51 protein-coding genes and 1 pseudogene (2 of these 52 cut by a window edge) are annotated in these 56,386 nt (G+C 69.9%); 30 read left to right on the top strand and 22 right to left on the bottom strand.

The window, feature by feature from the left end; genetic code table 11:
* Window positions 1-128: the 5' end (the start) of a terminase family protein gene (locus ASF18_RS08945; protein ID WP_056211960.1), read on the bottom strand. The gene continues 1,153 nt to the left of window position 1, outside the view; the window shows 128 of its 1,281 coding nt (coding positions 1-128); the start codon lies at window positions 126-128; its stop codon lies beyond the left edge, outside the window.
* Window positions 73-795 carry a hypothetical protein gene (locus ASF18_RS08940; RefSeq protein WP_056211963.1) on the bottom strand — a complete coding sequence of 241 codons (723 nt, stop codon included), beginning with the start codon at window positions 793-795 and terminating at the stop codon, window positions 73-75. Before ASF18_RS08940 ends, ASF18_RS08945 begins: the two co-directional genes overlap by 56 nt.
* 967 nt (window positions 796-1,762) lie before the next feature.
* On the opposite strand from ASF18_RS08940, the gene ASF18_RS08930 reads away from it, so the two are divergent.
* On the top strand, window positions 1,763-3,151 hold the full coding sequence (locus ASF18_RS08930) for a GGDEF domain-containing protein (RefSeq protein ID WP_200917545.1): 1,389 nt from the start codon (window positions 1,763-1,765) through the stop codon (window positions 3,149-3,151).
* Between the two features lie 122 nt (window positions 3,152-3,273).
* Window positions 3,274-3,690: a cupin domain-containing protein gene (locus ASF18_RS08925; RefSeq protein ID WP_056211967.1), complete on the top strand. Its 417-nt coding sequence runs from the start codon at window positions 3,274-3,276 to the stop codon at window positions 3,688-3,690.
* A 27-nt stretch (window positions 3,691-3,717) separates the two neighbouring features.
* On the opposite strand, the gene ASF18_RS08920 is transcribed toward ASF18_RS08925, so the two are convergent.
* The gene (locus ASF18_RS08920) at window positions 3,718-4,275 is read right to left on the bottom strand and encodes an SH3 domain-containing protein (protein ID WP_056211969.1); all 558 of its coding nucleotides are present in this window, start codon (window positions 4,273-4,275) and stop codon (window positions 3,718-3,720) included.
* 276 nt (window positions 4,276-4,551) lie between these two features.
* On the opposite strand from ASF18_RS08920, the gene ASF18_RS08915 reads away from it, so the two are divergent.
* The 3 genes from ASF18_RS08915 (at window position 4,552) to ASF18_RS08905 (ending at window position 7,237) form a co-directional block, all read left to right on the top strand.
* Complete coding sequence (locus tag ASF18_RS08915) at window positions 4,552-5,556, top strand: D-glycerate dehydrogenase (protein ID WP_056211971.1); 1,005 nt, start codon at window positions 4,552-4,554, stop codon at window positions 5,554-5,556.
* A gap of 145 nt (window positions 5,557-5,701) precedes the next feature.
* Window positions 5,702-6,742, top strand: a complete 1,041-nt coding sequence (locus ASF18_RS08910) for a PAS domain S-box protein (protein ID WP_056350915.1) — start codon at window positions 5,702-5,704, stop codon at window positions 6,740-6,742.
* 69 nt (window positions 6,743-6,811) lie between these two features.
* A complete protein-coding gene (locus tag ASF18_RS08905; RefSeq protein WP_056350912.1) occupies window positions 6,812-7,237 on the top strand; it encodes a SufE family protein in 426 nt (141 codons plus the stop codon).
* Between the two features lie 21 nt (window positions 7,238-7,258).
* On the opposite strand, the gene ASF18_RS08900 is transcribed toward ASF18_RS08905, so the two are convergent.
* Complete coding sequence (locus ASF18_RS08900) at window positions 7,259-8,065, bottom strand: DUF6456 domain-containing protein (RefSeq protein ID WP_244472634.1); 807 nt, start codon at window positions 8,063-8,065, stop codon at window positions 7,259-7,261.
* Window positions 8,066-8,386: 321 nt separating this feature from the next.
* The gene (locus ASF18_RS08895; RefSeq protein WP_056350909.1) at window positions 8,387-8,821 is read right to left on the bottom strand and encodes a MucR family transcriptional regulator; all 435 of its coding nucleotides are present in this window, start codon (window positions 8,819-8,821) and stop codon (window positions 8,387-8,389) included.
* Window positions 8,822-9,274: 453 nt separating this feature from the next.
* Between ASF18_RS08895 and ASF18_RS08890 the strand changes: the two genes are divergently transcribed.
* Together ASF18_RS08890 and ASF18_RS08885 are read left to right on the top strand one after the other, a co-directional pair.
* Window positions 9,275-11,428, top strand: coding sequence for a S9 family peptidase (locus ASF18_RS08890; protein WP_056350907.1), 2,154 nt, complete (start codon window positions 9,275-9,277; stop codon window positions 11,426-11,428).
* Window positions 11,429-11,592: 164 nt separating this feature from the next.
* A complete protein-coding gene (locus ASF18_RS08885; protein WP_056350905.1) occupies window positions 11,593-13,950 on the top strand; it encodes a calcium-binding protein in 2,358 nt (785 codons plus the stop codon).
* Between the two features lie 23 nt (window positions 13,951-13,973).
* On the opposite strand, the gene ASF18_RS08880 is transcribed toward ASF18_RS08885, so the two are convergent.
* From ASF18_RS08880 to ASF18_RS08865, 4 genes are all read right to left on the bottom strand, one after another.
* Window positions 13,974-17,579, bottom strand: a complete 3,606-nt coding sequence (locus ASF18_RS08880; protein WP_056350903.1) for an AsmA family protein — start codon at window positions 17,577-17,579, stop codon at window positions 13,974-13,976.
* A 117-nt stretch (window positions 17,580-17,696) separates the two neighbouring features.
* Window positions 17,697-17,948, bottom strand: coding sequence for a hypothetical protein (locus tag ASF18_RS08875; protein WP_056211983.1), 252 nt, complete (start codon window positions 17,946-17,948; stop codon window positions 17,697-17,699).
* A 217-nt stretch (window positions 17,949-18,165) separates the two neighbouring features.
* Window positions 18,166-18,678 carry a DUF2442 domain-containing protein gene (locus ASF18_RS08870; RefSeq protein ID WP_056350901.1) on the bottom strand — a complete coding sequence of 171 codons (513 nt, stop codon included), beginning with the start codon at window positions 18,676-18,678 and terminating at the stop codon, window positions 18,166-18,168.
* Window positions 18,679-18,688: 10 nt separating this feature from the next.
* A complete protein-coding gene (locus ASF18_RS08865; RefSeq protein WP_056211987.1) occupies window positions 18,689-18,931 on the bottom strand; it encodes a DUF4160 domain-containing protein in 243 nt (80 codons plus the stop codon).
* Window positions 18,932-19,149: 218 nt separating this feature from the next.
* On the opposite strand from ASF18_RS08865, the gene ASF18_RS08860 reads away from it, so the two are divergent.
* The 4 genes from ASF18_RS08860 (at window position 19,150) to ASF18_RS08845 (ending at window position 23,805) form a co-directional block, all read left to right on the top strand.
* On the top strand, window positions 19,150-21,516 hold the full coding sequence (locus ASF18_RS08860; RefSeq protein WP_056350899.1) for a UvrD-helicase domain-containing protein: 2,367 nt from the start codon (window positions 19,150-19,152) through the stop codon (window positions 21,514-21,516).
* Window positions 21,517-21,918: 402 nt separating this feature from the next.
* Window positions 21,919-22,635: a PhoH family protein gene (locus ASF18_RS08855; RefSeq protein WP_055945921.1), complete on the top strand. Its 717-nt coding sequence runs from the start codon at window positions 21,919-21,921 to the stop codon at window positions 22,633-22,635.
* Window positions 22,636-22,768: 133 nt separating this feature from the next.
* Entirely contained in the window at window positions 22,769-23,014 is a 246-nt protein-coding gene (locus tag ASF18_RS08850) for a hypothetical protein (protein WP_056211991.1), read from the top strand.
* 164 nt (window positions 23,015-23,178) lie between these two features.
* Window positions 23,179-23,805 carry a LysE family translocator gene (locus tag ASF18_RS08845; protein ID WP_056211994.1) on the top strand — a complete coding sequence of 209 codons (627 nt, stop codon included), beginning with the start codon at window positions 23,179-23,181 and terminating at the stop codon, window positions 23,803-23,805.
* Window positions 23,806-23,839: 34 nt separating this feature from the next.
* Here ASF18_RS08845 and ASF18_RS08840 read toward each other — a convergent pair whose 3' ends face one another.
* Together ASF18_RS08840 and ASF18_RS08835 are read right to left on the bottom strand one after the other, a co-directional pair.
* A complete protein-coding gene (locus tag ASF18_RS08840; protein ID WP_082487283.1) occupies window positions 23,840-25,339 on the bottom strand; it encodes a murein L,D-transpeptidase family protein in 1,500 nt (499 codons plus the stop codon).
* Window positions 25,340-25,669: 330 nt separating this feature from the next.
* Window positions 25,670-26,632: an acetyl-CoA carboxylase carboxyltransferase subunit alpha gene (locus tag ASF18_RS08835; RefSeq protein ID WP_056211996.1), complete on the bottom strand. Its 963-nt coding sequence runs from the start codon at window positions 26,630-26,632 to the stop codon at window positions 25,670-25,672.
* A 454-nt stretch (window positions 26,633-27,086) separates the two neighbouring features.
* Here ASF18_RS08835 and ASF18_RS08830 point away from each other — a divergent pair, with 454 nt between their 5' ends.
* The 3 genes from ASF18_RS08830 (at window position 27,087) to ASF18_RS08820 (ending at window position 29,876) form a co-directional block, all read left to right on the top strand.
* Window positions 27,087-28,205 carry a patatin-like phospholipase family protein gene (locus ASF18_RS08830; RefSeq protein ID WP_056350898.1) on the top strand — a complete coding sequence of 373 codons (1,119 nt, stop codon included), beginning with the start codon at window positions 27,087-27,089 and terminating at the stop codon, window positions 28,203-28,205.
* A gap of 29 nt (window positions 28,206-28,234) precedes the next feature.
* The gene (locus tag ASF18_RS08825) at window positions 28,235-28,978 is read left to right on the top strand and encodes an acetoacetate decarboxylase (RefSeq protein ID WP_056350895.1); all 744 of its coding nucleotides are present in this window, start codon (window positions 28,235-28,237) and stop codon (window positions 28,976-28,978) included.
* A 112-nt stretch (window positions 28,979-29,090) separates the two neighbouring features.
* Window positions 29,091-29,876 (top strand): 3-hydroxybutyrate dehydrogenase, encoded by a 786-nt coding sequence (locus ASF18_RS08820; RefSeq protein ID WP_056350893.1) that lies wholly within the window; start codon window positions 29,091-29,093, stop codon window positions 29,874-29,876.
* Window positions 29,877-29,945: 69 nt separating this feature from the next.
* Here the strand turns inward: ASF18_RS08820 and ASF18_RS08815 are convergent, their stop codons facing one another.
* The 3 genes from ASF18_RS08815 to meaB form a co-directional block, all read right to left on the bottom strand.
* Entirely contained in the window at window positions 29,946-30,290 is a 345-nt protein-coding gene (locus ASF18_RS08815; RefSeq protein ID WP_056277469.1) for a CsbD family protein, read from the bottom strand.
* Window positions 30,291-30,440: 150 nt separating this feature from the next.
* Window positions 30,441-31,067, bottom strand: a complete 627-nt coding sequence (locus tag ASF18_RS08810; RefSeq protein ID WP_056350892.1) for a peptidase C15 — start codon at window positions 31,065-31,067, stop codon at window positions 30,441-30,443.
* Window positions 31,068-31,072: 5 nt separating this feature from the next.
* Window positions 31,073-32,071, bottom strand: coding sequence for a methylmalonyl Co-A mutase-associated GTPase MeaB (gene meaB, locus ASF18_RS08805; RefSeq protein ID WP_056212008.1), 999 nt, complete (start codon window positions 32,069-32,071; stop codon window positions 31,073-31,075).
* Between the two features lie 276 nt (window positions 32,072-32,347).
* On the opposite strand from meaB, the gene ASF18_RS08800 reads away from it, so the two are divergent.
* Both ASF18_RS08800 and ASF18_RS08795 read left to right on the top strand, forming a co-directional pair.
* A complete protein-coding gene (locus tag ASF18_RS08800) occupies window positions 32,348-33,394 on the top strand; it encodes an alpha/beta hydrolase (protein ID WP_056212010.1) in 1,047 nt (348 codons plus the stop codon).
* 110 nt (window positions 33,395-33,504) lie between these two features.
* Window positions 33,505-33,861: a hypothetical protein gene (locus ASF18_RS08795; RefSeq protein WP_056212012.1), complete on the top strand. Its 357-nt coding sequence runs from the start codon at window positions 33,505-33,507 to the stop codon at window positions 33,859-33,861.
* 165 nt (window positions 33,862-34,026) lie between these two features.
* On the opposite strand, the pseudogene ASF18_RS24650 reads toward ASF18_RS08795, so the two are convergent.
* Window positions 34,027-34,125, bottom strand: a pseudogene (locus tag ASF18_RS24650) (GTP-binding protein); the annotation flags it as partial.
* Window positions 34,126-34,471: 346 nt separating this feature from the next.
* Between ASF18_RS24650 and ASF18_RS08790 the strand changes: the two are divergent.
* Window positions 34,472-35,176 (top strand): carbonic anhydrase, encoded by a 705-nt coding sequence (locus ASF18_RS08790; RefSeq protein ID WP_056350889.1) that lies wholly within the window; start codon window positions 34,472-34,474, stop codon window positions 35,174-35,176.
* 369 nt (window positions 35,177-35,545) lie between these two features.
* On the opposite strand, the gene ASF18_RS08785 is transcribed toward ASF18_RS08790, so the two are convergent.
* On the bottom strand, window positions 35,546-37,315 hold the full coding sequence (locus tag ASF18_RS08785; protein WP_082487277.1) for a L,D-transpeptidase family protein: 1,770 nt from the start codon (window positions 37,313-37,315) through the stop codon (window positions 35,546-35,548).
* 127 nt (window positions 37,316-37,442) lie between these two features.
* Between ASF18_RS08785 and ASF18_RS08780 the strand changes: the two genes are divergently transcribed.
* From ASF18_RS08780 to ASF18_RS08770, 3 genes are all read left to right on the top strand, one after another.
* Window positions 37,443-38,288 (top strand): SDR family NAD(P)-dependent oxidoreductase, encoded by an 846-nt coding sequence (locus ASF18_RS08780; protein ID WP_056350887.1) that lies wholly within the window; start codon window positions 37,443-37,445, stop codon window positions 38,286-38,288.
* A gap of 185 nt (window positions 38,289-38,473) precedes the next feature.
* Window positions 38,474-39,952, top strand: coding sequence for a glucose-6-phosphate dehydrogenase (gene zwf, locus ASF18_RS08775; protein WP_056277483.1), 1,479 nt, complete (start codon window positions 38,474-38,476; stop codon window positions 39,950-39,952).
* Between the two features lie 213 nt (window positions 39,953-40,165).
* Window positions 40,166-40,864: a GntR family transcriptional regulator gene (locus tag ASF18_RS08770; protein WP_056212020.1), complete on the top strand. Its 699-nt coding sequence runs from the start codon at window positions 40,166-40,168 to the stop codon at window positions 40,862-40,864.
* 76 nt (window positions 40,865-40,940) lie between these two features.
* On the opposite strand, the gene ASF18_RS08765 is transcribed toward ASF18_RS08770, so the two are convergent.
* The 3 genes from ASF18_RS08765 to ASF18_RS08755 form a co-directional block, all read right to left on the bottom strand.
* A complete protein-coding gene (locus tag ASF18_RS08765) occupies window positions 40,941-41,375 on the bottom strand; it encodes a nuclear transport factor 2 family protein (protein ID WP_056212023.1) in 435 nt (144 codons plus the stop codon).
* A 124-nt stretch (window positions 41,376-41,499) separates the two neighbouring features.
* A complete protein-coding gene (locus ASF18_RS08760) occupies window positions 41,500-43,176 on the bottom strand; it encodes a methyl-accepting chemotaxis protein (RefSeq protein WP_056212025.1) in 1,677 nt (558 codons plus the stop codon).
* Window positions 43,177-43,321: 145 nt separating this feature from the next.
* The gene (locus ASF18_RS08755; RefSeq protein ID WP_056212028.1) at window positions 43,322-43,978 is read right to left on the bottom strand and encodes a GntR family transcriptional regulator; all 657 of its coding nucleotides are present in this window, start codon (window positions 43,976-43,978) and stop codon (window positions 43,322-43,324) included.
* 180 nt (window positions 43,979-44,158) lie between these two features.
* Between ASF18_RS08755 and dctP the strand changes: the two genes are divergently transcribed.
* The 6 genes from dctP (at window position 44,159) to minE (ending at window position 49,313) form a co-directional block, all read left to right on the top strand.
* The gene (dctP, locus tag ASF18_RS08750; RefSeq protein ID WP_056212030.1) at window positions 44,159-45,178 is read left to right on the top strand and encodes a TRAP transporter substrate-binding protein DctP; all 1,020 of its coding nucleotides are present in this window, start codon (window positions 44,159-44,161) and stop codon (window positions 45,176-45,178) included.
* Window positions 45,175-45,891, top strand: coding sequence for a TRAP transporter small permease (locus ASF18_RS08745; RefSeq protein WP_056212032.1), 717 nt, complete (start codon window positions 45,175-45,177; stop codon window positions 45,889-45,891). Before dctP ends, ASF18_RS08745 begins: the two co-directional genes overlap by 4 nt.
* Window positions 45,888-47,240, top strand: a complete 1,353-nt coding sequence (locus tag ASF18_RS08740) for a TRAP transporter large permease (RefSeq protein ID WP_056212034.1) — start codon at window positions 45,888-45,890, stop codon at window positions 47,238-47,240. The genes ASF18_RS08745 and ASF18_RS08740 overlap by 4 nt, the downstream gene beginning before the upstream one ends.
* A 234-nt stretch (window positions 47,241-47,474) precedes the next feature.
* Window positions 47,475-48,188: a septum site-determining protein MinC gene (gene minC / locus ASF18_RS08735; protein WP_056350885.1), complete on the top strand. Its 714-nt coding sequence runs from the start codon at window positions 47,475-47,477 to the stop codon at window positions 48,186-48,188.
* 13 nt (window positions 48,189-48,201) lie between these two features.
* Window positions 48,202-49,017 carry a septum site-determining protein MinD gene (minD, locus tag ASF18_RS08730; protein WP_056212038.1) on the top strand — a complete coding sequence of 272 codons (816 nt, stop codon included), beginning with the start codon at window positions 48,202-48,204 and terminating at the stop codon, window positions 49,015-49,017.
* Window positions 49,014-49,313 (top strand): cell division topological specificity factor MinE, encoded by a 300-nt coding sequence (gene minE, locus ASF18_RS08725; RefSeq protein WP_056212040.1) that lies wholly within the window; start codon window positions 49,014-49,016, stop codon window positions 49,311-49,313. The genes minD and minE overlap by 4 nt, the downstream gene beginning before the upstream one ends.
* Window positions 49,314-49,346: 33 nt before the next feature.
* Here minE and ASF18_RS08720 read toward each other — a convergent pair whose 3' ends face one another.
* Complete coding sequence (locus tag ASF18_RS08720) at window positions 49,347-50,597, bottom strand: nucleoside transporter C-terminal domain-containing protein (protein WP_056350883.1); 1,251 nt, start codon at window positions 50,595-50,597, stop codon at window positions 49,347-49,349.
* 260 nt (window positions 50,598-50,857) lie between these two features.
* On the opposite strand from ASF18_RS08720, the gene ASF18_RS23615 reads away from it, so the two are divergent.
* The 3 genes from ASF18_RS23615 (at window position 50,858) to ASF18_RS08710 (ending at window position 54,119) form a co-directional block, all read left to right on the top strand.
* Window positions 50,858-51,031 carry a hypothetical protein gene (locus ASF18_RS23615; RefSeq protein ID WP_156649739.1) on the top strand — a complete coding sequence of 58 codons (174 nt, stop codon included), beginning with the start codon at window positions 50,858-50,860 and terminating at the stop codon, window positions 51,029-51,031.
* Between the two features lie 119 nt (window positions 51,032-51,150).
* Window positions 51,151-53,511, top strand: coding sequence for an Orn/Lys/Arg decarboxylase N-terminal domain-containing protein (locus tag ASF18_RS08715; protein WP_056350881.1), 2,361 nt, complete (start codon window positions 51,151-51,153; stop codon window positions 53,509-53,511).
* A complete protein-coding gene (locus ASF18_RS08710) occupies window positions 53,511-54,119 on the top strand; it encodes a GNAT family N-acetyltransferase (RefSeq protein ID WP_056212046.1) in 609 nt (202 codons plus the stop codon). The genes ASF18_RS08715 and ASF18_RS08710 overlap by 1 nt, the downstream gene beginning before the upstream one ends.
* A gap of 40 nt (window positions 54,120-54,159) precedes the next feature.
* Here ASF18_RS08710 and ASF18_RS08705 read toward each other — a convergent pair whose 3' ends face one another.
* Both ASF18_RS08705 and ASF18_RS22910 read right to left on the bottom strand, forming a co-directional pair.
* Window positions 54,160-54,375, bottom strand: coding sequence for a hypothetical protein (locus tag ASF18_RS08705; RefSeq protein ID WP_056212048.1), 216 nt, complete (start codon window positions 54,373-54,375; stop codon window positions 54,160-54,162).
* An 89-nt stretch (window positions 54,376-54,464) separates the two neighbouring features.
* Complete coding sequence (locus ASF18_RS22910) at window positions 54,465-55,085, bottom strand: helix-hairpin-helix domain-containing protein (RefSeq protein ID WP_082487275.1); 621 nt, start codon at window positions 55,083-55,085, stop codon at window positions 54,465-54,467.
* Window positions 55,086-55,274: 189 nt separating this feature from the next.
* On the opposite strand from ASF18_RS22910, the gene ASF18_RS08695 reads away from it, so the two are divergent.
* On the top strand, window positions 55,275-56,386 hold the 5' portion of the coding sequence (locus ASF18_RS08695) for an ABC transporter ATP-binding protein (protein ID WP_056350879.1). Its footprint extends 745 nt past the window's final position; only the first 1,112 of its 1,857 coding nucleotides appear in the window; its start codon is at window positions 55,275-55,277; its stop codon lies beyond the right edge, outside the window.

Below are 56,386 nucleotides of genomic sequence, written 5' to 3'. Positions count from 1 at the left end.
ACCGCCCAGGTGGTCCAGTCCGGCAGGGCCGGGCAGGGCGGAAGCTGGTCGTCCCGCGCCGCCAGCAGCCAGTCAGTCGCCAGGGCCCGGATCAGGGGCGGCGGCAGGCTCGCCAGCAGGGCCGGCATCCGCCCGCTCGCCGCCGAGTGCCGCAGCGCGCCGCGCGATCTCCGCGCGCAGGGCGGGCAGGTCGTCGCCCGCCCCGTCGCGGGCGGTCGCGTCGTGGTCGCCGGAGCCTGCCCCATCGCTTCCCCCCGCCCCGTCGTCGGTCGTCTCGTCGAGAAGGCGCTTCAGGCCGCCGAGATCCCGCAGGACCCGGGCGCTGTCGAAGGCCGGAGCGCCCGCCGCCCCGTTCAGGGCCGCGTCGAAATGCAGGATCTGCCGGGCGATCTGCGCCCGGAGCGCTGCCCGCATCCGGCGGGGATCGGCGTCCAGCCCCAGGGCGCGCCCGACCTCGCCGGGCCGGCGCCCCTCCAGGCCGCACTGGGCGAACAGGGCCTCGGCCCGGTGCCGGGCGACGCCCAGGGCCTGGGCGAGGTCGCCGATGTCGATCCAGTCCTCGCGGTAGAGCCGGGCCACCGCCGCCCGCCGCGCCGGCTTCCAGCGCGCGGGGGTGAAGGCCGTTGAGGCCGTCGCCGCCGCGGGGCGCCAGCCGAAGCGCTTGTTCCAGGTCCGGATGGTGGTGACCCGCACCCCGGTCTCGGCCGCGATGGCGGTGACGGGGCGCGTGGTGTCCCGCATGGCCGCCTCGACGGCCCCCCGGATCGAGGCGACGATCGGCACGAGCTTCGCCATCGCCGTCTCCCGTGCCACTCACACTTCCTGAGCGTGCCCTGTTGATACCCCAGGAGCGTCGCGCTGTCAAACATAAAATCCTATTCATGGACTTTATTCATCGTCGCGCGATGGTGGGATTCTGCCGGTCGCGAAGAGGGCAGACGCCCGATGACGACCCGATCCCGGGTCGATGGAACCGCCCGGCGCTCCCCGGTCCCGGGCATCGCGCGGCGGGACGGCCCGCGCTCCATTCCGGCCTCGGCCGGCAACGACCGGATGTTCCCCCGGGATCAGGCGTTGAAGCGGCCGGATTGGTTCGATCCTGAGCTTCATCGCCGCCCGGACATCGAGACGCGCGGACGTCACCGCGGCGTCCGGCGAGCGATCCGTGCCGGCAAACGGACATGATCGAAAGGTGGGCATTGGTGGGACGCCGACGTTTCGAGGCCCCCCGAAAAGACCTGAATGGCATCATCCAAGACGAAATCACAATTTCGTCATCAGTCCTTTGTTAAGACGAATCATCCTGCTCGCCCAACAAGATGATCGGAAGACTTCCGAGTGGACAGCGATGCGCGACGACGCATCGGAGGGAACAGGACATCATGCGCGCCCGCCTGCGTCGTGCCCGGACAAGCCCATCTCCCGGAGAGGGGGCGTGCATGAAGCACCGGCGCAGGCCGACCCTGCACCGGGCGGTGGACGCGCCGATCCGGATTCGCGCACGCGCTCGGGGCGGCTTGCGCAGGGTCTAAAAGGCCGGGTGATCGGCCGTGGCGGCCCGCAGAGCCGCGACCGCCGGCCTCGCCGGCAAACCGCGACGCTCCGGGATGATCCGGGTTGATACGCAGATCCACGATGCAACTACAGTCATGGATTCAGCCTTTAGTCGAGTTTTATCGGATTTAACTGATAATTAATTTGACAAGCCTTAGATTTAGGCATGATCATCAGAGACTTAGTCAGACTGATTGGGCATCCGATCGTGGGGATCTGGTTCCTCGCGGCGATCTCGTACTTCGCAGCCGCCGCTTTGACGATCCATCTGACGAGCAACGGACGCGACATCGCCACCATCTGGCCGGCCAACGCAATCCTCGTGGCCCTCCTGCTCGCGCAGGAGCGGCCGCGCTGGGGCGCGGTGCTGAGCGCGGGCTTCGTGGCCGGCGTCGCCGCCAACCTGATCACCCGGGGGGCCTCTGCGGGAGCGATCCTCTACGGCCTCGCCAATCTCATCGAGGTCGGCTTGGCCGTCTCCCTCCTGCGGCGATCGGGCGAGCGGGAGGGCATCCTGCACACGACGGGCGCCGTCCTGCGCTTCATCCTGGTGGCGGGCCTGGTGGCGCCCGCGGTGAGCGCCGTTCCCGGCAGCCTGACGGCCTTCGCCCTGTACGGCGAACCCTTGCCCAAGGCTTTCGCCACCTGGGTCGCCAGCGACGGCCTCGGCCTCCTGGTCTTCACACCCTTCCTCTCCACGGTCGTTCGGGGCGACTTCGTGGACGGCTTCGCCCGGAAGACCTGGCGCGAACGAGGCCTTTCGGCCGCGCTGCTGGTCCTGGTGGGCCTCGTCGCCTACGGCGTCTTCTTACTGGCGACGCGGCCCCTGCTCTTCGCGATCTTTCCTCCGCTGATGCTCGTCACGTTCCGGGTCGGACGCCTCGGCGTGGAGGCTGCCGTGATGCTGGTCGCGGTCATCGGGGGGATCGCCACGATGCAGGGGCGCGGGCCGATGATCCTGATCGCCGCCGACGCGGCGACGCAGGCCCAGGCTTTCCAGGCCTTCCTGGCCGTGACGCTCGTGACCTGCCTGCCGGTCGCCGCCGAGGTGACCGCCCGGGCCCGCCTCACCGCGGCCCTGGCCGCGCACGGCCAGGAGATGACCGCCTCGGCGATCACCGACGCCCTGACCGGGACCCTCAATCGCCGGGGCTTCGAGGCCGAGGCCCGGCGCTGGCTGCGCGCGGAGGCGCCGGGTTCCCTGAGCCTGATCGCCGTGGATTTCGATCATTTCAAGCAGATCAACGACCGCTGGGGCCACCAGGCCGGCGACCAGGCGCTCCGGCACTTCGCCGCCCTGGTGTCGTCGCATGTCCGCGCCGGGGACCGGGTCGGCCGGCTCGGCGGCGACGAGTTCATGATCCTCCTGCCCCACAGCGATCTCGACCTCGCCAGGGGCGTCGGCGAGCGCGTCCGGGCGGCCGTGGAGAACGCACCGCTGGCCCTGGGCGGCCAGCCGGTGGCGTCCCTCAGCCTCAGCATGGGAATCGCCGCCGCCCGGTCGGGCGAGAGCTACGAGGACCTGGCGCGGCGGGCCGATCGCGCCCTGTACGAGGCCAAGGAGGCCGGCCGCAACACGATCCGGTGGGCGGGCTGAGCCGCGCCGCGCGCGGTTTCCGGGCCCGAGGGGGCCGCCCGGGACCGGCTCCCCGGCGGCAGCGTTTCCCGCTACTCTGCCGGGGCTGCGAGACAACCGGCAAAATCAAGGATACGCATGCGATGAGTACGGACAGCCTGACGGCGCACGGCGTCTTCGACGTGGCGGAGCAGGCCGCGCGCCTGCCCGAGACCTCCGACACCATGGTGGCGGATCACCGCTTCACCGACGATCCGGCGGCCAGCGCCCGGGTGTTCCGGGTCTACCATCCGACGCCGCCGCACAGCCACGCCTCCTGCGACGAGTACCTCTACGTGCTGTCCGGGCGCTGCCTGATGACATTCGGCGACGAGGCGCCGGTGGAGGTCGGCCCCGGCAAGCTGGTGTTCTTCAAGCGCGGGGTGGTGCACGCGGTCCCCGAGATCCTCGAGCAGCCGATGGTGTTCCTCTCCGTCGACACGCCCCGGCGCGAGCCGCGCGACATCCGCTTCGTCACCGACGGCACGGGGACGCCCGACACCTTCATGCGCCAATCGTAAGGGGCGCCCGTCGCCGACGGGGGCGGCCTACTCGACCTTCTCGTTGGGATAGACGCCCCAGAGCCGGTCCTGGCGGATGTAGCCGTCCACGTCGCCGCGCCGCTGGGGCAGCGCCACGATGATCCGGCACCAGGCGCCGGTGCAGGTCTTGACGCTGCCGATGACGCCGGCCTGGAGGCGGGCCTCCTCGCCGGAGGCCTCCTCGGCCTTGGCGTAGAGCGGCACCGGGGCCTTGTCGCCCCCCTTGCCGGCGGTGACGATGGAGGTGCGCCGGCCCGAGAGCAGCGAGTGCAGCACCCAGCCCTCGGTGCCCTCCGAATCGCGGATGCGGCGCCAGGTCTCGAACTCGGCCACGATCTCGACGGGCAGGCCGGCCCGCTGGAACACCCAGAGGGTGCGGTGGTCCTTCGAGGGGCCCTCGCGCAGGTTGACCCGGTCGGTCTTCAGGCTGGCGTAGCGCGGCAGGGGCAGCTTCGTCACCGGCCCGAGGGCGACGTCGGGGCCGGCCCCCGACGCCGGGGCGGCCGCGGCGGCGCCGGCCGACAACAGGGTCGCGAGGGTGAGGAGCAGGGCAGGCGCGCGCATCGTCCGGTGATCCTTCACGCTGTCCGGTGCGAGCCGAAGGGTGGCGGCCGGCCCCGGCGTGCATTGTGTTCCGCGGCCTCTCTGGTAGAGAGGCCCTAGGGTCGAGGGGACCCTGGGGTCGTGGCCTTCCGGCTGTCGGCCCGGTCGTCTCGAATGTCTTGACCGGTGCGTGGTTAACGCGCGGTAAGCCGGCGGTGTCGCCCCCGCATCGGAGATCGCGCCGGAGACCGGCCGGGTCGGATCGGGGCTGGCCGACACCGTTCGCGGGGAGGGTGCATGTCGTCGTTGAAGCGCAAGCCGCTCGTGGTCGTCACGCGGCGTCTGCCCGAGGTCGTGGAGGCGCGCATGCGCGAGCTCTTCGAGATCCGACTCAACACCGACGATGCCCCGATGGCGCCCGACGCCCTGATGGCGGCCGTGCGCGAGGCCGACGTCCTGGTCCCGACGGTGACCGACGAGATCGATTCGGGACTCCTCGCCCAGGCCGGCCCGAACCTGCGGCTGATCGCCAACTTCGGCAACGGCGTCGACCACATCGACGTCGCCGCGGCCCTGGAGCGCGGCATCACCGTCACCAACACCCCCGGCGTCCTCACCGAGGACACCGCCGACATGACCATGGCGCTGATCCTCGCCGTGGCCCGCCGGGTCACCGAGGGCGCCCGGATCATCCCGGACGACGCCTGGACCACCGGCTGGTCGCCGACCTGGATGCTCGGCCGCCGAATCACCGGCAAGCGCCTCGGCATCGTCGGAATGGGCCGGATCGGCCAGGCCCTGGCCCGCCGGGCCAAGGCCTTCGGCCTGCAGATCCACTATCACAACCGCCGGCGCGTTCCCGCGCAGATCGAGCGCGACCTCGACGCGACCTACTGGGAATCCCTCGACCAGATGCTGGCCCGCGTCGACATCGTGTCGGTGAACTGTCCGCACACGCCGGCCACCTACCACCTGCTCTCGGCCCGCCGCCTCAAGCTCCTCAAGCCCGAGGCCGTGGTGGTGAACACCGCCCGCGGCGAGGTCATCGACGAGACCGCCCTCGCCCGCCTGATCGAGGCCGGCGACATCTCCGGCGCCGGCCTCGACGTGTTCGAGCAGGAGCCGGCGGTGAGCCCCCGCCTCGTCAAGCTCGCCCGCGCCGGCAAGGTCGTGCTCCTGCCCCACATGGGCTCGGCCACCCACGAGAGCCGCGTCGACATGGGCGAGAAGGTCATCATCAACATCAAGACCTTCATGGACGGGCATCGGCCGCCCGACCGGATCCTGCCCAGCATGCTCTGACGGCGCCGCCGTCCCGCGGCATCCATGCCGGCAGCGGATGGCGGCCCCCCATCACAACGTAGGATCGGAACGGGCCCATGCCCGGCACGTTGACCGGCGCTGGCTCGGACGGGGCCGGTGTTTGGAACGGGTGGATCGAGACATCATGGCCGCGGACACACCGTCGACCGAGGCGGCATCGGTGAGTGTTATGGGGTGCGGCGAGTTCCGGCGTTTCGCCGATTTCGTGCCCCTGATGATGTGGCGTGCCGATCGCCAGGGGGCCGCCGTCCATCACAACGAATCCTGGCTCGCCTTCACGGGCCGCTCGGTCGAGGAGGAACTCGGCCACGGCTGGCGTCGCGGCCTTCATCCCGACGACCTCGAGCGCCACGCCGCCATCGTGGCCAAGGCGTTCGCCGCGCAGGAACCGTTCACGTCCGAGTTCCGCCTGCGCCGGCACGACGGCGCCTACCGGTGGCTGCTCGATACCGCCAAGCCCTTGCGCGAGAACGGCGATTTCGTCGGCTTTCTCGGGACCTGCTTCGACATCACCGACCGCAAGCATGCCGAGGAGCATTCCGAGCGCGCGCTGGTGGAGAAGGAGGCGCTCCTCGCCGAGGTCTACCATCGGGTGCGCAACAACCTCCAGGTGATGGTCAGCCTGATCGGTCTCTACGGCCGTGCCGCGCCGGCCCCCTGCCGGGGCAGCTTCGAGGCGCTCGGTCAACGGGTCCGCGCCATCGCCCTCGTGCAGCAGCACCTTCACGAGGCACCCCACATCGCCTCCATCGACCTGCGCGACTACCTGCACCGGCTCGCCTCAGGCCTTGGCCAGTTGCGCCGGGCGGGGCGCATCGGCGTCACCGTCGGCGGTCATGGCACCAGCCTCGTCGAGCCGCGCACCGCCAACGCCCTCGGGATGATCGTCGCCGAGGTTGTGTCGGAATGCCTCGACACCACCGCCGAGACGGTCGCCTGCACCATCGCGATCCAGATCGACGCGGCGGCGGGTGGTCCCGTGCGCCTCAGCATTGTCTCCGGAGCGGGAGAGGGCGCCGCCCCCGGCAAGCTCGAGGTGCCGAATCTCGGCCCTCGCCTGATCGCCGCCTATGCTTCGCAGGCCGAGATCGCCGTTCGGGGCATCGGTACGGCCGCCGAACCCCTGGCGCTGCAACTCCCCGAGGTCCTGGCGCAGCCGTCCTGAGGATCGCATTGGCGCCGGCATGGACTATATGCGCAGGGGTGCCGCCGCACAGGAGCCGTTCCCCCACCCATGCTTCCAGATATTGCGACGATCATCGACAATTTCGGCATCCTCGATGAGGGCCCGGACCGCTACGAGTATCTGATCGAACTCGGGCGTGCCCTGCCGCCGTTCCCGGAGGAGTTGCTGACCGAGGAGAACCGGGTCCATGGCTGCGAGAGCCAAGTCTGGGTCGACGCCCATATCGATCGCGCCGAGACCCCGCCCCGCCTGCACCTGCGGGGGACCAGCGATTCGGTGATCACCAAGGGGTTGATCGCCCTCGTCATGGCCCTTCATGACGGCAAGGCGCCGGAGGACATCGCCAAGGTCGACGTCTTCCAGACCTTCAAGGAGATCGGGCTCGGGGCCCATCTGACCTCGAAGCGTTCCAACGGCGTCCGGGCCATGGCGGATCGCATCCACCGGGATGCGATCCGCCTGACAGCCGCCTGAACGGTCCCCGCCAAGAACCGATCAGCCCCGCCGCGCCGCTTGCACCGAGGCTTCCCGCCACAGGCGCGACCGGGCACGGTCCGGCCCGACCGCCGCGCGCTCCAGCCCATAATGTTCGGCCAGGCGCGCCAGGGCGATCCGCGCCACCACCTTCGCCGAGCGGGCCGGCCAGCGTCGCTCCGCCTCGATCCGCTCCAGGCCCTTGAGGAAGCCGCACAGGTCGATCAGCAGGCCGGACAGGTCGCTGCCGACGGCATCGAGGGCCGCCCGGACCCGCTGGCGTGCGGCCAGCATCGCGTCGGAGCCGGCGGCCGGATCCCGCGGACCTGATCCATCGACCTTTACGCCGCTCCAATCCTGACCCATCCGCGGCATCAGCGCGGCCCCGGTCAGGTCCCGGCGCAGGCGTTCCCCCGCCTCGAAGCAGGCTGCGTCGATGAGAGGCGTGCCGTCGCGATCCCGCCGCCGCGCCATCCAGGCCAGGGGGCTCTCGGAAGCATCGCGGACCGGCCGGTCCGGCGCGACGAGGCTGCTCACGAGGTCGAGATGCTGGGCGAGATAGGGTGTCTGCGGGCCGGCCGCTTCCCGGCGCAACCGCGCCCGTCCGGCCGGGCTGATCGTCAGGCGGGCCCGGCGTCCCGAGCCGCATTCCGCGAGATCCCGGGCCAGCAATTCGGCGGCCGCGCTTCGCCCGAAGCGACCGCCGCCGACGGAGATGCCGGTACCGCCCTCCCGGACGATCCATTCCTCGGTCTCGGTGGGATCGGGCAGCGCGTAAGCGCCTTCCTGCGCGAGGGCGTTGAGAAGACGCCGGGCATTGGGGCTCAACACCTCGTTCCCGCAACGGGCGTGCAGAGGGCGGGCGCCATACTCCCGGGCCGGACGCACGGCAGCGATCGACGGGGCAGTCCGATCAATGTTCATGGTTTGTTCCAGTACTCAAGACAGCGGTGGCACGCGCCAGAACGCCGACAGTACGCCGACAGTACGGGAAAAATATCCTAGTTCAAGTCTTGACGGCCATTTTGCCGACCGCTCGTCAGCCCGTCCCGGTTCGGGGTGGTTGGGGCCGGTCGCGACGCGATCGAGGCCTTTTCGCCAATGGAGACGGGCTCCGGAGACCACGGGTGCTCCGGAGTGGTCGCAGCCTCAAGCCGCTTCGTCGTAGTTCCCGCTGCGGGTCTGTCCGAGACCGATCGCCTTCGCGAGGTCCGAACGCGCCTTGGCGTAGTTCGGAGCAACCATCGGGTAGTCGGGCGGCAGGCCCCACTTGGCGCGGTATTGCTCGGGGCTCATGTCGTACTTGGCGCGCAGGTGGCGCTTCAACGACTTGAAGGTCCGTCCGTCTTCGAGACAGATGATGTGATCGGCCGTCACCGACTTCTTCACGGAGATTGCGGGCTGAAGCTGCGCGGCAGGCGTCTTGGCCTCGATCTGGCCGCTGGCAATCTGGGTCAGCGCCCCATGAATGCGCGTGATCAACTGAGCCAGTTCGCCGGGAGGCACCGGGTTGTTGCTCACGTAAGCCGAAACGATGTCGACGGTCAGTTCGACATAATCCGCGGAGTGTTCGATGTCGGTCATAATCGGAAGAGCTCTCCTGACGCGATGCAGTGAATAGGGTACGCAAGCAACTCGACCGCCTTTGCGCCGATGCTCGCTCGTTCCGCGGATCGAACCCGCGGCGTCACCGTCTGTCCTGCATGCGCTATAGAATGCGCAGCAACTTCGCCCGCTACGATTTCTTGATATGCTATTCTCAATGACATCGCAAGACGGGCGCGCGCAGTTCGATAACGTCAAGCAACTGTTGCGAACAATATTTCAACCTTGCCGACTTCTCGGGATCTTCATCCAGGCGTCCGAGCATGAGCCCCCGAGAGACCGTCGGACAGATTGCCGCAGCAGCGGCCGCATCCCTCGTTCCATGTCCCGCACTCCCCACGCGCTTGCTTGCAGCTCACGCTCGCGCCACATGGCACGGCAATATGGAGCGACGCGTCTCCGTGTCTCGACCCTGCGCCAGGATTTTTTGCGATGGCCTCCCAATCAACAAGCCTTTCGGTTTCAGCCACCGCTCCGGTCGCGGAAGTGCGCCCGCACACCTACGAAGTCCACGGCCATGTGATCCGCGACGACTATGCTTGGCTGAAGGCTGAAAACTGGCGGGATGTCCTTAAGGATCCGGCAGCCCTGCCCGCCGATATCCGGGAGCATCTGGCAGGTGAGAACGCCTATTCGGACGCCGCGCTCGCGAACACCACTGCGCTGCGCAAAACCCTCGTCGCCGAGATGCGTGCTCGGATCCGGGAGGACGACAGCAGCGTGCCCGAGCCTGACGGCCCCTATGCCTACTACACCCGCCATCGCGAGGGCGGACAGTATCCGCTGGTGTGTCGGCGGCCGCGCACCGTCGTGGTGATCCCCGGGCAGGGCGCCGAGACGGCGGCCGATGGGGGGCCGGAAGAGGGGGAGGTCATCCTCATCGATGGTGATCGCGAAGGTGAAGGGCTGACCTTCTTCGAGATCGCCGCAGCGGTCCATTCCGATGACCACCGGTTGCTCGCCTGGAGCGCCGACACCAAGGGCTCGGAACTGCACAGCATCCGGGTGCGTGATTTGGAGACGGGCTCCGAGCTGACGGACCGCGTCGAGGCGACCACCGGGGAGGTGGTCTGGACCGCCGATTCCCAAGCCTTCTTCTACGTCGCCGTCGACGACAACCACCGGCCCGCGCGGGTGATGCGCCATCGCCTCGGCACCGCGCAGGACGCCGATACCCTCGTCTACGAGGAGGCCGATTCCGGCTTCTTCGTCCATATCGAGGAGACGCAATCGGGCGACTACCTCATGGTGACGGCCAGCGACCACGAAACGTCCGAGGTTCATCTCCTCGATCGTCGGACGGGGGAGGGTACGCTCACCGTGGTGCAGCCGCGCGAGCCGCTGCTGATCTACTCGGTCGAGAACTGGGCCAACCACCTCTTCATCCTCACGAATGCCGACGGAGCCGAGGACTTCAAGATCGTCACCGCCCGGGTGGAGGCTCCCGGTCGCGAGAACTGGACCGACGTCATCGCCCACCGTCCCGGCGTGATGATCCGTCACCAGCACGTGATCGCCGATCATCTCGTGCGCCTCGAGATCGAGAATGCACGCCCGCGCATCGTCGTGCGCGACACCAAGGGCAACGAGCACGTGGTGGCCTTCGCCGAGGAGGCCTATTCCCTTGGCCTGCAGCCGGGGCACGAGTTCGAGACGGCGGTGATCCGCTTCACCTACTCGTCGATGACGACGCCGGCGGAGACCTACGATTACGACTGCGTCACCCGGGCCCGGCAGTTGCGCAAGCGTCAGACCGTGCCCAGCGGCCACAACCCGGCGGACTACGTCACCCGGCGCCTGTTCGCCACGGCGGCGGACGGCGAGACCGTGCCGATCTCGCTGCTACACCGGCGCGATTGCCCGCTCGACGGTACCGCCCCGCTGCTGCTCTACGGCTACGGCTCCTACGGGACGCTGATGCCGGCCGCCTTCCGCACCAACCTGCTGTCGCTGGTCGACCGCGGCTTCGTCTACGCCATCGCCCACGTGCGTGGCGGGACCGAGAAGGGCTGGCGCTGGTACCTCGATGGCAAGCGCGAGAAGAAGCCCAACACCTTCTCGGATTTCGTTGCCTGTGCCCGCGCTCTGATCGAAGCCGACTATACCGCCCAGGGCCGCATCGTGGCCCATGGCGGCTCGGCCGGCGGCATGCTGATGGGGGCGGTCGCCAACCTCGCGCCGGAGCTGTTTGCCGGCATCGTGGCCGACGTGCCCTTCGTTGACGTGCTGAACACCATGCTCGATGGTGAACTGCCGCTGACGCCGCCCGAATGGCCGGAATGGGGAAACCCGCGCGAGAGCCTCGCGGCCTTCGAGACGATCCTGGCCTACTCGCCCTATGACAACGTGGCGGCCAAGGCCTATCCGGCGATCCTGGCGCTCGGTGGCCTGACCGACCCGCGCGTGACCTACTGGGAGCCGGCGAAGTGGGTCGCGCGCCTGCGGGCGACCATGACGGGCGGTGGCCCGATCCTCCTGCGCATCAACATGGAGGCGGGGCATGGGGGCGCCGCCGGGCGCTTCGATCGCCTGGAGGAGGTCGGCCTGATCCAGGCCTTCGCCCTGCTGGCCGTCGGCAGGGCCTGAGAGGCGTACGCGGGCGAAGGTCGAGCCAGATCGAGGGGCGGGACGAAATCCCGCCCCGAATTGCTTCGAACCGCGCAACTTTATTGATCCTTGTAAGATCCGCCGCATCCCTGGTCGGCATTCTCCCGCGAGGCAACTTTTGGTTGTGGCCCGAGGGGGTGTGCATGACGAGAATTTCAGTGACATGGGCCGATGATTGGTCCCGGAGCCAAGCCGGCGGGCGAGCGGACCTCATCCTAGCCACTGCGCAAGCTGCCGCCGATGGTTGGGGCAAGTATATCCAGGGCAACGGCACGATCGACCTCACCGTCGCAATCGGCAACGTCGGAGGTGGGAATTATCTCGCGAACGGGGGTCCGAACGGAACCTGGGACGGACGCTTCTCGGCAGCCATTCACAAGGCGCGCTTGGGTTGGGACGGAAATGGAGGCGCTCCGGACGGGAAGGTGACCTTGGGCGAGCACCGGCTCGACAGCTTGTTTTACGATCCGACGGGTGCGGCCTCTGTTCCGTGGGATAAAATCGATGCCTATTCGCTGTTCCAGCATGAATTCGGGCATGCCCTGGGATTCGTCGACCTTCCGGCCACATGGTCCAACGGGAACAACGAGTTCTCTGGGCCCAACGTTCAGGCTTCGAACGGCCGCTCGATCCCGCTCGACGACTCCCGCTCCCATGTCGCCGGTCGAGAGGATCTGATGGATCCCTGGTCTTCTATGGGCAGCCGTGCGCCGATCACGGATCTCGATCTCGCGATCTTCCAGGATATGGGCATGCCGATCGCCACCGAGCGGGCTGACCGGATCGGGCTCGACTACCCGAACGAGGAATTCTTTGCCTTTGGTGGGGACGACTGGGTCGATGGCGGGTGGGGCGACGATCGGATCGACGGGGGGACCGGCGACGACAGCCTGTTCGGCAGCGGCGGCAACGATATGCTGATCGGTGGTGCGGGCGACGATATCCTGGATGGGGGGTGGGGGTACGACACCCTCGATGGCGGCGAGGGCCGCGACCGGGCGACGTATTCCGGTAACCCCGCCGACTTTGCCGTCATCTACGATGCCACCAGCAGGGGCGGCGCCCTCAGGATCAAGAACATCGCCAGCGGCGAGGTCGACATCCTCATGGGGATCGAATCCCTGCGCATCGGCGACGTCGAACTTGATGTGAAGGGTTTGTTGGCTCACCTCCGGGCACGCTTCGGCCCCATCGGGACCGACTCCAAGAGCCGGTTCGAGATGCTGTTGACGGACACCTCCGACGAAGCCTTCGTGGCCGACATCCCGGAGATCGACGGCGGCTTCGTGGCGAGCGCCCTGGTGCGCTTCGATAACCTCGCCGGCGGCAGCCATCAGCGCGTCTTCGACACCGGAAACGGAGCGTGGAGCGATAACATCTGGCTCGGCCAGGTCGGCAGCAGCCGCGACATGGGCTTCGAGATCTATGCCGGCTCCGGCGTGCATCGCATCGTGGCCAAGGATGCGATCGTGCAGGGGGTCGAGGCGCGCTGGACGGCTGCCGTGGACCCCAACGGGCGCATGAGCCTGTCCAAGGACGGGGTCCTCCTGGCGCAGGGGCAGGGTGAGGTCCCCCGCGACATCGTCCGTACGAGCGACCTCGTGGGCAAGTCCAACTGGTCATACGACACGGACCTCATGGGCACCGTCTACGACCTGAGCTTCAAGGCGGACGGAGTCGCCGATCTTCATGGCGCCTTCTCGGCCACCGCCAAGGTCCGGTTCGACGATCTCGATGCGGGTCCCTGGCAGCGGGTCTACGACCTGGGCAACGGAACGAGTGGCGACAACGTCTTCCTCGGCCAGATCGGGACGTCGAATGACATGCAGTTCACGATCCAGAACGGGAGCAGGGAGGGAACCCTGATTGCCAGGAATGCGATCGTGGAGGGACAGGAGGCGTCCTGGACGACCAGCGTCAACGAGGCGGGCTGGATGCGCCTGTTCAAGGACGGTACGATCCTGGCCGAGGGGCAGGGCGTCGTGCCGAAGGACATCGAACGGACCAATGAGTTCGTCGGCAAATCCCCCTGGTCCATCGATGCCCCGCTGGCGGGCAAGGTCAGCGACCTGGAGGTCACCGCGTACAAAGGGATCCCAGAGATCGAGGGCGCCTTCAAGGTGTTCGCCGAAGCCCGCTTCGACGATCTGGCCGGTGGCAGTTACCAGCGCATCTTCGACACTGGCAACGGGGCCTGGGAGGACAACGTCTGGCTCGGTCAAGCCTGGACGGGTGACGACATGGCCTTCGAGATCATCGCGGGGTCGGAAACCTACCGGATCACCGCCTACGATGCGATCGTGGAAGGCGAAACGGCCCGATGGCAGGCCAGTGTGGACGACGGGGGCTACATGCGCCTGTTCAAGAACGACACCCTGATGGCCGAGGGTCCAGGGGGCGTTCCCCGCGATGTGCTCCGCACCAGCGATCTGGTGGGGAAGTCGAACTGGTCCTACGATGCCGACTTGGCCGGTCAGATCAACGAGCTGATCTTCATGTAGAACGGTACCGCCCACCCCTTCCGCTAGGGGCCCGGGGGCGGACCCTCCCGGTCCCGGGGCGACTCCGGCTCGCTGCGCTGGCGGCGCGCCGCCTCTTCGGCGGCCCTTTCGGCCTCCTGCTGGGCCGCTTGCTGTGCCCGCAGACGCGCCTGGCGGGCGGCGTCCTCGGAGGCCGCTTTCTCGGCCGCCAGCTTGTCCGCCGCGGCCTTGATGGCGAGGGCGCGGGCCCTGTCCATCTCGATGCGGGCGCGGCGGCGCTGGCGCTCGCTCTGGTCGGCTTCGAACAGCTCGATTTTCTCGAGTTCGCGCTGGAGCACCAGGGCGGCGAGCCCGTTGGTCACCGGTCCGGCGTCGATGCTGCGCTCAGGGTTTCGGATCGGGCCGCTGAAGCCGAGCTGGATCGAGGGGTTCGCCCCGCTCCAGCCCTTGGGTGCCTGGCCGGCGAGGAGAGACCCGCGCGCATCGATGCGCGCGTCCCGCAGGTCGACGCCGAGAGTCCCGCTCCAGCGCGCGGATCCGAGGGGCAAGGTCAGCGGGCCGGCCCGCAAGGTACCGCCGATGAGGTTCACCGGGCTCGAGACCGGCCCCTTCACGGTGAGCGGGCCCGCGCCGAGCTCCTCGGCCGCGAGGGCCTGCAGGCGGCCTTCCCGCAGGGGATCGTCCTCCGCGAGCGCCCGTGTCAGCGCCCGATCGAGACCGGCCGGATCGGCCCCCGGCAGGCTGAGGCCGGTGAGCGTGAGGGTGCCGCTGCCGCCGAGGTTGTTCATCAATCCGGTCAGGCTCTCGCCCGAACTGCCGAAGCGGACCTGGGCGGAGACCCGACCGTCCACCGTCCCCGGGCCGACCAAGCCGGGGATCGCCGCATCGGTGATCTGGCCCTCGCCGGAGAGCGCGGCGGCGCCGCCCTGACGTGTCGAGGTCGCGCGTCCCGCGATGCGTCCACCGGCGAGGGTCGCGTCGAGGTCACGCAGGGTCAGGGTCTCGCCGTCCAGGGTGACGCCGAGGGTCGCGCCGGTCGCCGTGAGCCCGCGCCCGAGGTCAAGGCTGTCGACCCGGAGGCCGAGGGAGACCGCCGGCCGGCCGGCCGGAACCGGCGCGAACCGCGCGCTCGCGGGGCTCTGGCCGGGTCCGCGCGGGGCCTCGGTCGGCAGGATCGTGGCACTGGCCAGAAGCGGCAGGGCGAGGCGGGTCAGGGACGCGCTGCCGCCGATCGCGCCCTCGGCCGTGCGGGTGAGGTCGGCCGAGACGGGCTGGCCGGCGATCCGGCCGACGACGCCCAGGCGCAGGTCCGGGCCGGCCCGCGACAGGCGCAGACCGAGATCGGCCGGCAGCGGCCCGGGGATCGGCACGGCGCTGCCCGCCAGGGTGAGGAGCGGCGCGAGATCGGGCAGGGCGAGCTGAAGCGCGCCGGCTCGCGGCAGGGGCTCGGCGGCGTCGAGGAGGATCGGCTGCACCGTCGCGACGGTGATGTCGGCGACCGTCCCGCTCAGGCGCAGGGCGAGCGCCCCGGGAGACGCGGTGCCGTCGGACGGGGCGGGTACGCCGGCGATGCGCAGGTATCCGGGCCGGCGCAGGGCCGGGACATCGGTGCGCCCGAACCAGGGGGCCGCGTTCGCCGTCGCGATGGTGAGGTCGAGGGTGTCGATGCGGCCCGCCCGGCTCAGGAGGTCGAGGTCGAGGGTGCCGCCCGCCGCGTCGCCCTTGGCGCCGACCCGCAGGGTGTCGGCCGCGCCCGCATCCCGCTCGAGGTTGACCGCGAGGTCGAGGGCCCCGTTTCGCAGGAAGGCCGGGACCCGGCGGGCCTCCGCCACCCAGACCCGGTCGAGGAGCGCGAACAGGGGGGCGGCCACCGCCGCCGAGACCTGCCCGGCGATCCGGCCCGTGCCGTCCGGGCTGATCCGGCCGGAGAGCTTGGCATTGGCGCCGGCCAGGTCGGTGATGGCGAGGCTGTCGACTACGAGGCTCGGGCCGTCCGACTGGATGCTCGCCGCGATGGTGCCGTTGCCCGAATGAGCGCCGGCGGGACCGTAGCGCACGTCCCGGGCCTGGAGCGTGATCCCGACATCGTGGCCCCGCAGGTCCGCGAGGGTGCCGCTCAGCACCGGCAGGGCGGCGATGTCGATGCCCTGCGCGGCGAGCTGTGCATCGAAGCGGCCGCGCGCCGGTCCCTCGGCCGCCGTGTAGCGGGCATTGCCGGTGATGCGGGCCTCGCCGAGCCCGAGGCGCAGGTTGCGCAGGGATACCGTGCCGGCGGCCACCGAGAGGTCGGTATTCACCTGCACCGGACGACCGTCCATCACCGCCACGGCCGGGCCTTCGAGCCCGAGGCGCCGCAGGTAGCGGCCGAACCCGTCGGAGGCCGGCGTGTCGAGGGACAGGCGCCCGGTGAAGCGCAGGCCGGTCTCGGTGTCGATCTCACCGCTGGCGCCCAGGGCCGTGGCGCCCGGCGCGGTGACGTCGAGGCGGCGCAGCACCACGCCGCCGGTGCGGTCGAGGGTGCCGCTGGCGGCCAGCCCCGTCCACTCGTCGAGGCCGAGGGCCAGGCTCTCCGCCGCGAGGTCCAGGTCCACCATGATCGGCAGTCCGAGGCCGTTGCGGCCGCCGGTGTTCGGCAGGCCGCGGGCGATCAGCGCCTGTCCGGCCGCCGAGGTCAGGAAGGCGTCGAGGTCGAGGCGACGGGTGGAGAGCGCCAGGGCGCCGCGCCACTGCTTCAGGTCGAGCTGACCCGAGCCGCCCAGGCGCAGGGCCTGGCCGCCGGGATCGATCTCCAGGGCGACGTCGGTGAACCGGGCCGTCAGGCCGCGCCCCTTGAATTTGCCGGCAAGGGAGAAGGGCAGATAGGCGCCCGCCGCCTGGACCGGCGGCCCGACGACGATCCGGGCGCTGCCTTCGGCCACCGCCGAGGTCAGGCGCCGTCCGCCCGTCGCCGTGCCGGCGGGTGCGAGGCCGATGCGGGCATCGGCCTCGAAGCGGGGCTGCGTGTCGCCGCCGCCCGCGATCTTCACGTTGACGCCGTCGGGCCCGAGCTCACCGGTCGAGACCCGGAAGGGGACGCCCCGGCTCGTGCCTTCGGCCCGCCAGGGGCCGACGAGGGCGGGCGCGGAGACCTGAAGGGCCTCGGCGTAGAACTGCTCGGTCCGGCCCGTCGCGAGCACCTGGGTCGTCAGCACGAACTGCCGGATCGACAGGTCCTCGATGGCGAGGTCGCGCCGCAGGGCCGCCGACAGCCCGCGCGTGGGCAGGAGCATCGCCTCGCCATCGGTGACGGGGAGCTTGACCTCCGCCCGGCCGACCCGCGTCTCGGTGAACAGGATCTCGCCCTTCAGCAGGGGCGCCAGGGCGATCTCGGCCTTGATCCACTGCAGGTCGAGCTGGGGCTGGTCGAGGGCGGGCTTCTGCGCGGCGCCGGCCCCGGACCCCAGTCGCAGGCGATCGAGCTTGAGGCGCGGCGAGGGCAGGAGCCGGACACCGATACGGCCCTCGGTCTGAGCCGCGACCCCGAGGGAGCGCGCGATCGTCCGGTCGATCGTGCCGCGATAGCCCTCCCAGGCCACGAAGGGCGGGACGGCGAGCGCCGCGACGAGGAGCAGGATGACGGCGCCCGCCAGCGCGGTCAGGATGTCACGCACCGTCTCTGTTCCGCCTCGTCACCCGGGTCGGGCCCCGCTCCGTCGGCGGACATAGCACAGGGAACGCCCGCGCGCGCCAGGGCCGGCGCGCCGGGTCCGGCGCCCCGGGGCCGCGGCTCAGCGACGGCCCGGAACGACGATCGGGGCGGGGGGCGCGCTCGGCCGGAACAGGTCGCCGCGCTGGATCTGCAGGCGCGTCTGGTTGGTGTCGAATTGCTGGCGCTGCTCGATGCCCCGGAGTTCGCTGCGGTTGGACAGGCGCTCGTTGGTGGCATTCAGGCTGTCGACGCCCCGCGACGAGACCTGGGCGAGGGCCGGACCGGCGGCGAGGAGCGCGAGGCCGGCGAGAAGGGCGGGGGAGCTACGCATGGCGGCGTCCTTGTCAGGTGCACTGTGATGTCGTGATCTGGTGAGACGACCTGCCGGTGGGAAGGCGGGTTCCGGTTTTCGAAGGTTCTGCGACGCTGCGTGAGACTGCCGCATCGATCGTCGGCAGCGACGGGAGGTTGCGGGTTTCCGTCCTCTTCCGTCCTTGGCCGCCGGAGTCTCAGTGTGTCGCGGTCTCTGCCTGGCGGACCGCGCCACCCTACGCCGCGCTGGGTGCGCCCACGCGGCGCGGGCGGCCCCGCTTGCGCGGCCGGTAATGGGCGTGGAGCAGGATCGGGTCGCGCAGGGCCGCCCGACACGCCATCGCAACGGGAGTCGGCACCGCGCTGATGCCCGCCTTGTAGGCGTTCCACGTGCTCAGCGAGAGGCCGAGGAAATCCGCGGATTCCTGGTTCGACAGTCCGGCGGCTGTCTGCCACGCAGTCACCTCCGCGCGGCCGAACCGCCGCTGTTCGTCCGCGATCAGCCTGAGATGATGCTCATCGATGGCGAGGTCCCCGTCCTCGCTGACCCATTCCACGGAGGTCCCGTGATCTCCGAGCCGGACCGTCGCGAACAGGGCCGGATCGTTCAGAGGCGACAGGATCTCACCGCCGGTGGCGATCCATCCGGCGAGGTCCACGCGGTCGGACCGGTCGTCGCGCCACATCACGCCGAGGCCGGTGGGACCCGTGGCGATGACGGTTGAGATGCGGGGCAGGGGATCGTTCACGGCAACCTCCTCAGGCAATCGGGAAGCGGGCGTTGGTCCGATTCCATTCGGCCGCGACGGCGGCACGGTTCTCGGCGGCCCAGGCCAGGGCCTCGCGCTCGATCTTGCCCGGCAGGGCGCCGGCCAACAGTCGGAGGGTGGCAATCTCCACGAGAGCCTCGTCATCCGGTGTCAGGATGTGGAAATGCGGCGGCAGATGATCGTTGGCATAGAACCGAATGATGATGCTCCCCGACTGATAGAGCTCGCCCATCGCCGCGCCTCACCCATCCCGTCGAGACATAGTCCTGGCCCGGGCTGGCGGAAATTCCTCATCCGATTTTCGGATGAATTTAATCGCCGATCCGACACTCTCCGGGATACGAGGTGCGTCCGAGATGGAGCCTCGGAGACCGTCAAGGCGGAGGCCGGGCCACTCCGGAAACGCGCGCGACCCTCGACGCCGTTCGCGTTTTGGTCCAGGGATGCGCGATGACTCAACGCTTCGACGCGGCCGGCGCATCCGCCTCCGACGCCGCCCCGACCTCCATCGCCGCCCGTGCCATGGCCTCCCTCCGGCCGCAGGGCTCGCCCTACCTCGAAGGGCTGAACGCCGAGCAGCGCCGCGCCGTCGAGGCGACGGACGGGCCGGTGCTCGTGCTGGCCGGGGCCGGCACCGGCAAGACACGGGTGCTGACGACGCGCATCGCCCACCTGATCGCGACGGCCAGGGCGCGGCCCTTCGACATCCTCTCGGTGACCTTCACCAACAAGGCCGCGCGCGAGATGAAGCACCGCATCGGCGGGCTCATCGGGCCGGCCGGCGAGGGCATGCCCTGGCTCGGCACCTTCCACTCCATCGGCACCAAGATCCTGCGCCGGCACGCCGAACTGGTGGGCCTGCGCTCCGACTTCACGATTCTCGGGATGGACGACCAGCTGCGGCTGATGAAGCAGGTCATCGTCGATCAGAACATCGACGAGAAGCGCTGGCCCGCGCGCGCCCTGTCCTCGGCCATCGACGGCTGGAAGAACCGCGGCCTCCTGCCCGAGCAGGTGCCGCCCGGCGAGGCCCAGGCCTTCGCCTTCGGCAAGGGCGGGGCGCTCTATGCCGCCTATCAGGCCCGGCTCCTGACCCTCAACGCCGCCGATTTCGGCGACCTGCTGCTGCTCTGCCTCAAGCTCTGGCGCGAGAACCCGGACGTGCTGGAAAACTACCAGCAGCGCTTCCGCTACATCCTCGTGGACGAGTACCAGGACACCAACGTCGCCCAGTACCTCTGGCTGCGCCTGCTGGCGCAGGGCCACCGCAACGTCGCCTGCGTGGGCGACGACGACCAGTCGATCTACGGCTGGCGCGGCGCCGAGGTCGACAACATCCTGCGCTTCGAGCACGACTTTCCAGGCGCCGTGGTGGTCCGCCTGGAGCGCAACTACCGCTCCACCGGCCATATCCTCGCCGCCGCCTCCGGTCTCATCGCCAAGAACGAGGGCCGCCTCGGCAAGACCCTGCGCACCGAGGACGTCGCCGGCGAGAAGGTGACGGTGTCGGGCGCCTGGGATTCGGAGGAGGAGGCCCGCCAAGTGGCGGAAGCCATCGAGAGTCTCCAGGCCCAGCAGCATCCCCTCTCGGAGATCGCCGTGCTGGTGCGCATCTCGGCCCAGATGCGCGAGATCGAGGACCGGTTCGTCCAGCTCGGCCTGCCCTACCGGGTCATCGGCGGCCCGCGCTTCTACGAGCGGGCCGAGATCCGCGACGCGCTCGCCTATCTGCGCGTCACCGCCAACCCCTCCGACGACCTCGCCTTCGAGCGCATCTTCAACACGCCCAAGCGAGGCCTCGGCGACGCCACCCTGCAGGCGCTGCACGCCTATGCCCGGGCCGAGCGGGTGCCGCTGCTCCAGGCGGCCCGCCTCGTCGTGGAGACCGACGAGCTGAAGCCCCGCGCCCGGTCCGGCGTCCGCGCCCTGGTCGAGAGCTTCTCACGCTGGGCCCGGCTGGTGGGAACCCAGCCGCATTCGGAGGTGGCGCAGACCATCCTGGAGGAATCCGGCTACACCGAGATGTGGCAGAAGGAGAAGTCGGCCGACGCCGCCGGACGCCTGGAGAACCTCAAGGAGTTCGTCCGCTCCATGGAGGAGTTCCCGGACCTCGCCGCCTTCCTCGAGCACGTCTCGCTGGTCATGGAGGCCAGCGAGCAGGAGGGGGCCGACCGGGTCTCGCTGATGACCCTCCACGCCGCCAAGGGCCTGGAATTCGACACCGTCTTCCTGCCGGGCTGGGAGGATGGCCTGTTTCCGAACCAGCGGGCGCTCGACGAGAGCGGCCGCGCCGGGCTGGAGGAGGAGCGCCGCCTCGCCCATGTCGGCCTGACCCGGGCCCGCAAGCGCGCCAAGCTGTCCTTCGCCGTCAACCGGCGCATCCACGGCCTGTGGTCCTCCACGGTGCCGAGCCGCTTCATCGACGAGTTGCCCGAGGACAGCGTCGATGTGATCGATGCCCCCGCCCACTTCGCGGCCGGGGCCTCGCGCTTCGACCGGAACCCGGCGCCCTTCGGCTCGTCCTACGGCACGCCCGGCTGGCAGCGGGCCCAGGCCAATACGGCGCAGTCCGGAAACGCCAACGGCTACGGGGTCGGCAACCGTTCGCCGGCCAGTCGGGGCGGCCCGCGCCAGATCGAGGGCGAGCTCATCGCCAAATCGACGGGCGCGCCCTCCGCTTTCAGCGTCGACATGCGGGTGTTCCACACCAAGTTCGGCCCCGGCACCGTCGCGGGTGTGGACGGCAACAAGCTGACCGTTGATTTCGACAAGGCCGGCCGGAAGATGGTCCTCGACAGCTTCATCCAGGCGGCCTGATCGCGGGACGCGGGGGCTGCGGAGGACGTCGGGCGGATGCGGACTGCGTCTTCTGCGACACAGCCCAGGGCAATCGACCGCCGCGGCGGATCGGCTCCTGCAGCGCAGCATCGACGCAGACTTTTTACATCATTCCGAAGAATAGTGGATGTCACGCCCCTGTCGCGCCCGGCGCGGCATGGTGCGTGCAACGCACAGTCCTGCGGTCATCGGGACCGTATCGAGAATCCACAGCCTTGAGGGACCCGTCTGGAACTTGAGGGCGGTCTCCGGATTGGCTGTGAAGCGGGCGAAGTCGAAAGGATCGCCGAAACGGGATCAATCGAAAGTGATGCGAAGCAAGTTCAGCAAGTCAGGCTCAGATTAAATCCAGGTTGGCAAGTCCGGTTGGAGTGTTGATCGATGAAGAGACGCCGCGCACGACTTGAACTCGTTGAGGACCGTCCGGTCCGGCTGCACAAGACCCGCTTCGACGAAGAACGCAACCTAAGTCCGATCCAGCCCCTCACCGACCGGCAGGCGCAGTACCTCGACGCCCTTGCCCTTCACAAGCAGGTGATCGTCCTCGGCCCCGCCGGCACCGGCAAGACCTTCATCGCCGGGACCCGCGCCGCCGACCAACTCCGCCAGCGCCGCATCGCCAAGGTGATCATCACCCGGCCGAACGTGCCCTCCGGCCGCTCCCTCGGCTTCTTTCCCGGAACGTTGGAAGAGAAGATCGCCCCCTGGGTCGCTCCCCTGACGGAGACCATGAAGGAGCGCATGGGCGAGGCCGCCTTCGAGATCGCGGTGAAGACCGGCGACATCGAGGTGGTGCCCTTCGAGGTCATGCGTGGGCGCACCTTCAAGAACTGCCTCGTGATCCTCGACGAGGCCCAAAATACCACCACCGCCGAGATCAAGATGTTCCTCACCCGCATCGGTGACGATTGCCAGGTGATCATCAACGGCGACGTGTCCCAGACGGACTTACGCGAGACGTCTGGCCTGCGCACGGTGATCCACTTGATCAAGAGTCGGATGATGCCGATCCCGGTGGTAGAATTTACCCTCGACGATATCGTCCGCTCCGGAATTTGTGCTGAGTGGGTGCGGGCTTTCGAGGAAACGAATCTCTGACTCAGGTGTTGTCAGCGGCGGGCCGGAACGGGGCCTGCCGCTCACTCCGGTGCGCGACACGAGTTTCTCGGCCTCGGGTGCGAGAGAACAAACCGGGTGCCGCGCTCGGACAAATGAGAATGGGAGTCTTCACGTGAGGAAACTGACCCTTGCCTTCGCCGTGCTCGCCTCGCTCGGCGGTGCCAGCCTCGCCACCTCCGCCTCGGCCGCACCGGGTGCCCCGCTGGGCGTGACCGCCCCCGAGACCGTGTCCACCGTGCAGATGCGCATGGAGCGCCGGATGGAGCGTCGCATGATGCACCGTCGCATGGAGCGCCGCATGATGCGCCGTCACATGGAGCGCCGGATGATGCACCGTCGCATGATGCGCCGGATGTGATCGGTCGACCGATCTGACTGATCTGGAGAAGGGTCCCTCGCGGGGCCCTTTTTCGTTGCGTGCCGGGCTGCCCCGCCTCCCGGCCGGGCGCGGCCCCGGACGCGGTCTGCTAAGAGGCTGCCGGAGCGCACCAGGGCGTGCGCGTTCGATCCGGGAGCCCGGCCGTGACCTTCCAGACCTGGTGGCTGTTCTTCGGCGCCGTCTTCCTCCTGTCCGGCACGCCGGGGCCGAACATGCTGCACATCCTGGCGCGCAGCGTCCGCGTCGGCCTGCGTCGCAGCCTCGCCGCCATGGCCGGGTGCCTGAGCGCCGTGGTCCTCGTGCTGGTGGCCTCCGCGGCGGGACTGAGCGCCGTCCTCCTGGCGTCGCCGGTCCTGTTCGATGGCCTGCGCTATGCCGGCGTCGCCTATCTCGTGGGGCTCGGCATCCGGGCCTGGCGCGGGCGGGACGGGGCGCTGGACGTCCCCGGGCACACGGGGAGCCCTGCGCCGGTCGGGCTGGGGCGTCTCTACCGCGACGGGCTGCTGATCGGCCTGAGCAATCCCAAGCTCCTCCTGTTCGCCAGCGCCTTCCTGCCGCAATTCGTCGAGCCGGCACGGCCGCAGGCCCCGCAATTCGCGATCCTGATCGTCACCTTCGCGGGGGCGGAGCTGTTCTGGTACGGGGTCTACGCCCTCGGCGGCCGCCGGCTCGCCGCATCCCTGACCCGCCCGGCGCTCAGGCGGGCCTTCGACCGGATCACCGGCGGGATCTTCCTCGGCTTCGGCGCCATGCTCCTTGGCACGCGCTGAGGCGGGACGGCCCGGCCCGCCTTGGTTCCTCGCCTCAATCCTTGGGCGTGGGGGAGTTCTTGGGCGTGGTGGAGCCGGTGGTCTTCGGCGAGGCGGTCGCGGCGGCCGATGCGGTCTTGTGGACCGGCTTCGCCGCCTTCTCCTCGTCCGGCTTGCCGCCCTTGGCCGGGGCGGGCGCGGCGTGCGCCGCCTTCGCGGGGGCGTGCTTGGGCGCAGGTTTGGCGGCGATGGGCTCCGCCGCGGCTACGGCCGGGACGGTGGCGGCGTCGGTGGCCGGGGTCGCGGGCGCGCCGTTGCTGAACACGTTGCCGAAGAGCTTCTTGTAGGCGGCCGGATCGCCCTCGGCGTCGGCCACCATCACGCGGGCGGGCTTGGCCGGCTCGGCCACCACGGGCTCGGGCTTGGCCGCCGGGGCGGTACCCTTCCGGGCGAGGTTCGCGGCGGCCGCCTTGGTGGGGATCGGGGCGACCGCGGCCATCATCACCGGGCGGCCCTTGGCGTCGACCTCGATCTCGCGCTCGCCGGCGGCCAGGCTCTCGGGACGGCTGACGTCGCCGAGCTTGTGCTGGGCATAATCCTTCGGGTCGTAGGGCAGTTCGGGCTCGGGGGGCGCCTTGCCCAGGCTCGCGAAGGTCAGGGTGTTGGCGGGCGTCTGCTGACCGCGGAACACCGGGTTCTGGCTGCCGTCGTCGTAGACGAGGCGGGTGGCGGGCGTGCCCTTGGCGATCAGGTCGGCGATCTCGCGATTGTCGCGCTCGCGCTTCTCCGCCACCTGGGGCTCGACCCGCGGCGTGCAGGAGCCGGCCGCCGCGTCGGCGCCGCCGAAGACGTACTTCGTTCCGCACAGGCCGACCCGCGGCTCGTCGCGCAGGGCCTCGAAGTAGTCCGAGCCTTCCTTGAGGTTCTTCCAGAACGGCGCGTTGGGGTCGTTGCGGAACTTGGCGATGTTGGCCGCCGTCATCCGGAACGGGTACGATTGGAACTGAAACGCGCGCTGGCCGCCCGCGAAGGAATCCCGCGCCAGGGCGTAGATCTCGCCCATCGACTCGTCGGTCATGGCAAAGCAGCCCGACGACGAGCAGGTGCCGTGCACCATGATGTAGTTGCCGGTGCGCCCGTTCGCCCGGTCGTAGGCGTTCGGATAGCCGGTGTCGAACGAGAGGTAGTAGGACGAGTTCGGGTTCATCTGGCCCGGCGTCACGGTGTAGAAGCCCTCGGGCGCCTGGCGGTCGCCCTGCTTGGTCTTCGGGCCGAGCTGGCCCGACCAGCGGCAGATCGGGAAGGTCTTGAGGAGGGCGTACTGGCCGTTGGTGCCGCGCTTCCACACCTCCATCTCCGCTTCCCGCTTGTAGGCGCGGATCAGGATGGGATCGCTCTGCGACATGCCCTTCTGGGCCATCAGCGCAAGGGTCTTCGGCGGCACCGGGGCCAGGGCCCGCAGCGGAACGCCACCGCCCATCGAACCGTCCTGGCAGGCGCCGAGCGACAGGGCGAGCAGAGCGAAACCGGCGGCCACGAGCGGGCGCATAGCCATGGGGAACCTATCCTCAGTCACGCAGCCCCGGGCTCGCGCCCGTGGCATGCCACTCCCCAACCCCTTAGCGTCGTTAAACTTACCCGGTTGTTACCGCAAGGAGACCGCCTTCGTGGCCCGGGCGGGATGTGGATTGCGGACATCATCGGCCCGTCGACCCGATCTCGCCGCATTTGATGCAGCGCGGAGCGTGCCGACGGAAAGAGGATTGATTTCACAGGTTTTTCGCCGCCGATCCGCCAGGCGTCGGTGTGGCGAAACCTTGGCGGGCGCAACGGACGCATCGGGAGGTTTGGTTCCCGTGCGCATCCGCGGCGCAGTGTCGCACTCTCAGAGCTTGCGACCGATCTCCAGGAACTTCGCCGCGCGCCGGTCCCGGATCTCGTCCGGGCCGAGGCCCTGGAACTCCACCAGGGCGGCCTCGATGGCGGCCCCCGTTGCCGCGATCGCGGCGTCGCGCCCGCGATGGGCCCCGCCGGTCGCTTCGGGCACGATGCCGTCGATGATGCCGAGGCGCAGCAGGTCCTGCGCGGTGATCTTCATGGCGGTGGCGGCGTCCGCCGCGCGCCCCTGGTCGCGCCACAGGATCGAGGCCGCGCCTTCCGGCGAGATCACGCCGTAGATGGCGTGCTCCAGCATGAGCACCCGGTTGGCGGTGGCGAGCGCGATGGCGCCCCCCGAGCCGCCCTCGCCGATGACCACCGCGACATTCGGCACCCCGAGGGCGAGGCAGGCCTCCGTCGAGCGGGCGATGGCCTCGGCCTGTCCACGCTCCTCCGCCTCGATGCCCGGAAAGGCGCCTGCGGTGTCGACGAAGGCCAGCACGGGCAGGCCGAAGCGGTCTGCGAGCTCCATCAGGCGTACGGCCTTGCGGTAACCCTCGGGCTTGGCCATGCCGAAATTGTGCCGCAGGCGGGTCTCGGTGGTGGAGCCCTTCTCCTGGCCCAGCACGCAGACCGGACGGCCGCGGAAGCGTCCGAAGCCGCCGACGATGGCCTGGTCCTCGCCGAAGGCGCGGTCCCCGGCGAGCGGGCTGAAATCCGAGATCAGGCCGGCGCAGTAATCGATGAAGTGGGGGCGCTGCGGGTGGCGGGCGACCTGGGTCTTCTGCCAGGGCGTCAGGCCGGCATAGATGTCAGAGAGGGCGGCGGCGGCCTTGGCCTCCAGGCGCCCGACCTCTTCGCTGATCGAGACCGCGCCATCGCGGGCGGCCATGGTCTTCAGCTCCTCCAGCTTGGATTCGAGCTCGGCCACCGGCTTCTCGAAGTCGAGATAGGAGCGCGTCACCGACATGGGTCAGGGATCCTTGTTCGTCGCCATCGCGCGCGGGGCGGCCGGGTCAGGGACGATTGCGGCGGAGGGCGTGCGGGAAAAGCCGCGACTGGGCGGGGGGTGTTGGCGAAGGAACTGCGCCTGTCAACCGTCCACGGGACCGGGGCGAGGCTCGACCGCGTGTCCCGCCGGCGCGTTTCGGCCGGGAGTCCGTCGGTCGAGCCGAGAGGCTCGGATGCGAATCGTGCCGGGTCGTCACCGCCGGCCGCCGCACCCGGGCGCCCGAGCGCGCAGGCCGAGGGCCTGACAACCGGGCCGCTTCGTCCCACCCGAGGGATGGTGGTCGCCCAGGCCTTGCGTCATGGTGGTACTGCACGCTTACGGCAACCATGGATTGGGTTTAGGCGGGCCGTGGGCGGGACGCCTCCCGGGATCCCCCGAGGCGGGGTGTGGTCCGGATAGGAGAGGGCCGGTCGTGACGGCATGTCCCAGCGGCGAAACGAAGGTTCTCGTGCTCCAGGGCGGCGGGGCGCTCGGCGCCTACCAGGCCGGCATCTACGAAGCGCTGGCCGCCCAGGACCACGCCGTGGATTGGGTCGCGGGCATCTCCATCGGAGCCATCAACGCGGCGCTGATCGCCGGAAACCCGCCGGAGCGTCGCGTGGAGCGGATGAGAGCCTTCTGGGAGCTGGTCTCCTCGGGGGTGACCGGGGTTCCCTGGTTTCCCGGGGAGCGGGCGCGGGCGGCCTTCAACGAGGCCAGTGCCGGCTGGGTCGCCGCCTTCGGGGTGCCCGGCTTCTTCAACCCCCGCTTTCCTCCCGCCAGCTTCTATCCGGCCGGCGCGCCGGAGGCGCTGAGCTACTACGAGACGACCCCGCTCCGGGCGTCCCTTGAGCGCTTCGTGGATTTCGACCTGATCAACGGGGGGGCGACCCGCCTCAGCGTCGGTGCCGTCAACGTACGCACCGGAAACTTCGCCTACTTCGACACCCGGTGCGACCGCATCACGCCCGAGCACATCATGGCCTCCGGTGCCCTGCCCCCGGGCTTCCCGCCGGTCACCATCGCGGGCGAGCCCTACTGGGACGGCGGCATCGTCTCGAACACGCCGCTGCAATACGTCCTCGACGAGGAGCGCCGGCGCGACCTCGTGGTGTTCCAGGTGGACCTGTTCTCCGCGCGCGGAGCGATGCCCCGGACCCTGATCGACGCGGCCGAGCGCGAGAAGGATATCCGCTTCTCCAGCCGGACCCGGCTCAACACCGACATGAGCCTGGAGATCCGCAAGGCCAAGGCCGCCACGCGCAGCCTCCTGGGCAAGCTGCCGCCCGAATGGCGCGACGACCCCGATGCCGCGTTTCTGCGACGGATCAGTCACGACAACGTCGTGACGATCCTGCAGCTGATCTATCGTCGCAAGGCCTACGAGGGGAATTCGAAGGATTACGAGTTCTCGCGCGCGACCATGCTGGAGCACTGGGCCGCGGGGCTCGGCGACCTGCGCCGGTCCCTGCGCGCGCCGGCCTGGCGCGACCGCCGGCCCGACGCGAGCGGAATCTGCGTGCTCGACCTGACCCGCGACGCGCAGGACTGAACGCCCTTCACCCCCAGGGAGACGAGCCCGTGACCCGCGACGAGATCCTCGAGACGCCCTCGATGCCCGCCTTCAGCCCGAGCTATCCGCGCGGGCCGTTTCGCTTCCTCCGGCGCGAATACCTGATCGTGACCTACGAGACCGATGCGGACGCCCTGCGCCGGGCGCTGCCCGAGCCCCTGGAGCCGCATCCGGACAATCGCGTCTATTACGAGTGGATGAAGATGCCGGATTCCTCCGGGTTCGGCGATTACGAGGAGAGCGGCTCGGGCGCTCTCGCCACCTTCGACGGCGAGCCCTGCACCTTCTCGATCCAGATGTACCTCGACGACGAGCCGCCGATCACGGCCGGGCGCGAGATCTGGGGCTTCCCGAAGAAGTGGGGCGTGCCCCGCCTCAGGCTCACCAAGGACACCCTCACGGGGACGCTGCACTACGACGACGAGCGGGTCGCGATGGGCACCATGACCTACAAGCACCGGAGCCTGGAGCACGATCTCGCCGCGGTGAAGCAGGGCCTGGGCAAGCTCAACGTCAACCTCAAGCTGCTCCCGGATGTCGACGGCGGCCCGAAGGTCGCGCAGCTCGTCGGCTACCGCCTGGAGGACATCACCGTCCACGGCGCCTGGGAGGGGGAGGCTCGCCTTCACCTGATTCCGCACGTGAACTGCCGGGTAGCCGACCTGCCCGTGCGCCGCATTGTCGGCGGCCGGCACATGGTCGTGGACTTCACATTGCCCTACGGGCAGGTGCTGCACGATTATCTCGCCTGATCGACCCGATGTCGCGCGTCGTGCCGGACCCCGCGCTCAGGCTTTGTTCGACCGCGCGCCTGTCGGACGCGCTAGGATCCCCCGCGTCGAAGAGTGCCCCTAGGAGGCTTCCATGATCCTGAAATCCAAGACCGCCGTCGTCACGGGCTCCACCAGCGGCATCGGCCTGGCCTGCGCGCGCGCCTTCGCCAAGGAGGGCGCCAACATCGTCCTCAACGGCTTCGGCAAGCCCGAGGACATCGAGGCGGCGCGGTCCGGGATCGAATCCGAGTTCGGCGTGAAGGCCGCCCATTCGCCGGCCGACCTGACCAAGCCCGGCGAGATCGCGGGGCTGATCCGACTGGCGGAGGAGACCTACGGCTCCGTGGACGTGCTCGTGAACAACGCCGGCGTCCAGCACGTCTCGCCGATCGAGGACTTCCCGCCGGAGAAGTGGGAGCAGATCATCAGCCTGAACCTGTCCTCGGCCTTCTACACCATGCGGGCGGCGATCCCCGGCATGAAGCAGCGCGGCTGGGGCCGGATCATCAACACCGCCTCCGCGCACTCGATGGTCGCCTCGCCCTTCAAGTCCGCCTACGTGGCGGCCAAGCACGGCCTCGTCGGCCTGTCCAAGGCCGCGGCCCTCGAACTCGCGACGCACGGCATCACGGTGAACTGCATCTCGCCGGGCTATGTCTGGACGCCGCTCGTCGAGAGCCAGATCCCCGACACCATGAAGGCGCGGGGGATGACCGAGGACGAGGTCATCAACGAGGTGCTGCTCAAGGCGCAGCCGACCAAGGAGTTCGTCACCATCGACCAGGTGGCGGCCCTGGCCGTGTTCCTGGCCTCGGATGCGGCGAGCCAGATCACCGGCGCCAACATGGCCATGGATGGCGGCTGGACGGCGCAGTAGCGCGGTCCCGTATGGCCGTCCCCGCTCCGCCGCGATGGCGGACGGAGCGGGGACGGCCGGGGGGCGGGCTCAGCGGCGCCCGTGCAGCAGCAGGGCGAGGCCGTAGCCGACGGCGCCCGCGATCACGAGGGCGATGAACGGGTTCTCCTCCACGCGGTGACCCACCACCCGGCTGCCGTCGCGCAGGTAGGTGCCGCCGCGCTCGTAGGCGTCGCCAGCGTAATCCGAGACGTTGTCGGCCACGTCGCGCAGGGTGTCCTTGGCCTGTCCGTAGATGTCCTGCGCGCGGCCCTCGGCCTCGCGGTAGCGACCCTCGGCCGAGGTGCGCGAGGAACCGGCGAGGTCTCCCGCGGCGCCCTGAACCTTACCGCCGAACTCCTTGGCGGCGCCGACGATGCGATCCGTATCGACCATGGTCTCTCTCCTGAACGTGGATGATGCGGACCGCCCGTCCGGGTCGGGGCGCCCGCATCCGACGTTCACAGAACGCCCGACGGCGCGAAGGAGACCCATGCCGGGGGTGAAAATCTTCCCGCGCCGGCAAAGGGCCCTGTCGCACGCCCCTCAGCCGCGCGCCCGGCCGCGGATCACCAGGCGGCGCGCGACCTCCGCGCAGGCGCGGGCGAGACGCTCCCCGGGGGCCTCGCGCCGCGGCCGCACGGGTGCCTTCGCGGGCCGCTGCGTCCGGGGCGGGAGCGGGATGTGCACGAACAGCGTCGGGGGTGATTCGCGTAAGGCGCGAAAATAGCTGGCGTTGCAGAGGTAGCGCCCCGCATCCCGCGAGGGGACCGCCGCGATCCCGTGCCCGCGCAGCGTCGCGAGCGCGGAGGCCGCCGCGGGCGAGCGGCGCGCGGGCGGGCCATCCCGCTCCAGGGTCAGGCGCGACGCGGTCCGGCCGGAGGCATCGGGAAAGAGGCGGCTCGTGCGGTTGCGTCCCTGCATCTCCACCCGGACCCGCTTGGCGCGGGTCGCGACGCCGAGCATGAGGATCGCGGCCGGCGCTTCGGCCAGGGCCGGCGCCAGCCTGTCGGGGATCGCCGCGTAGGTGGTGCGCAGGATCAGCACGCGCACCGGAATGCCGCCCAGCTTCGGGCGCGCGAGGGCACCGATGCGCCGGGCCATGGCCGCGCTCGGATTGCGCGGCACGCCGGGAAACGGACCGAAGCCGGTGACCAGCAGCGGTCCCGTCATGCGGGTCAGAGGCCGATCAGGGTGGCGATGGCCTCCGCCCCGGCGGCGGGCGAGGCGTCCCCGCGCCCCACCGAAGCCTCGGCCTCCGCCGTCCGGCGGCGCACCTCGGCCGAGCCGACGAGGCGCTGATGCAGGCGCTCGTGCACGAGGGCCCACATCCACTTCACGTCCTGGGCCCGGCGCTTCGCGGCGATCTCGCCCGTGGCGGTGAGCTTGTTGCGATGGTCGACGATCCGCTCCCACAGGCCGTCGAGGCCCTTGTTGTTCAGGCCCGAGATCGTGACCACCGGGGGCGTCCAGGTCGAACTCGGCGCCGAGAGGATGTGCAGGGCGGCGCGATACTCCGAGGCGGCCGCGCTGGCCCGGCGCTCGCCCTCGCCGTCGTCGGCCTTGTTCACCGCGATCATGTCGGCGAGCTCCAGGATGCCCTTCTTGATGCCCTGGAGCTCGTCGCCGGCTCCCGGCAACATCAGGACGAGGAAGAAGTCGGTCAGGTCCGCCACCGCCGTCTCGGATTGGCCGACGCCGACGGTCTCCACCAGGATGACGTCGAAGCCCGCCGCCTCGCAGAGCAGCATGGTCTCGCGGGTCTTGGCCGCGACGCCCCCCAGGGTGCCGGAGGAGGGGGAGGGCCGGATGAAGGCGTTGGGGTCGAGGGCGAGGCGCGCCATCCGGGTCTTGTCGCCGAGGATCGAGCCGCCGGTGCGCGTCGAGGAGGGGTCGACGGCCAGCACCGCCACCTTGTGGCCGGCCGCCGTCAGGTTGGCGCCGAGCGCGTCGATGGTGGTCGACTTGCCGACGCCGGGCACGCCGGTGATGCCGACGCGGATCGCCGTGCCGGTCTGCGGCAGCACCGCGTCGATGAGGCCGCGCGCCGCCGCCCGATGATCGGGCCGCTTCGATTCGGCTAGCGTGATCGCCCGCGCCAGGGCGGCGCGGTCTCCGGCGAGCAGCCGCTCGCGCAGGGCATCGATGTCGAGGGCGGGTGCGGGGGAGGCGGCCATGGTTGTCTTCTTTGCCGGTCCCGCCCGGTTTCGTCGAGGGGGGCGGCCCGGCGCGCGGGCGCTTCCCCCGCAAACCGGCGTGAACCGGGGGCGTGCCGCCCTGTGGGTCCGGGGCCACAGCCCTGCCTCTGCCCGCAATCCACATCGCCACGGCCACGCCTCCGCCCCGCCATGGTCACGATCCTGATCGACAGGATACTGACGCGCTGCGCCCGTCCCGGGGCCACCACGTTCAGGGCCGCCTTGCACGACATGATCCGACCCGAGCTCCGACCCATGATCCGATCCCAGCCTCCCACCCGTCGCGCGCTGCTGCGCTTCGCCGCCCTCTCGGGGGTGGCCGGCCTGACGCCCGGGCTGGCCGGCTGCGTCGCCGACGGCCTCGTCACCGATGCGGTGGGGGGCGGCGCGCCGGAGCGCCAGTCGGCCCTCGACGTCAGCCCGGTGCTGCTGGTGGCCACCACGCGCAAGCCCGTCGGCTCGCCGCCGAAGAGCCCCTACTTCACCTCCGAGCGCGGCCGGGGCCTCAGCTTCGCCGAGGTGCGGCTGTCGGCGCCCGACCGCTCGCTGATCGGCAAGGTCTCCTCCGTGGTGACGGGCGACTGGGCGGTGACGGCGGTGCCGCAGGTCGAGACCGGCGCGGGGGCGGCCGCCGCCTTCGCCCAGGCGGCGCTGGGGCGCGACGTGCTGATCTACGTCCACGGCTACCGCGAGAGCTTCCAGTCGGCGGCCCTGAGTGCGGCCAAGCTTTCCGACGGCATCCGCTTCCGCGGCGCTTCGGCCCTGTTCACCTGGCCCTCGGCGGCCGCCACCTTCGATTACGGCTACGACCGCGAGAGCGCCCTGTGGTCGCGCGACGGCTTCGAGGACCTGCTGAAGGCGCTGGCGAACTCCCCCTCGGGCGGGCGCATCAACATCGTCGCGCATTCCATGGGGACGCTGCTGACCCTGGAGACCCTGCGCATGCTGCGGGCCGAGGCCGGCGAGGCCGCCATGGCCCGCATCGGCGCGGTGGTGCTGGCCGCCCCCGACATCGACATCGACCTCTTCACCAGCGCGGTGGAGCGGATGGGGCCGGACGTGCACAAGATCACGGTGATCTCGTCGACGAACGACCGCGCCCTCGAGCTCTCCGGGGCCATCGCGGGGGGCATCGTGCGCGCCGGCGCGGCGGACCGCGAGCGCCTGGAAGCCCTCGGGGTCCGCGTGGCCGACGCCTCCGACTACGGCGGCGGCCTCATCAACCACGACCTGTTCCTCTCCAATCCCGACGTGCAGGGCGTGGTCAAGCGCGCCATCGCCCGGGCGAGCGGCGGGGCCTGAGGCCCGGCCACCCGCCGCAAACCAACCCCCGCCCGTCCGGGCCTTGGCCTCCGCCCCGTTCGCCCCTACACGGACGGCGGCCCCGAGGCTGCAGACAACAAGGATTCGCGATGTTCACACTCGAGATCGATGGCGTGGCCATCGCGGTCATCAACGGCTCCGAGGAGGTCGCCAACGACCTCTTCACCTGCGATGGCTTCAAGGACGACATCCAGACCATGAAGAGCGACGGCAAGGTGCTGTGGAACGGCACCTCCCCGCTCAAGGTCCGGGCGGCCACCGAGGAGGAGATCGAGATCTTCGAGGACGCCCTCGCCGAGGACGATTCCGAGGAGGACGAGCCCTACGAGCCGGATGCCCGCCATGCCGAGGCCTCGAACGACGACGAGGCGGACGACGAGGACGAGGAGGATGCCGACATCGTGTTCCTGGTCGACATCGACGAGGACGGCGGCCTCGATTCCTGATCGCCGACCCGTCCGGTCGCTCCGTCGCGGGCGACCGGACGGGGGCGCCGTTCAGGCGCCCCGCTGCCGGACCGGGAACGGATCGGGCCTTCCGCGATAGGGGGCGGCCTCGAAGGCGCCCCGGCCCCGTGTCGATCAGGCGGACGTCGAAGGGCGGTCCGGATGGCCGCCTCGCACCAGATCCGCGTCGATGTTCACCGCGCTCAGGCCGTTGACGATCACGGCGACGCGCGGCTGCTCGCGGTCGTTCAGGACGGGGTCCAGCTCGGCTGAGGGCGAGAACCCGGTGCCGAAGGTCGTGGCCGGCGTCGTCGTCCGCGACGGGACCGAGGTCGCAGCGAACCCAGATTACCGCGCCGCCTGACCACCTCCGTCACCGGAAATCCCCATAGCTCGCGGAGAACGGGCCTCGACCCGAGCCCATCAACCCGCGCGAACATGATCGTCCAGCCTGCCTGCCCTGCCGTCAATCGGAGCGGTCGGTCAGCGCTGACCCGTGAGCCCTGTCACGTCCCGAACTTCCTGCGGAGTTCGGACTTGGCGACGGAAAACCGGCGTGATACAACCCTGAGATGATGAGGCATAAGTCTTTCGACTAGGAATTGCGACCGTGTGTGATCAGCATGCATCTCATGTCTCACGCCGCACCTTGCTGACCGCCGTCGCTGCCGGCGCGCTCGCCATGCCGGCGGCACCCGGAGCGGCCGCGGAGGTCTCGGGGTCGAACGTCATGACGCCCGACGCGGCTCTCGCGCGCCTGCTGGAAGGCAACGGGCGCTACGCAGCGAATACGCCGTCGTACAGGGACTTTTCCGCCGGCCGAGCGGCGAGGGTCGCCGCACAGCATCCGATCGCCTGCGTGGTCGGCTGCGCCGATGCCCGAGTCGCACCGGATTTCGTCTTCGATCAGGGACCCGGGGACCTGTTTGTCGTCCGGGTCGCGGGCAATTTCGTCAACACCGACAGCCTCGCCAGCCTCGAATACGGCGTGGCGGTGCTGGGCGCGCCGCTGATCCTCGTGCTGGGCCATTCCGATTGCGGTGCCGTCAAGGCGACGATCGAGGTCATGAAGACGAACGTCGTGCTTCCGGGCCATCTGCCGATGCTGATCGACGCGATCCGGCCGGCGGTCGACTTGGCCGAGAAAGCGCGGGCACCGGATCCCCTTGCCGAGGCGATCGCCCAGAATGTCCGGCACAACGTCCGGCGTCTCGAGCAGGCCGGGCCGATCCTCTCGGACCGCGTCGCCCGCGGGCAGGTGAAGGTCGTCGGCGGCTTCTATGACATCGGCAACCGCAAGGTCACGCTTCTCTGAGGCGCCTCGTCCGACGCACCTTGCCACGCGCGGTAGGCCCTCGATCAAGGCCGCTGGCACGTCGAGACAGAACCCACGAGACCGCCATGGCCAGGTGCCAGGCATTAGGCTCACCACCTCGCTCTGCGACGCTGCTCCGCGCGTTCCGCCGGACCCTGGGTGATCCGTCTCCTCGCACGGCCCCCGTCGGAACGCGCTCGCAAGATGATACCATTCAATTGATGGCGATCCCGGGTCTTGTCAGCCGCGCGTCGACTCCCGAGAGCGTCCGAGCGGACGGGCCACGACAGGTGGCCGGGGCGGACCGGAGGAAGGCGCCCCCCATCGCGCCGGGCGAGCCCTTGCGATAGGGGAACGGCCGGCTTGGGCTCAATCCGTGGGGGGAAGCGCCGCGCGGCTGGGGATCGATCCCGGGGGGACTAAATCGCCTGCCGTCTTCTCGGCACCGGTACTCGTCGGCCTGGGCGCAGCTGCCTTGCCGGGGCTCTGAGCCGGGGCCGCGCCGGGCACGGCTCCCTTATCCGCGATCACCTTCGGCACGGGCTTGGGTGGGACCGGCGCAGCCTGAACCGGCTTGGCAAGGGATGGCTTGGCAAGGGACGGCTTGGCAAGGGGCGGGCTGGCGAGGGACGGCTTGTCGCCGGGAGTCCGGGCGGATGCGGACCCGGTGCTGGACGCCTTCGGCGTCGCGGGCACGGCCGCCGACTTGGGAGCGGTCGGCGGCGCGATCGTCCCCGTCGCCGCCACGTCCGGCATCGGCACCGCAGGGCTGTCGATCCCGTAGATGTCGTCCCGGAAATGGGCGCGGCCGTCCGGGGTGGCGTAACCGGTGAGATACACGAAGGTCACGGGGATCTGCTTCGGCAGCTTGATGTCGAGGCGCTCGTTGGTGGCGATGCTGGTCTCGATCTCGATCGGGCCCCAGGTCGAGCCGGGACCGTTGGGGCCGGGCGTGCTCTCGAGCAGCCAGCCGGCGAGCTCCTTCACCTGCGCGACGCGCACGCAGCCGTGGGAATGGAACCGCACCTCGCGGGCGAACAACGATTTCGACGGCGTGTCGTGCATGTAGACCGCCTGCTTGTTCGGCATGTCGATGCGCACCTGACCCAGGGAATTGTCCAGGCCGGAATCCTGCCGCAGGGTGTAGTTGGCCGCCTTCTCGCTCGACCAGTCGATCGCGGTGGGGTCGACCTCGACGCCACCGGGACCGAGGATGCGGATGCGCTCCCGGGCGAGGTAGCCGGGATCCTTGCGCATCTTCGGAATGATCTCCTTCTTGATGATGGAGACCGGCAGGGTCCAGGTCGGATTGAGGTTCACGTCGGTGATGCGGGCCTCGATCCGCGGCGTCGCCTTGTCGGGCTTGCCGACCACCGCCACGTAGCGGCGCACCACGACCCCGTGGTCCACGGCCTCCACCGTGGCGGAGGGGATGTTCACGACCACGTAGCGGTCGCCATAGGCGAAGTTCGAGCCGATCTGGCGCGCGGCGGAGGCGGCGAGCTGGCGCTGGCGGGTGGCCGCCGGCACGTTGAGCGCCGCCACCGTCTGGCGGCCGATCAGCCCGGTCTCGGGCAGGCCGTGGCGGGCCTGGAACGCCTTCACGGCCGCCACCAGGGTGGCGTCGAGCTGGTCGTTCATCGGGGCATCGGCAGCCAGGTCGCCCACGAGCGCGAGATGCTTGCGCAGGGCCGGGATGGCCGGATGGCCGGCGCCGGGCTTGACCACGAGGTCGGCGGGCAGCGCGGTCCAGCCGCCGGCATCCACCATGGCCTGATAGCGGTCGGCCATCCGCAGGGTGTCGAGGAACGTCGCGGGACTGAGGGTCGGCACCGGGTCGGCGGAGACCCGGGCCACCACCAGCGGCGGCAGCTCGCGCGACTTCCGGGCCTGGGCGGCAGCCGGGGCGGCGGTGGCCTCGGCTGCGCCCGGTGCGATCGCCTGGACGGCGGGCGTCGCCGGAGCGGTGGTGGTGGTGAGGCTCTCGATCTTCGGAGCCTTCGCGGGCGCGGGGGCTTCCGGCGCGCCGGAGACTTGAGCCGTGGCGGCGCCGCCCAGCACCCAGAGGAGGGCCAGGGGCGACAGGCCCGCGCGGAGGCGGTGCGGGCGGAGAGCGACGGTCCTGTGGCGCGAAAGCATCGCGAACCTTTCGAGTGGCAAGTCTCCCCGACCATGCGCACAGACGGTTACCAATCTCCTGCCGCGCGGTGACGGGGGCCGGCGCGCGCCCTAACTCCCGCCCCGGAACGGCGGAGGAGCAGCGGCCATGACCAACCATCCGGCAATTCAGGCGGGGCGGACCGCCGTCGTCACCGGGGCGGCGAGCGGCATCGGGCTGGCGGCCGCCCGGCGCTTCGCCGCGGCGGGCATGCGGGTCTGGCTCGCCGACCTGCCGGGCGCGGCGCTGGACTCGGCCCGCGCCGAGGTCGCGCGCGGCGGGACGGCGGCGTCCGTCCACGCGATGGCCACGGACGTGGCCCGGCCCGAGGCCGTCGCGGCCCTGGGCGCGGCGGCCTGTGCGGAGGGGCCGCCGGCCGTGGTCATGCTGAATGCCGGGATCGAGGCCGGGGGACGGCTGTTCTCGGACCCCGAGACGTGGGCGCGCATCCTCGACACCAATCTGTGGGGCGTCATCAACGGCATCCAGGCCTTCGTACCGGCGATGATCGCCGGGACCGAGCCCGGCGCCATCGTGGTCACGGGCTCGAAGCAGGGCATCACCACGCCGCCCGGCAACACGCCCTACAATGTCTCGAAGGCGGGGGTGAAGGTCGTCACCGAGGCCCTCGCCCACGACCTGCGCGAACGCGAGGGCGTCCGCGTCAGCGCGCACCTGCTCATCCCGGGATTCGTCTATACCGGGCTGACGCGGGCCCGCGGGGTCAGCGAGAAGCCCGCCGGCGCCTGGACGCCGGACGAGACCGTGGATGCCCTGATGGCCGGACTGGCCCGGGGCGACTTCTACATCCTGTGTCCGGACAACGAGACCACCCGGGCACAGGACGAGAAGCGGATCGCCTGGGCGGCCGGGGACATCATCGAGAACCGGCCGGCGCTGTCCCGCTGGCATCCGAACCATGGAGCGGCGTTCACGCGTTTCGCCGGATCGTGACCGGGCGCGGGGAGGGGTGCCCTCCCGCACGCCCCTCGGGTGGCGGATGCCTTGCATAGCGTCGCGGGGAAGCCGACACACCGGGGGCGATTCGTCGCGACCCGCAAACCGACCTGCAAATCGACTCGCCAGCCGACTTGCCGACCCGCGAACCGCCTGACTTGCAAACCGAACGGGAGCCGCACTTGGCCACCATTATCCCCGTCGCCTCCTTCGATTGTGTCGTCTTTGGCGCCACCGGCGACCTGACCACGCGCAAGCTGCTGCCGGCCCTGTTCTACCGCTTCATGGACGGACAGATTCCGGAGACGAGCCGGATCATCGGCGCCTCGCGTTCGGAGATGACCACCGAGGCCTTCCGCGAGCGCGCCCGCGACGCCATCAAGCGCTTCGTTCCGGCCGGCGACATCGGCGAGGACAAGCTCGCCGCCTTCCTGGACCACCTCGATTACGTCGCGGTCGACGGAGCCGGCGACGAGGGCTGGGAGGATCTGGCCGCCAAGCTCGCCGAGCGCCCGGACCAGGTGCGGCCCTACTACCTCGCCACCTCACCCGACCTCTACGGCTCGATCTGCCAGAATCTCGCCAAGCACGGCCTGATCGGCGAGAAGTCCCGCGTCGTGCTGGAGAAGCCCATCGGCAAGGACCTGAAGTCGGCCCGCGCCATCAACGATGCGGTCGGCACGGTGTTTCCCGAGGAGCAGATCTTCCGCATCGACCACTATCTCGGCAAGGAGACGGTGCAGAACCTGCTGGCCCTGCGCTTTGCCAACACCATCTTCGAGCGGCTCTGGACGGCCGACGTCATCGACCACGTCCAGATCACGGTGGGCGAGACCGTCGGAGTCGAGGGCCGCGCGGGGTACTACGACACCTCGGGCGCGCTGCGCGACATGGTCCAGAACCATATGCTGCAGCTCCTCTGCCTGATGGCGATGGAGAGTCCGCTCTCCCTCGACGCCAATTCGGTGCGCGACGAGAAGCTGAAGGTCCTGCGGGCCCTGAAGCCCATCACGCCGCACGACGTGCAGAGCGTGACGGTGCGCGGCCAGTACTCGGCCGGCGCCGTCGGCAGCCAGCCGGTGGACGGCTACCGCACCGATCTCGGCGGAGACGTCGACAGCCGGACCGAGACCTTCGTCGCCCTGAAACTCGAGGTTCAGTCCTGGCGCTGGGCCGGCGTGCCGTTCTACCTGCGCACCGGCAAGCGCCTGCCGCGAAAGCTGTCCGAGATCGTGGTGCAGTTCCGCGCCTCGCCGTTCTCGATCTTCCCGGCGGAATCCTTCGGGCGCGAGCCCAACCGCCTCGTCATCCGGCTCCAGCCGGAAGAGGGGATCAAGCTCGAAGTCATGACCAAGGATCCGGGTCCGGGCGGGATGCGGCTGCGGCCGACCAACCTCGACATCTCCTTCGAGGAGACCTTCAAGCAGCGCTACCCCGATGCCTACGAGCGCCTGCTCATGGACGTGGTGCGCGGCAACGCCACGCTGTTCATGCGCCGCGACGAGGTCGAGGTCGCCTGGGCCTGGGCCGATTCCCTCCTGAAGGCCTGGGCCGACCGGCCCGAGCCGCCGCGCCCCTATCCCGCCGGAAGCTGGGGTCCCACCGCCGCCATCGCGTTGATCGAGCGCGACGGCCGGACCTGGCACGAGGAGCTTCGCTGAGAGACGCCCCCGCCGGATCAGGGCGAGGTGGTGTCGGGTGAGGCCGCAGGCGGCTCGAAGACCCGCGGATCCGTCATCCCGGTGGGGTCGCCTGGCTTTCGCCGGAGGCCTGTGCGCGGAACCGGGCTATAGTTCCGCACTCCCTCGACAGGTCTCAGTCGACGCATTACCAGAGGGAGTATTTTTCATTCCTCTTCCAGACGTCGTGGACCCATGAACAAGATCGAACCGGGCCTCGGCATCAACCGGCGCTATCTGCACGATGAGGTCGTCGACCGAATGCGCGACCTCATCCGCTCGGGTGAGCTGGAGCCGCGGGCGCGGATCAACGAAAGCGAACTGACCGAACGCTTCGGCATCTCCCGCACGCCCCTGCGCGAGGCGATCAAGATCCTCGCCACCGAGGGGCTTCTCGAGTTGCTGCCCAATCGCGGCGCCCGCGTCGCCAGCCTGTCGCAGTCCGAGATCGAGGAGATGATCGAGGTCATTGCCGGCCTGGAGGCCACCGCCGCCGATCTCGCCTGCCGCATCATCACCGATGCGGAGATCGACGGCATCTCCCGCGACCACGAGGCCATGGTGGCCGCCTGGCGCGCCGGCGAGGAGGGGGTCTACTTCGCCCTCAACCGGGAGATCCACGAGGCCATCATGCGGGCCAGCCGCAACGCCACCCTCGGGGGCATCTACGACAGCCTCTCGGGTCGCATCCAGCGCTCGCGCTACGCCGTGCATCAGACGCCGGAGCAGTGGGCGCAGTCGGTGGCCGAGCACGAGCGGATGATCACGCTGCTGCGCGCCCGCGACGGCGAAGCGCTCGCCCTGCTCATGCGCGCCCACATCCGGGCCCGGACCCCGGTAATCGCCGAGAATTTCGGCGCCGCCAGCCGCGAGGCGGCCGGGTCGGCGGCCTGAGCCGCCATCCGTCCTCGCGCCAGCCCGTCCCGGCCGGCCATCCGCCGGGGGGGCGCGGGCGGCGCCGCTCCGAGCGCTAGTTCCAGGTGTGCAGCACGGTGCGCCAGCCGTCGGGGCGGCGCTCCATCACGTTGATCCAGTTGCCCTCGAACTTCTTTCGGGCTCCGCCCTCGCCGGGGCCGTTCATCTCCCAGCGCCCGGACAGCACCAGGACGTCGCCTGTCTCCCGCGCGGACTGGACGGTGATCCGGTGATCGTCGAAGCCCTTTGCCTTCAGCCCCGAGAAGAACGTCTTGATCTCGCCCGGTCCCGAGATCGCCGCGCCCTTCGGGATCACCAGCGCGTCCGGGGCGTAGAGCGTGCCCAGGGCGTCCATGTCGCCGCTGTTGTAGGTCTTGTCCCAGGTTTCGGCGGCGCTGCGCCCGGCCGTGGCGGCGGTGTCGGCGCGGGCCGCCACCGGCAGGACGAGGCACGCGGCCAGAGCCGCACCGAGAAGATGTCGGGTCATCATCGTTCCCTCCCTCGCAAGACCGTTTCCGTACGCCCCGCAAGGGTTATTGGACGATCGAAACCGAGGAAAGTAAAGAGTCCGCGCTAGGATCTGGCGTGATTGCCCGCGGGGACATTCTATTTGATTAAGCCGCGCGAACCGTGCCGAGGAAGCGTGCCAGTTCCTGGGCGAGGTGCTCCGCTTCGTGCGAGAGCTCGGAGGCCGAGGCCAGGACCTGGGACGCGGCGGCGCCGGTCGCCTCGGCCGCTCCGGCGACCCCGGCGATGTTGGTCGTGACCTCGCCGGTGCCGGTGGCGGCCTCGCCGACGTTGCGCACGATCTCCTGGGTGGCCGCGCCCTGCTCCTCCACCGCCGCCGCGATCGAGGTCGCCACGTGGCTGATCTCGCGGATCCGCCCGCTGATGCCCTCGATCGCGGTCACGGCCTGGCCGGTGGACCCCTGGATGCGGCCGATCTGGCCGCTGATCTCCTCGGTGGCCCGCGCCGTCTGGTTGGCGAGTTCCTTCACCTCGGCCGCCACCACGGCGAAGCCGCGACCGGCCTCGCCGGCCCGCGCCGCCTCGATGGTGGCGTTGAGGGCCAGCAGGTTGGTCTGGCCCGCGATGGTCGAGATCATGGCGACGACGTCGCCGATCCGCGCGGCGGCGGCGCTGAGTTCCTGGACCTGCGACGCGGTCCGGGCGGCCTCGTCCACCGCCCGCTGGGCGAGTTCCGTGGAGCCGTCGACCTGGCGCCCGATTTCCTGGACCGAGGCCCCGAGTTCCTCGGCGGCGGCCGCCACCATGCCGACATTGGAGGCCGCCTGATCCGCCGCCGCCGCGACCGTGCCGGATTGCTGGGCGGTCTCGGAGGCGGTGGTCGCCATGCTCTGGGCCGTGCCGCGCAACTGGCCCGCCGCCGCGGTCACCCGGTCGAGGATCCCGCCGACGGCGCCCTCGAACCCGTCGGCCATCTCGCGCATCGCGGCCTTGCGCTGCGCCTCGGCGCCGGCGCGGGCGAGGCGGGTCTCCTCCTCGAGGACGCGGCTGCGCAGGAGGTTGGCCCGGAAGGTCTCGAGGGTGTCGGCCATGGCGCCGATCTCGTCCTGGCGGCCGACGCTCGGGATCTCGGTCTCGGCCTCGCCGTCCGCCACGCGCCGCATGGCCGCCGTCATCGCGCCCAGCGGCCGTGTGATACCGCGGATCGTGTGGGCCATGGCGGCCAGTGCCATGAGGACGGAGAGCCCGAGCGTGACCTGGGTGGTTCGCACGGCGCTCGCCTGTTCCGCCCGCGCCGCCGCCTTGGCGGCCTCGCCGGCCTCGCCGTTGAGCGTCACGAGCTTGCGCATGCTGGCGCTGGTGGCGAGGTAGTTGGCGTTCATCGGCCCCCGGAACAGGGTCAGGACCTCGTCGCGCCGGGCGGGGTCGATGGCCCGGAGCTGGGTCCAGTCCTGGCCCATCTGGGCGAGCTTGGCGCTGACCTCGTCGTAGAGGGCGCCCTCGGCGCGGGAACTCACCAGGGTCCCGTAGGCCGCGCGCCGGGTCTCCAGGTCCGTGGCCAGGGTCGCGGCCTGCGCGACGCTGTTGGTGCGCTCCTCGGCGGTGTCGGCGATAACGTAGCGGAACTGCCAAAGCCGGATCCGCATCACCAGGGCGTTCATGGCATGGGCGGCATCGACGGAGGGGAGGGCGTTGTCGGACAGGACCGTGATGCGGTCGCCGATGGCATCCATCTTCGCCAACGAGACGAGGCCCTGCCCGGTGGTGATGAGCGCCAGTAGACCGAAAAGGCCGATCAGCGTCGACTTGAGAGAGAGGCGCATGGGGAAAGCCGGTGACCGCTTGGCGAGAAAGAGCGTTCCTCGATTAGCGGGCCTCCCTTAAGATTGACTTGCCCTTCACCCGGCGACATCCACCGGTTGTGTCGTCGCCCCGGGCGGCGATCCGAGCGAAACCCTCCGCGAAGGATCAGGCCGCGGCGTTGATCGAGCGCAGACCCGCCACGAGATCCGAGAAGCGGTCGCCCTGGACGATGACGTGCGCCCGCAGCCGGTCGGAAGCCGCGGTCTCGTCGCCCGACACGATGGCGGCCACGATGGCGTCGTGCTCGGCCAGGGACTGACCGAGGCGGTTGCGGGCGCGAAGCTGGAGTCGTCGGAACGGCGCCAGACGCCGGTGCAGCTGGCGCGCCTGCTCCTCCAGGAACCCGTTCCGGCAGGCCCGGTACACCACCGTGTGGAAGATGTAGTTCTCCGCGTAATAGGTCTCGGGGTCGCCGGCCGCGGCCGAGGCGGCGCAGGCCGCTAGGGCCGCCTTGAGGGCGGCCTCGTCGTCGGGGATGAGCCGGCGCGCCGCCAGCCGCCCGCAGGAGGCCTCGATCTCCGCCATGGTCTCGAACATCGCGATCAGGAGCTGCGGGTCGGGGGCGCTGACGATGGCCCCGCGCCGGGGCTTGATCTCCACGAGGCCCGTCATCGCCAGTTGCAGCAGCGCCTCGCGGATCGGCGTGCGCGAGACCCCGAAGCGCTCCGCGAGTTCCGTCTCGTCCAGGCGCGCGCCGATGGCGAGGCGACCGTCCACGATCTCGGTCTCGATGGTCTGCCTGAGGCGGCGCGATTGGTTCATGCGCTGAGATCCCGGCCCGTCCTAATCCCGCCGACTCGCAAAAATCAGGCGTCCACTATTATTCAATCGCGTTGACAAAATATACAAGGCGTCGTTTCATGTATAACGAAGACGCGGCGCAGTATAAATGCTGCGCTGCAAAAACGAGCGGCCGGGGTCCGGCCTAGGGAGAGACACGCCATGATGCTGACACGCCGTGCCCTCGTTGCCGGCGGCCTCGCCGCCCCAGCCATCCTGTCCCTGGGCTCGCGGGCCCAGGCTGCCACCACCCTGAAGCTCTCCCACCAGTTCCCCGGCGGCACCATCGACGAGGGCGACTTCCGCGATCGCATGTGCCGCAAGTTCGCGATGGCCCTGGCCGAGCGCTCGAAGGGCGCCCTCGAGGTGCAGGTCTATCCGGGTTCGTCGCTGATGAAGACGAACGCCCAGTTCGCGGCCATGCGGAAGGGCGCCCTCGACCTCTCGCTCTACCCCTCGCCCTACGCGGGCGGCGAGGTGCCGGAGCTGAACATCGGGCTGATGCCGGCGCTGGTGAGCTCCTACGAGCAGGCCATCGCCTGGAAGAAGGCGCCGGTGGGCCGCAAGCTCACCGAGATCCTCGACGCGAAGGGCATTATCCTCGTTTCCTGGGTCTGGCAGGCGGGCGGCGTCGCCAGCCGGGAGCGTCCCCTCTACGCGCCGGCCGACGCCAAGGGCCTCAAGGTCCGGGGCGGGTCGCGCGAGATGGACCTGATGATGAAGCAGGCCGGCGCCGCCACGCTCTCCATTCCTTCGAGCGAGTCCTACGCCGCCATGCAGACGGGCGCCTGCGACGCGGTCATCACCTCGTCCACCAGCCTGATCTCGTTCCGCCTGGAAGAGTTGGGCAAGGCCCTGACCTCGGGCCGCGAGCGCTCCTACTGGTTCATGCTGGAGCCGCTGATGATGTCGAAGCTCGCCTTCGAGCGCCTGCCCAAGGACCAGCAGGACCTGATCATGACCATCGGCGCCGAGCTCGAGCCGTTCGGGCAGGCCGGGGCCAAGGCGGACGACACCAAGGTCGAGGAGATCTTCGCCAAGGCCGGTGCGAAGGTCCAGAACCTCGACGAGAAGACCCTGGGCCAGTGGCGTGACATCGCCCGGGATACCGCCTGGAAGGACTTCGCCGGTAAGTCGGCCGGCTGCGCCGAGCTCCTCAAGCTGGCGGAGCAGGTGTCGTGAGCCACGCCTTCGACGCGGCCTCGGCCGCCGCCGCGACGCACACGACGGCAGAGCCCCGGGTTCCGGGGCTCCTCGGCACCATCGACCGGGCCCTGAAGGGCGTCAATCACGTCATCATGCTGCTGGGCGGCATCGCGCTCGTCTGCGCCTGCCTGGTCCTCAGCTACAGCGTCGTCATCCGCTACGTCCTGCATGAGCCCACCGACTGGCAGGACGAGATGGCGGTGTTCCTCATCGTTGGCGCCACCTTCTTCTCGGCCGCCGCCGTTCAGGCCAAGCGCGGCCACGTGGCCATCGAGGCGCTGACCGGCCTGCTCTCGCCGCGGGTCAACCGCGCCCGCCTCCTGGTGGCGGACGTGATCAGCTTCGTCTTCGTGACGTTCTTCGCCTGGAAAAGCTGGACCCTGCTTCATGAGGCCTGGGTCGACGGGCAGGTGTCGCAGTCGAGCTGGGGGCCGCCGCTCTGGATCCCCTACATCCTGATGGCGATCGGCATGACCCTGCTGGGCCTCCAATTCGCCCTGCAGATCGCCGAGGAGATCCTCTACGGCGCCGAGAAGGCGGGCTGGGCGAACCCCAAGATCGGCCTTGGGGCCGATCTCAACCGCGATGCAGCGGGGCAGTCCGGCGCCACACCGACGGGCACGCGGCCCCTCGGCGATCCCCTCGCCAACACTGTGCCGGACACGAAGGTCACCGGGAGGCATCCATGAGCGTCGCGGCCATCGGCTTCCTCTATGCGGGGGCCACCCTGAGCGCGATGCTCGCCGGCATCCCCATCGCCTTCGCCCTGGGCTTCGTCGCCCTGGCCTTCATGTATGTCTTCATGCCGGGCGCCTCCCTCGATACGGTGGCGCAGAACGTCTACGAGGAGATGGCCTCGATCACCCTGCTGTCGATCCCGCTCTTCATTCTGAAGGGCGCGGCGATCGGGCGGTCCAAGGCCGGCCAGGACCTCTATTCGGCCATGCACGCCTGGATGCACCGCATCCCCGGCGGCCTCGGCATCGCCAACGTGTTCGCCTGTGCGCTCTTCGCCGCCATGGCGGGGTCGAGCCCGGCCACCTGCTCGGCCATCGGCTCGGCCGGCATCCCGGAGATGCGCAAGCGCGGCTACTCGCCGGGCTTCGCCGCCGGCATCATCGCGGCGGGCGGTACCCTCGGCATCCTGCTGCCGCCCTCGATCACCATGATCCTCTACGCGGTGGCGGCCGAGCAGTCGCTGGGACGCCTGTTCCTCGCCGGCATCGGACCGGGCCTGCTCCTGGTCGGCCTGTTCGCGGCCTGGTCGGTCTACCGGTTCCGCGCGGAATACGCGGCCGCGAAGGTCGCCTACGAACGGAACGGCACCGCTTCGGCGATCCTCGCGGAGGACACCTACAGCATGCGTCAGCGCTTCTCGACGCTGCCGCGGGTGCTGCCCTTCGTGATCCTGCTCACGGGCGTGATGGTGGCGCTCTACGGCGGCTACGCCACCCCGTCCGAGACGGCGGGCCTCGGCGGCCTCCTGGCGCTGGGCCTGATCGCCGTCATCTACGGCGTCTGGCGCCCGCGCGACGTCAGCCCGATCCTCACCGCGACCCTGCGGGAATCGACCATGCTGATGCTGATCATCGGCATGTCGCTCCTCTACGCCTACGTGATGAGCTACCTGCACATCTCGCAGTCGGCGGCGGCCGCGATCGTGGCGATGCAGCTCTCCCCCTGGGTGCTGCTGGTGACGATCCTCGGCCTCGTGATCCTGCTCGGCTTCTTCCTGCCCCCGGTCTCGATCATCCTGATGACGGCGCCGATCATCCTGCCGCCCCTGAAGGCGGCCGGGTTCGACCTCGTCTGGTTCGGCGTCGTGATGACCATCACCATGGAGATGGGCTTGATCCACCCGCCCGTGGGCCTGAACATCTTCGTCATCAAGAACATCGCCCCCGACATCCCGCTGAAGGACATCATCTGGGGCACGCTGCCTTTCGTCATCCTGATGGCGGTGGCGATCCTGATCCTCTGCCTCGTCCCCGGCATCGCCATGTGGCTGCCGAACTGGCTGCTGCCCACCACGCGGTGACGGCGGGCGTCGCTCGGGCGATGACCCTCACACACGGACCCGGCCCCGGAGGGGGCGTGCGACAGGCCCCAGGCCGTCGCGCGCGCCGTCCGGGGCCGATGCTTGTTCGCGTGCCCCATCCCTGGATCATCGGATCAGAGGAAAATGCGCGCCTTTAATCCTTTGAACACGGGTTGTTAACGAAGCGGTAACCATACCGGGCATCAATGGTCTGGTAAGGAATCGCGAGAGCCCGTGACTGACACAAGCCCTCCCCGCAGACCCGTTCAGCTTCGTGGCCGCGCCTTCAAGTCCTTGGTGCTGGCCCCGGAGACACCGCTTCCCGATTGGTTCGCCGATCTGGACGAGGCGCTCCAGCGCTCGCCGACCCTGTTCGACGGGCGCGCCCTGATCCTCGACGTGGCGGCGCTGGCGCCCGCCGCGCCGGACCTCGACAGCCTGCTCGCCGAACTCGGCAGCCGGCAGATCCGCATCCTCGGCATCGAGGGTACGGACGTGTCTCTCCTCGGACCGGGGCGCCCGCCGCTCCTCGTCCAGGGACGGCCCTCGAACACGATCGAGATTCCGGCCCAGCCGGAGCCGGAGCCCGCGGTGCCGCCGGCACCGCCCGAGCCGGCCACGACGTCCCTCACCATTGAGGGCTCGGTCCGGTCCGGGCAATCCATCGTCCACCCCACCGGCGACGTCACCGTCATGGGGTCGGTCTCCTCCGGCGCGGAGATCCTCGCCGGCGGCTCCATCCACGTCTACGGCGCGCTGCGCGGCCGGGCCATCGCCGGCGCCGCCCGCAACCCCCGCGCCCGCATCTGCTGCCGCAAGTTCGAGCCCGAGCTTCTCGGCATCGACCGCCTCGTCCGTACGGCCGAGGAGATGGGCAACCACTTGCGCGGCAAGGCCGTGCAAATCTGGCTCGATGGCGGCGCCATCAAATTCGCATCCTTGGATTGAGGAGACAGCTCATATGGCCAAAATTCTGGTCGTGACATCAGGCAAGGGCGGCGTCGGCAAGACGACGACGACGGCGGCCCTCGGCGCGGCGCTCGCGCAGGCCGGCAAGAGCGTGGCGGTGGTCGACTTCGATGTCGGCCTGCGCAACCTCGACCTCGTGATGGGCGCCGAGCGGCGCGTCGTCTACGACCTCATCAACGTGGTCAACGGCGACGCCAAGCTCAACCAGGCCCTCATCCGCGACAAGCGCCTGGACAAGCTCCACCTGCTGCCCGCCTCGCAGACCCGCGACAAGGATGCGCTCACCGACGAGGGCGTCGCCCGCGTCATGGACGAGCTGCGCGAGAAGTTCGACTGGGTGATCTGCGACTCCCCGGCCGGCATCGAGCGCGGCGCCACGCTGGCCATGCGCCACGCGGATGTGGCGGTGGTGGTCACCAACCCCGAGGTCTCCTCGGTGCGCGACTCCGACCGGATCATCGGCCTGCTCGACTCCAAGACCCTCAAGGCCGAGCGCGGCGAGACCATGGAGAAGCACCTGATCCTCACCCGCTACGACCCTGCCCGGGCCGATCGCGGGGACATGCTCAAGATCGAGGACGTGCTCGAGATCCTCTCGATCCCGCTGCTCGCCATCATTCCGGAGAGCATGGAAGTCCTGCGCGCCTCCAACGTCGGTTGCCCGGTGACCCTGAACAACCCGCTCTGCGCCCCGGCCCGCGCCTACACCGACGCCGTACGCCGCCTCAACGGCGATGCGGTCCCGATGTCGGTCCCCACCGACAAGAAGTCCTTCCTCGACAAACTCTTCACCCGGAGGGCAGCATGAGCCTCCTCAACATGTTCAACCGGCGCGGTTCGGCGCCGGTCGCCCGCGACCGCCTGCAACTCATCCTCGCCCATGAACGGGCGGGGGTCGGCGGCTCCGATCTCGTGATGGTGCTGCGTGAGGAGATCCTCGCGGTCATCGCCAAGCACGTCGAGGTCAACAGCGACAAGGTCCAGATCCGCCTCGACCGCGGCCAGGACATGTCGACCCTCGACATCGATATCGAGCTGCCGCTCACGGCCGTCGCCAAGGCCGGCCCCGCAAAGGTCAAGGCGGCGAAACTCGCCGCCGCATGACCCTCCGCGCAAGCATCCCGGCCGGCACAGCCGTCAGGCCCCGATGAACAACCCGGCGAGCGTCGCGCTCGTCAGGTTGGACAGGGTGCCGGCCAGGATCGCGCGCAGGCCGAAGCGGGCGATCTCCGCCCTGCGCTCGGGCGCGAGGCTGGCGAGGCTCGCGAGCTGGATCGCCACCGAGGTCAGGTTGGCGAAGCCGCAGAGCGCGAAGCACAGGATCGCGGCCGTGCGCGGATCGAGGCTGCCCGCCTTCAGGACCGGCGAGAGCTGCGCGTAGGCCAGGAACTCGTTGAAGGCGATCTTCTGACCGAGCGCCCCGCCGACGAGGCCGGCCTGGTCCCAGGGCACGCCCATCAGCCAGGCCAGGGGCGCGAACACCGCGCCGAGGAGGCCCTCCAGGCTCAGGGCGGGATAGCCCGCGAGGCCACCGGCCCAGCCCATGAACCCGTTCAGCAGGGCGATCAGCCCCGTGAACGCGATCAGCATCGCCCCCACCGAGACCGCCACGGCGAGCCCCTTCTGGGTGCCGTCGGCCGCCGCCTCGATCACGTTGACCGCCCGCGTCTCCGCGAAGGTGACCCGCGTGGAGGTGACCCGGCTCGGCTCCGTCGTCGGCACCAGGATCTTGGCGTAGAGAAGCCCGCCCGGCACCGCCATGGCGCTGGCCGCCAGGAGGTACTCCATCGGCACACCCAGGGCCGCGTAGCCGGCCAGAATCGTGCCCGCCGTGGAGGCGGCCCCGCTCGACATCACCGCGAACAGCTCGGCCGAGGTCAGCGCCCCCAGGAACGGGCGCAGCGCGATGGCGATCTCGCTCTGGCCGATGGCGATGGTGATCACCGCCGAGAAGGTCTCGATCCGCGAGGTGCCGATCACCCGCTGCAGCGCCGCGCCGATGCTGCGCGCGGCCGCCTGCATCACCCCGAAATGGTAGAGCACCGCGATCAGCGCCGAGACGTAGAGGATCTGCGGCAGGATGCGCAGGGCCAGGATGAAGCCGCTGCCGCCGAACAGCTCGAACATCCGCGGCTCGACGAGGCCGCCGAACAGGAACGCGGTGCCCCGGTCGCCGTAGTTCAGCACGGTCTGGACGAAGCCCGCCGCCGCCGCGAGGCCCGTCCGGCCCGCCGGGATGAACAGCACCAGGGCCCCCAGCGCCACCTGCAGCGCCAGGGCCGAGAGGACCACGCGGGGCGAGATCGCCCGCCGGTGGGTGGAGAACAGCACGGCCACGGCCAGCAGCAGGGCGAGGCTCATCCCTGCGTGAAAAAGCTTCTCGACCATGCCGCCCCGCTGTTCTGCCTTGCGCGGAGCAAGCCCGATGCCGGGGCGTTTGTCGCGGGTGAAATGGCGCTGTCTCCCGGCGCCGGCGGGGAAGGATTGCCGGAGACAGGGCCGCCCGCGTGGTTCCGCGCCTCCACTCCCTCCGCCGCGCCCGGCCGGTCCTCTCCGGGCGCTCGCGCCTGCCGCGGGACGAGATCGCCGGGTGAAACGCCGCCGAGACCAAGCGCCCGCTCGTCACACCGTCGATCCGCACCGCGCGGGTGCTGCCGCCGACCCGGGACACCGGGAAGTTCGGCCTGACCATCGAGGGGCTGGTCCTCGGCGAGGTCGAGAACGGCGCGCGTCTCGTCCTGGTGATCTGCGGCCTCGCGGCGCTGGCGGTCGACCACATGATCCGCCCGCGCGGGCTCGTCAAACGGCGCGGCGGATCGTAAGCCGGCTCTCTGTCGCGGCGGGGCGTGCCTGAAAACACCGCGACCGCCGCACGATCGTCATCGAAGCGTCACGTCCCGTCGCGAACGGTGCGCCAAACGCCTCTGGGAGCCTTTTCCGCATGGACTTCTTCCGCCGCTTCACCGTCCTGATGTGTGCGCCGAACTTCGACCCGGACGATCTCGAGGGCGTGCGCGTCCAGCAGATCATCGGCTCCGTGGAGAAGCTCGGCTTCGAGGTGGTGCGGGCCCGCCGCGTCGAGGATGCGGCCATCGCGGTCCAGACCGATTCGGCCATCGGCTGCATGGTGGTGGACTGGGGCAAGCGTGGCCTCGACGGCAAGGCGGCGGCCCTCATCAACCTGATGCGAAAGCGCGGGCTGGAGATGCCCATCGTCATCATGGTCCGCCGCAAGCGCCTGGAGGACATCCCCGTCGAGGTGCTGGACTTCATCGACGGCTACATCTTCCTGGCGGAAGAAACCCCGGACTACATCGCCCGCGGCCTGGTGAGCCGCGTGAAGCAGTATGCCGAGACCCTGAAGACGCCGTTCTTCGGCGCGCTGGTGGATTACGCCGAGCAGGGCAACCAGCTCTGGACCTGCCCGGGCCACAACGGCGGCATCTTCTACAACCGCTCGCCGATCGGGCGGATTTTCGTCGAGCATCTCGGCGAGGCGGTGTTCCGCGACGACCTCGACAACTCGGTGCTCGATCTCGGCGATCTCCTCGTCCACGAGGGCCCGGCCCTGAAGGCGCAGAAGGAGGCGGCCGTCATCTTCGGGGCGGAGAAGACCTACTTCGTCCTGAACGGCACCTCGGCCTCCAACAAGATCGTGCTCTCGGCCCTGGTCGCCGAGGGCGACCTCGTGCTGTTCGACCGCAACAACCACAAGGCCGCGCATCACGGCGCGCTGTTCCTCGGCGGTGCGATCCCGGTCTTCCTGGAGACTGACCGCAACGCCTACGGCCTGATCGGCCCGATGTACCACGAGGCCCTGGACGAGACGCGCATCCGCGAGAAGATCCGCACCAACCCGCTGATCACCGACACGGAGGCCTGGCGGCGCGAGCGGCCGTTCCGCGTCGCGGTGGTCGAGCAGTGCACCTATGACGGCACGATCTACAACGCGCAGATGATCCTCGATAAGATCGGGCATCTCTGCGACTACATCCTCTTCGACGAGGCCTGGGCGGGCTTCATGAAGTTCCACCCGCTCTTCGCCGGCCGCTTCGCGATGGGCTTGAAGGGCCTCGACGAGACCTCGCCGGGCATCATCGCCACGCAATCGACCCACAAGCAATTGGCGAGCTTCTCCCAGGCCTCGCAGATCCACACCAAGGACAGCCATATCCGCGGCCAGACCCGGCGCATCGAGCACCGGCGCTTCAACGAGACCTTCCTGGTCCACGCCTCGACCTCGCCGTTCTACCCCCTGTTCGCCTCCCTCGACGTCGGCGCGCAGATGATGAAGGGGCGCTCCGGCGTCGTCCTGTGGGACGACACGATCCGCCTCGGCATCGAGTGGCGCAAGAAGGTCCGCGCCATCCGCCGCGAGTTCGAGGAGAAGGAGGGCGATCCGCTCAAGCGCTGGTTCTTCGATCCCTTCGTGCCGGACACGGTCGAGGGACCGGACGGCAAGGTGCCGTGGGAAAGCCTCTCGACGGACGAACTCGCCGGCAACGTGAAGTACTGGGAACTGACACCCGGCGCCGACTGGCACGGCTTCACCCACGTGGCGCCCGACTACGCCATGACCGACCCCAACAAGCTCACCGTGCTGACCCCGGGTTTCAACCGGCACACCGGGGAATATGCCGCGCACGGGGTGCCGGCGCCGATCGTGGCGCAGTACCTGCGGGAAAACCGCATCGTGCCGGAGAAGAACGACCTCAACTCGCTGCTCTTCCTGCTGACGCCGGGCGTCGAATCCTCGAAGGCCGGCACGCTGATCTCGGGGCTGGTCGCCTTCAAGCGCCTGCACGACGACAACGTGCCGTTGGAGGAGGCGATGCCCGAATTCGTCCGGCGCCGGCCCAACCGCTACAAGGGCGTGCGCCTGCGCGACCTGTGCGCCGACTTCCACGCCTTCCATCGCGAGCACGGCACCAGCACGCTCCAGCGCAAGCAGTTCGAGCCGGGGCACCTGCCCGAGATGGTGATGACGCCGAAGGAGGCGGTCCAGCAGCTCACCCGCAACAACGTCGATTACGTGCCGATCGCCGAAGCCGAGGGCCGCGTGGCGACGACCTTGCTTCTGGTCTACCCGCCGGGCATCGGCACGGTGCTGCCGGGCGAGCGATTGGACGAGCGGGCCAAACCCATGCTGGACTATTTCAAGATGTTCGAGCGCTCCGCGAACCTGTTCCCGGGCTTCGAGGCCGAGATCCAGGGCGTGTTCCGCGACGTCGATCCGGACGGCACGATCCGGTTCCACACGTATGTCATGCGAGAGCCCCGCGTCATGCGCGAGGGGCGCTGATGGCGGGCGTGGCCGAGAGCGATCCCGACCTCGTCATCCGGCCCTCGTCGGATGCCGACGTGCCGGACATGGTGGACATCTACGCCCACCACATCCGGCGCGGCGTCGGCGATGTCGGGGATTTCGAGGAGGACCCGCTCCATCCCGACGACCTGAAGAAGCGTCGGAAGGCCATGCGCAAGAAGCGCCTGCCGCACCTCGTGGCCGACCGCGACGGGATCGTGGCGGGCTACGCCTACGCGGTGCCGTTCCGCAAGCGTCCCGCCTATCGCTACACCCTCAAGCACTCGATCTACGTCCACCACGCGCACCTGAACGCGGGGATCGGCCGGCGCCTGCTGCCGGCGCTGATCGAGGCCTGCGCGGCGGGCGGCTACCGGCAGATGATCGGTTACATCGACGCCCAGAACGAGGCGTCCCTGCGCCTCCACGAAGCCTGCGGCTTCGTCCGCGTCGGGCTCTTGCCGGCGGTGGGCTACAAGTACGGGCGTTGGAGCGACAGCGTCATGGTGCAGTGCGCGCTCGGAACCGGGTCCACGGACCAGCCCGGCACCTGGACCCGCACCGTGGAGGCCGTGGTGGCGGGGCACGACTGGATCGGAAAGTAGCGCGCCGGCGCCGGAGGCGCCCGCGCAGGGATCCGGCCGCCTATTGCTGCGCGCGGTTGATCAGCGTCTGCAGCGCCCGGGCCACCGCCTCGCTGACGTTCTTGCGGTACTTGCGGTGGACCAGCTGGCCGTTGTGATAGATGTCGTGCTCCACGTAGAGCTTCTCGCCGTCCCACCGGACGATGTTGTCGGTCTCGGTGGTTTCCTCGACGCCGAGATCCTCGCGAAAGGTAACGCCCCCGGCTTGCGCAAACATGGCTCGTCCCTGGTGATCGAAGCGATTTTCCGGCGTGCCGGAGGGGTATCTTAGGCAGACGGCGCGTGGCGCGCTACCCGAAACGGGGCTCAGCGCACCGTGACCTGATCCTTGATCCGCTCATAGACCGCCCGGCTGAGGACGCGCTTCGACAGGAGCTCGCCGACGGAGGCGTAGGGCCGCTTCTGCACGATGGCGCGCCCGATCATGCCGCCGCCCCGGAGGCCGTTCAGCTCGGCGACGGTTCCGGTGTTGAGGTCGACGATCGCGACGCCCCTCGGCCCGGCCGTCTCGGCGGCGGTGTCGATGGCCTCCTCGCCGGCCGACGGGGGCGTCGGGCGGGAGGCGGTCCCGAGGTCCGGGAGGGCCGGCGCCGGGTCGCTCGGCGCTGGCGAATGGGGCGACGGCGCCGTCGGTGCGGGCGCCGGCAGGGGCGCATTCGGTGCGGGCGTCGGCGGCACGGCGGCTTGTGGCGCCGGGGCGGGCACGGCCTGCGGCAGGGGCGCCGGCGCCACCGGGGAGACGGGCCGCGTCACGGCCGGCGGCACCGCCGCCTGGGTTCCGGCGGCCCCGGTCTCCGGGGCCGTCCGGGTGATGGGCGTCTCCGGTGTTCCGCTGTCCTGCGGACGCAGCATTTGGATGATCCCGGCCAGGACGGCTGCCACCACGATGAGAATGCCGACCCGCAGGACCGCTGAACCGCTGAGCATTGTGAGGGCGGCCTCGCGCCTGAGAAGAGGATGAACGCCTAACATAGGCGATAAAGTGAAGTCTCGCCGGCGAATCGCCTGTCCTCAAGAGCTTGAAGACGTTGGCCGGTCCCGCGCTGACATCTGCGCGACTGGGTGCGGCGTCTGCGGCATCGACGGAGGTGCCGCTCCCGGTCATGGTCCCGGCCGATGCCCGACCGTCTCTCCCCTCTGACCGTCCTATCCGCGCGCCTCGGCGCCCTGCGCCACCTCCCGGCCCTGGCGCGCCTCGTCTATGCCGCGAGCCCCCGCCTGCTCGTGGTGAGCCTCGGCCTGCGTCTGGCGCGGGCGAGCCTGCCCGTGGCGATGCTCTACCTCGCCAAGCTCATCCTCGACGCGATCGTGGCCGAGCATGCCCGGCCGCATCCGGGCGGCCTCGGGCCCGAGGCCTGGCTGTCCGATCCCGCCCTGCGGCACCTCGCCATGCTGGTGGCGGCGGAGTTCGGCCTCGCCATCCTCGCCGACCTCCTCGGGCGGGCCAGCACCCTGGTCGACGGCCTCGTGGCCGACCTCTACGGCACGTCCGCCACCCTGAAGCTGATGCGGCACGCCGCCGAGCTCGACCTCGAGCAGTTCGAGGACAGCGCGGAGCAGGACCGCCTCGAGCGGGCCCGCCGTCAGGTCACCGGCCGCTCGAACCTCCTGTTCCAGCTCTTCGGTCAAGGGCAGGATCTCATCACCCTCGTGGCCTTCGCGCTGGGCCTCGTGGCCTTCGCGCCCGGGCTGATCCTGCTGCTCGTGATCGCCCTGGTGCCGGCCTTCCTCAACGAGACCTACTTCAACCGCGAGGGCTATCGGCTGGCCTGGACCCGGACGCCCGAGCGGCGCGAGATCGACTACCTGCGCTTCCTCGGGGCGAGCGTGGAATCCGCCAAGGAGGTCAAGCTGTTCGGGCTGAACGGCTACATCGCCGAGCGCTACCGGGGGCTGGCGTCCAAGCTCGTGGCCGACAACCGCGCCCTGGCGCTGCGCCGCGCCGGCTGGGGCGGGGCCTTCGCGGCCCTAGGCACGCTGGCCTACTATCTCGCCTACGCCACCATCGTCTGGCGCACCGCCGCGGGCCAGTTCTCCATCGGCGACCTCGCCTTCCTGGCGGGCTCCTTCCAGCGCCTGCGCGGCCTGATCGAGGGGCTGCTCCTCGGCTTCTCGCAGATCGCCGCCCAGGCACAGTATCTCGACGACCTGTTCTCGTTCTTCGCCGTGGTGCCGGCGATCCGCTCACCCGCGAACCCGGCGCCCCTGCCGCGTCCGATCCGGAGCGG

The organism is Methylobacterium sp. Leaf89 (genome assembly GCF_001422215.1).
Taxonomy (GTDB): Bacteria; Pseudomonadota; Alphaproteobacteria; order Rhizobiales; family Beijerinckiaceae; genus Methylobacterium.
Note: the sequence above shows the minus strand (reverse complement) of the source record. Positions and strands in the feature narration are given on the sequence as shown.

Excerpts from the sequence above, each read along its gene's own strand:
- ASF18_RS08795 (WP_056212012.1), top strand. The coding sequence starts at position 33,505 with ATGTTCACACTCGAGATCGATGGCGTGGCCATCGCGGTCATCAACGGC.
- ASF18_RS08865 (WP_056211987.1), bottom strand. The coding sequence starts at position 18,931 with ATGGGCGAGCTCTATCAGTCGGGGAGCATCATCATTCGGTTCTATGCC.
- ASF18_RS08715 (WP_056350881.1), top strand. The coding sequence starts at position 51,151 with ATGGACTTCTTCCGCCGCTTCACCGTCCTGATGTGTGCGCCGAACTTC.
- ASF18_RS08765 (WP_056212023.1), bottom strand. The coding sequence starts at position 41,375 with ATGATGACCCGACATCTTCTCGGTGCGGCTCTGGCCGCGTGCCTCGTC.
- meaB (WP_056212008.1), bottom strand. The coding sequence starts at position 32,071 with ATGGCCGCCTCCCCCGCACCCGCCCTCGACATCGATGCCCTGCGCGAG.
- ASF18_RS08710 (WP_056212046.1), top strand. The coding sequence starts at position 53,511 with ATGGCGGGCGTGGCCGAGAGCGATCCCGACCTCGTCATCCGGCCCTCG.
- ASF18_RS08740 (WP_056212034.1), top strand. The coding sequence starts at position 45,888 with ATGAGCGTCGCGGCCATCGGCTTCCTCTATGCGGGGGCCACCCTGAGC.
- ASF18_RS08920 (WP_056211969.1), bottom strand. The coding sequence starts at position 4,275 with ATGCGCGCGCCTGCCCTGCTCCTCACCCTCGCGACCCTGTTGTCGGCC.
- ASF18_RS08720 (WP_056350883.1), bottom strand. The coding sequence starts at position 50,597 with ATGGTCGAGAAGCTTTTTCACGCAGGGATGAGCCTCGCCCTGCTGCTG.
- minD (WP_056212038.1), top strand. The coding sequence starts at position 48,202 with ATGGCCAAAATTCTGGTCGTGACATCAGGCAAGGGCGGCGTCGGCAAG.
- ASF18_RS08885 (WP_056350905.1), top strand. The coding sequence starts at position 11,593 with ATGACGAGAATTTCAGTGACATGGGCCGATGATTGGTCCCGGAGCCAA.
- ASF18_RS08890 (WP_056350907.1), top strand. The coding sequence starts at position 9,275 with ATGGCCTCCCAATCAACAAGCCTTTCGGTTTCAGCCACCGCTCCGGTC.
- ASF18_RS22910 (WP_082487275.1), bottom strand. The coding sequence starts at position 55,085 with ATGCTCAGCGGTTCAGCGGTCCTGCGGGTCGGCATTCTCATCGTGGTG.
- ASF18_RS08855 (WP_055945921.1), top strand. The coding sequence starts at position 21,919 with ATGAAGAGACGCCGCGCACGACTTGAACTCGTTGAGGACCGTCCGGTC.
- ASF18_RS08810 (WP_056350892.1), bottom strand. The coding sequence starts at position 31,067 with ATGACGGGACCGCTGCTGGTCACCGGCTTCGGTCCGTTTCCCGGCGTG.
- ASF18_RS08940 (WP_056211963.1), bottom strand. The coding sequence starts at position 795 with ATGGCGAAGCTCGTGCCGATCGTCGCCTCGATCCGGGGGGCCGTCGAG.
- ASF18_RS08910 (WP_056350915.1), top strand. The coding sequence starts at position 5,702 with ATGGCCGCGGACACACCGTCGACCGAGGCGGCATCGGTGAGTGTTATG.
- ASF18_RS08780 (WP_056350887.1), top strand. The coding sequence starts at position 37,443 with ATGACCAACCATCCGGCAATTCAGGCGGGGCGGACCGCCGTCGTCACC.
- ASF18_RS08925 (WP_056211967.1), top strand. The coding sequence starts at position 3,274 with ATGAGTACGGACAGCCTGACGGCGCACGGCGTCTTCGACGTGGCGGAG.
- ASF18_RS08760 (WP_056212025.1), bottom strand. The coding sequence starts at position 43,176 with ATGCGCCTCTCTCTCAAGTCGACGCTGATCGGCCTTTTCGGTCTACTG.
- ASF18_RS08840 (WP_082487283.1), bottom strand. The coding sequence starts at position 25,339 with ATGGCTATGCGCCCGCTCGTGGCCGCCGGTTTCGCTCTGCTCGCCCTG.
- ASF18_RS08820 (WP_056350893.1), top strand. The coding sequence starts at position 29,091 with ATGATCCTGAAATCCAAGACCGCCGTCGTCACGGGCTCCACCAGCGGC.
- ASF18_RS08755 (WP_056212028.1), bottom strand. The coding sequence starts at position 43,978 with ATGAACCAATCGCGCCGCCTCAGGCAGACCATCGAGACCGAGATCGTG.
- ASF18_RS08815 (WP_056277469.1), bottom strand. The coding sequence starts at position 30,290 with ATGGTCGATACGGATCGCATCGTCGGCGCCGCCAAGGAGTTCGGCGGT.
- ASF18_RS08875 (WP_056211983.1), bottom strand. The coding sequence starts at position 17,948 with ATGCGTAGCTCCCCCGCCCTTCTCGCCGGCCTCGCGCTCCTCGCCGCC.
- ASF18_RS08895 (WP_056350909.1), bottom strand. The coding sequence starts at position 8,821 with ATGACCGACATCGAACACTCCGCGGATTATGTCGAACTGACCGTCGAC.
- ASF18_RS08915 (WP_056211971.1), top strand. The coding sequence starts at position 4,552 with ATGTCGTCGTTGAAGCGCAAGCCGCTCGTGGTCGTCACGCGGCGTCTG.
- ASF18_RS08785 (WP_082487277.1), bottom strand. The coding sequence starts at position 37,315 with ATGCTTTCGCGCCACAGGACCGTCGCTCTCCGCCCGCACCGCCTCCGC.
- ASF18_RS08905 (WP_056350912.1), top strand. The coding sequence starts at position 6,812 with ATGCTTCCAGATATTGCGACGATCATCGACAATTTCGGCATCCTCGAT.
- minE (WP_056212040.1), top strand. The coding sequence starts at position 49,014 with ATGAGCCTCCTCAACATGTTCAACCGGCGCGGTTCGGCGCCGGTCGCC.
- dctP (WP_056212030.1), top strand. The coding sequence starts at position 44,159 with ATGATGCTGACACGCCGTGCCCTCGTTGCCGGCGGCCTCGCCGCCCCA.
- ASF18_RS08770 (WP_056212020.1), top strand. The coding sequence starts at position 40,166 with ATGAACAAGATCGAACCGGGCCTCGGCATCAACCGGCGCTATCTGCAC.
- ASF18_RS08705 (WP_056212048.1), bottom strand. The coding sequence starts at position 54,375 with ATGTTTGCGCAAGCCGGGGGCGTTACCTTTCGCGAGGATCTCGGCGTC.
- ASF18_RS08800 (WP_056212010.1), top strand. The coding sequence starts at position 32,348 with ATGATCCGATCCCAGCCTCCCACCCGTCGCGCGCTGCTGCGCTTCGCC.
- ASF18_RS08835 (WP_056211996.1), bottom strand. The coding sequence starts at position 26,632 with ATGTCGGTGACGCGCTCCTATCTCGACTTCGAGAAGCCGGTGGCCGAG.
- ASF18_RS08860 (WP_056350899.1), top strand. The coding sequence starts at position 19,150 with ATGACTCAACGCTTCGACGCGGCCGGCGCATCCGCCTCCGACGCCGCC.